Source organism: Glutamicibacter arilaitensis, assembly GCF_044793945.1.
GTDB classification, from domain to species: Bacteria; Actinomycetota; Actinomycetes; order Actinomycetales; family Micrococcaceae; genus Glutamicibacter; species Glutamicibacter arilaitensis_B.
Map to the genome: position 1 here is coordinate 3619742 of NZ_CP084994.1, position 57671 is coordinate 3677412.

At 59.1% G+C, this 57671-nt stretch carries 55 protein-coding genes (2 of these 55 running past the window's edge); 31 read left to right on the plus strand and 24 right to left on the minus strand.

Going from position 1 to position 57671, the window contains the following annotated elements:
* Both LG294_RS16895 and LG294_RS16900 read left to right on the plus strand, forming a co-directional pair.
* A protein-coding gene (locus LG294_RS16895) for a CynX/NimT family MFS transporter (protein WP_404287793.1) crosses the window boundary here: on the plus strand, positions 1-741 show its 3' portion. It extends 492 nt beyond the left edge of the window; 741 of the gene's 1233 nt are visible here — the last part of the coding sequence; the start codon falls outside the window, past its left edge; the stop codon is at positions 739-741.
* Between the two features lie 103 nt (positions 742-844).
* On the plus strand, positions 845-1510 hold the full coding sequence (locus tag LG294_RS16900; protein WP_404287795.1) for a histidine phosphatase family protein: 666 nt from the start codon (positions 845-847) through the stop codon (positions 1508-1510).
* Positions 1511-1524: 14 nt separating this feature from the next.
* Here LG294_RS16900 and LG294_RS16905 read toward each other — a convergent pair whose 3' ends face one another.
* Both LG294_RS16905 and pstS read right to left on the minus strand, forming a co-directional pair.
* Positions 1525-2892, minus strand: a complete 1368-nt coding sequence (locus LG294_RS16905) for an MFS transporter (RefSeq protein ID WP_404287797.1) — start codon at positions 2890-2892, stop codon at positions 1525-1527.
* Between the two features lie 277 nt (positions 2893-3169).
* Positions 3170-4312, minus strand: coding sequence for a phosphate ABC transporter substrate-binding protein PstS (gene pstS / locus LG294_RS16910; protein WP_404287799.1), 1143 nt, complete (start codon positions 4310-4312; stop codon positions 3170-3172).
* 680 nt (positions 4313-4992) lie between these two features.
* Here pstS and LG294_RS16915 point away from each other — a divergent pair.
* Positions 4993-5151, plus strand: coding sequence for a hypothetical protein (locus LG294_RS16915; RefSeq protein ID WP_404287801.1), 159 nt, complete (start codon positions 4993-4995; stop codon positions 5149-5151).
* Positions 5136-5486 (plus strand): hypothetical protein, encoded by a 351-nt coding sequence (locus LG294_RS16920; protein ID WP_404287803.1) that lies wholly within the window; start codon positions 5136-5138, stop codon positions 5484-5486. The genes LG294_RS16915 and LG294_RS16920 overlap by 16 nt, the downstream gene beginning before the upstream one ends.
* A 312-nt stretch (positions 5487-5798) precedes the next feature.
* Here LG294_RS16920 and LG294_RS16925 read toward each other — a convergent pair whose 3' ends face one another.
* A complete protein-coding gene (locus tag LG294_RS16925; RefSeq protein WP_404287805.1) occupies positions 5799-6527 on the minus strand; it encodes a GntR family transcriptional regulator in 729 nt (242 codons plus the stop codon).
* 129 nt (positions 6528-6656) lie between these two features.
* Here LG294_RS16925 and LG294_RS16930 point away from each other — a divergent pair, with 129 nt between their 5' ends.
* From LG294_RS16930 to LG294_RS16945, 4 genes are all read left to right on the plus strand, one after another.
* Positions 6657-7844 carry a mandelate racemase/muconate lactonizing enzyme family protein gene (locus LG294_RS16930; RefSeq protein WP_404287807.1) on the plus strand — a complete coding sequence of 396 codons (1188 nt, stop codon included), beginning with the start codon at positions 6657-6659 and terminating at the stop codon, positions 7842-7844.
* Between the two features lie 357 nt (positions 7845-8201).
* Positions 8202-9782, plus strand: coding sequence for an SLC13 family permease (locus LG294_RS16935; protein WP_404287809.1), 1581 nt, complete (start codon positions 8202-8204; stop codon positions 9780-9782).
* A 138-nt stretch (positions 9783-9920) separates the two neighbouring features.
* The gene (locus LG294_RS16940; protein WP_404287811.1) at positions 9921-10859 is read left to right on the plus strand and encodes a phosphoglycerate dehydrogenase; all 939 of its coding nucleotides are present in this window, start codon (positions 9921-9923) and stop codon (positions 10857-10859) included.
* Between the two features lie 38 nt (positions 10860-10897).
* Entirely contained in the window at positions 10898-11983 is a 1086-nt protein-coding gene (locus LG294_RS16945) for a tartrate dehydrogenase (RefSeq protein ID WP_404287813.1), read from the plus strand.
* 389 nt (positions 11984-12372) lie between these two features.
* On the opposite strand, the gene LG294_RS16950 is transcribed toward LG294_RS16945, so the two are convergent.
* A complete protein-coding gene (locus LG294_RS16950) occupies positions 12373-12582 on the minus strand; it encodes a hypothetical protein (protein ID WP_404287815.1) in 210 nt (69 codons plus the stop codon).
* A gap of 77 nt (positions 12583-12659) precedes the next feature.
* Between LG294_RS16950 and LG294_RS16955 the strand changes: the two genes are divergently transcribed.
* On the plus strand, positions 12660-12836 hold the full coding sequence (locus LG294_RS16955; RefSeq protein ID WP_404287817.1) for a hypothetical protein: 177 nt from the start codon (positions 12660-12662) through the stop codon (positions 12834-12836).
* Between the two features lie 17 nt (positions 12837-12853).
* Here the strand turns inward: LG294_RS16955 and LG294_RS16960 are convergent, their stop codons facing one another.
* A complete protein-coding gene (locus LG294_RS16960; RefSeq protein WP_404287818.1) occupies positions 12854-13270 on the minus strand; it encodes a hypothetical protein in 417 nt (138 codons plus the stop codon).
* Positions 13271-13868: 598 nt separating this feature from the next.
* Between LG294_RS16960 and LG294_RS16965 the strand changes: the two genes are divergently transcribed.
* Positions 13869-15023 carry an IS1249 family transposase gene (locus LG294_RS16965; RefSeq protein WP_404285512.1) on the plus strand — a complete coding sequence of 385 codons (1155 nt, stop codon included), beginning with the start codon at positions 13869-13871 and terminating at the stop codon, positions 15021-15023.
* A 188-nt stretch (positions 15024-15211) separates the two neighbouring features.
* On the opposite strand, the gene LG294_RS16970 is transcribed toward LG294_RS16965, so the two are convergent.
* The 3 genes from LG294_RS16970 to LG294_RS16980 form a co-directional block, all read right to left on the minus strand.
* Complete coding sequence (locus LG294_RS16970; protein WP_404287820.1) at positions 15212-15628, minus strand: hypothetical protein; 417 nt, start codon at positions 15626-15628, stop codon at positions 15212-15214.
* A gap of 34 nt (positions 15629-15662) precedes the next feature.
* On the minus strand, positions 15663-16166 hold the full coding sequence (locus LG294_RS16975; RefSeq protein ID WP_404287822.1) for a hypothetical protein: 504 nt from the start codon (positions 16164-16166) through the stop codon (positions 15663-15665).
* A gap of 479 nt (positions 16167-16645) precedes the next feature.
* Positions 16646-17365, minus strand: coding sequence for an SDR family NAD(P)-dependent oxidoreductase (locus LG294_RS16980; protein ID WP_404287824.1), 720 nt, complete (start codon positions 17363-17365; stop codon positions 16646-16648).
* A gap of 277 nt (positions 17366-17642) precedes the next feature.
* On the opposite strand from LG294_RS16980, the gene LG294_RS16985 reads away from it, so the two are divergent.
* The 6 genes from LG294_RS16985 (at position 17643) to LG294_RS17010 (ending at position 24368) form a co-directional block, all read left to right on the plus strand.
* Positions 17643-18560: an LLM class flavin-dependent oxidoreductase gene (locus tag LG294_RS16985; RefSeq protein ID WP_404287826.1), complete on the plus strand. Its 918-nt coding sequence runs from the start codon at positions 17643-17645 to the stop codon at positions 18558-18560.
* Between the two features lie 456 nt (positions 18561-19016).
* The gene (locus tag LG294_RS16990) at positions 19017-19697 is read left to right on the plus strand and encodes a fasciclin domain-containing protein (RefSeq protein ID WP_404287828.1); all 681 of its coding nucleotides are present in this window, start codon (positions 19017-19019) and stop codon (positions 19695-19697) included.
* A gap of 142 nt (positions 19698-19839) precedes the next feature.
* Positions 19840-20481: a sigma-70 family RNA polymerase sigma factor gene (locus LG294_RS16995; RefSeq protein WP_404287830.1), complete on the plus strand. Its 642-nt coding sequence runs from the start codon at positions 19840-19842 to the stop codon at positions 20479-20481.
* Complete coding sequence (locus LG294_RS17000; RefSeq protein ID WP_404287832.1) at positions 20482-21225, plus strand: anti-sigma factor domain-containing protein; 744 nt, start codon at positions 20482-20484, stop codon at positions 21223-21225. It begins immediately after the preceding gene.
* A 73-nt stretch (positions 21226-21298) separates the two neighbouring features.
* Entirely contained in the window at positions 21299-22687 is a 1389-nt protein-coding gene (locus LG294_RS17005) for a cryptochrome/photolyase family protein (RefSeq protein WP_404287834.1), read from the plus strand.
* 115 nt (positions 22688-22802) lie between these two features.
* Positions 22803-24368 carry a molybdopterin-dependent oxidoreductase gene (locus LG294_RS17010; RefSeq protein ID WP_404287836.1) on the plus strand — a complete coding sequence of 522 codons (1566 nt, stop codon included), beginning with the start codon at positions 22803-22805 and terminating at the stop codon, positions 24366-24368.
* 158 nt (positions 24369-24526) lie between these two features.
* Here LG294_RS17010 and LG294_RS17015 read toward each other — a convergent pair whose 3' ends face one another.
* Entirely contained in the window at positions 24527-24820 is a 294-nt protein-coding gene (locus LG294_RS17015) for an antibiotic biosynthesis monooxygenase family protein (protein ID WP_404287838.1), read from the minus strand.
* Positions 24821-24889: 69 nt separating this feature from the next.
* A complete protein-coding gene (locus LG294_RS17020) occupies positions 24890-25345 on the minus strand; it encodes a DUF6069 family protein (protein ID WP_404287840.1) in 456 nt (151 codons plus the stop codon).
* A 116-nt stretch (positions 25346-25461) separates the two neighbouring features.
* Between LG294_RS17020 and arfB the strand changes: the two genes are divergently transcribed.
* A complete protein-coding gene (arfB, locus tag LG294_RS17025; protein ID WP_404287842.1) occupies positions 25462-25884 on the plus strand; it encodes an alternative ribosome rescue aminoacyl-tRNA hydrolase ArfB in 423 nt (140 codons plus the stop codon).
* Positions 25885-26021: 137 nt separating this feature from the next.
* Here arfB and LG294_RS17030 read toward each other — a convergent pair whose 3' ends face one another.
* Positions 26022-26723 (minus strand): FadR/GntR family transcriptional regulator, encoded by a 702-nt coding sequence (locus LG294_RS17030; RefSeq protein WP_404287844.1) that lies wholly within the window; start codon positions 26721-26723, stop codon positions 26022-26024.
* Positions 26724-26890: 167 nt separating this feature from the next.
* Between LG294_RS17030 and LG294_RS17035 the strand changes: the two genes are divergently transcribed.
* Genes LG294_RS17035 through LG294_RS17050 form a run of 4 tightly spaced genes read left to right on the plus strand, consistent with a single transcriptional unit; the run spans position 26891 to position 31540 of the window.
* Positions 26891-28339 carry a four-carbon acid sugar kinase family protein gene (locus LG294_RS17035; RefSeq protein ID WP_404287846.1) on the plus strand — a complete coding sequence of 483 codons (1449 nt, stop codon included), beginning with the start codon at positions 26891-26893 and terminating at the stop codon, positions 28337-28339.
* Positions 28340-28365: 26 nt separating this feature from the next.
* Positions 28366-29259: an NAD(P)-dependent oxidoreductase gene (locus tag LG294_RS17040; protein WP_404287848.1), complete on the plus strand. Its 894-nt coding sequence runs from the start codon at positions 28366-28368 to the stop codon at positions 29257-29259.
* A 55-nt stretch (positions 29260-29314) separates the two neighbouring features.
* The gene (locus tag LG294_RS17045) at positions 29315-30697 is read left to right on the plus strand and encodes a GntP family transporter (RefSeq protein ID WP_404287850.1); all 1383 of its coding nucleotides are present in this window, start codon (positions 29315-29317) and stop codon (positions 30695-30697) included.
* Positions 30698-30700: 3 nt separating this feature from the next.
* Positions 30701-31540: a class II fructose-bisphosphate aldolase gene (locus LG294_RS17050; RefSeq protein WP_404287852.1), complete on the plus strand. Its 840-nt coding sequence runs from the start codon at positions 30701-30703 to the stop codon at positions 31538-31540.
* A gap of 60 nt (positions 31541-31600) precedes the next feature.
* Here LG294_RS17050 and LG294_RS17055 read toward each other — a convergent pair whose 3' ends face one another.
* Positions 31601-32533: a ketopantoate reductase family protein gene (locus LG294_RS17055; RefSeq protein WP_404287854.1), complete on the minus strand. Its 933-nt coding sequence runs from the start codon at positions 32531-32533 to the stop codon at positions 31601-31603.
* Between the two features lie 64 nt (positions 32534-32597).
* Complete coding sequence (locus tag LG294_RS17060; protein WP_404287856.1) at positions 32598-33236, minus strand: LysE family translocator; 639 nt, start codon at positions 33234-33236, stop codon at positions 32598-32600.
* Positions 33237-33303: 67 nt separating this feature from the next.
* Between LG294_RS17060 and LG294_RS17065 the strand changes: the two genes are divergently transcribed.
* A complete protein-coding gene (locus LG294_RS17065) occupies positions 33304-33795 on the plus strand; it encodes an Lrp/AsnC family transcriptional regulator (protein ID WP_404287858.1) in 492 nt (163 codons plus the stop codon).
* A 72-nt stretch (positions 33796-33867) separates the two neighbouring features.
* Here LG294_RS17065 and LG294_RS17070 read toward each other — a convergent pair whose 3' ends face one another.
* The 3 genes from LG294_RS17070 to LG294_RS17080 all read right to left on the minus strand — a co-directional run bounded on the left by LG294_RS17070 (position 33868) and on the right by LG294_RS17080 (position 37047).
* Positions 33868-34944 (minus strand): M14 family zinc carboxypeptidase, encoded by a 1077-nt coding sequence (locus tag LG294_RS17070; protein WP_404287860.1) that lies wholly within the window; start codon positions 34942-34944, stop codon positions 33868-33870.
* Between the two features lie 68 nt (positions 34945-35012).
* A complete protein-coding gene (locus LG294_RS17075) occupies positions 35013-35507 on the minus strand; it encodes a hypothetical protein (protein WP_404287862.1) in 495 nt (164 codons plus the stop codon).
* A complete protein-coding gene (locus tag LG294_RS17080; protein WP_404287864.1) occupies positions 35500-37047 on the minus strand; it encodes a sodium/proline symporter in 1548 nt (515 codons plus the stop codon). The genes LG294_RS17075 and LG294_RS17080 overlap by 8 nt, the downstream gene beginning before the upstream one ends.
* Before the next feature lie 227 nt (positions 37048-37274).
* Here LG294_RS17080 and LG294_RS17085 point away from each other — a divergent pair, with 227 nt between their 5' ends.
* Positions 37275-38876: a PucR family transcriptional regulator ligand-binding domain-containing protein gene (locus LG294_RS17085; RefSeq protein ID WP_404287866.1), complete on the plus strand. Its 1602-nt coding sequence runs from the start codon at positions 37275-37277 to the stop codon at positions 38874-38876.
* 134 nt (positions 38877-39010) lie between these two features.
* Here the strand turns inward: LG294_RS17085 and purU are convergent, their stop codons facing one another.
* Positions 39011-39883 carry a formyltetrahydrofolate deformylase gene (gene purU / locus LG294_RS17090; protein WP_404287868.1) on the minus strand — a complete coding sequence of 291 codons (873 nt, stop codon included), beginning with the start codon at positions 39881-39883 and terminating at the stop codon, positions 39011-39013.
* A 603-nt stretch (positions 39884-40486) separates the two neighbouring features.
* Here purU and LG294_RS17095 point away from each other — a divergent pair.
* Entirely contained in the window at positions 40487-41122 is a 636-nt protein-coding gene (locus LG294_RS17095) for a GntR family transcriptional regulator (protein ID WP_404287870.1), read from the plus strand.
* Positions 41123-41180: 58 nt separating this feature from the next.
* Here LG294_RS17095 and LG294_RS17100 read toward each other — a convergent pair whose 3' ends face one another.
* The 3 genes from LG294_RS17100 to LG294_RS17110 form a co-directional block, all read right to left on the minus strand.
* Positions 41181-43079: a BCCT family transporter gene (locus LG294_RS17100; RefSeq protein ID WP_404287871.1), complete on the minus strand. Its 1899-nt coding sequence runs from the start codon at positions 43077-43079 to the stop codon at positions 41181-41183.
* A gap of 239 nt (positions 43080-43318) precedes the next feature.
* The gene (gene fdhA / locus LG294_RS17105) at positions 43319-44533 is read right to left on the minus strand and encodes a formaldehyde dehydrogenase, glutathione-independent (RefSeq protein WP_404287873.1); all 1215 of its coding nucleotides are present in this window, start codon (positions 44531-44533) and stop codon (positions 43319-43321) included.
* Between the two features lie 131 nt (positions 44534-44664).
* Positions 44665-45603, minus strand: coding sequence for a LysR family transcriptional regulator (locus LG294_RS17110; RefSeq protein WP_404287875.1), 939 nt, complete (start codon positions 45601-45603; stop codon positions 44665-44667).
* A gap of 154 nt (positions 45604-45757) precedes the next feature.
* On the opposite strand from LG294_RS17110, the gene LG294_RS17115 reads away from it, so the two are divergent.
* The 6 genes from LG294_RS17115 (at position 45758) to LG294_RS17140 (ending at position 53770) form a co-directional block, all read left to right on the plus strand.
* Positions 45758-47062: an SRPBCC family protein gene (locus tag LG294_RS17115; RefSeq protein ID WP_404287877.1), complete on the plus strand. Its 1305-nt coding sequence runs from the start codon at positions 45758-45760 to the stop codon at positions 47060-47062.
* A complete protein-coding gene (locus tag LG294_RS17120; protein ID WP_404287879.1) occupies positions 47059-48450 on the plus strand; it encodes a flavin reductase family protein in 1392 nt (463 codons plus the stop codon). Before LG294_RS17115 ends, LG294_RS17120 begins: the two co-directional genes overlap by 4 nt.
* Positions 48451-48521: 71 nt before the next feature.
* A complete protein-coding gene (locus LG294_RS17125; protein ID WP_404287881.1) occupies positions 48522-51041 on the plus strand; it encodes an FAD-dependent oxidoreductase in 2520 nt (839 codons plus the stop codon).
* Positions 51042-51287: 246 nt separating this feature from the next.
* The gene (locus tag LG294_RS17130; RefSeq protein WP_404287883.1) at positions 51288-52379 is read left to right on the plus strand and encodes a hypothetical protein; all 1092 of its coding nucleotides are present in this window, start codon (positions 51288-51290) and stop codon (positions 52377-52379) included.
* The gene (locus tag LG294_RS17135; protein WP_404287885.1) at positions 52360-53205 is read left to right on the plus strand and encodes a hypothetical protein; all 846 of its coding nucleotides are present in this window, start codon (positions 52360-52362) and stop codon (positions 53203-53205) included. Before LG294_RS17130 ends, LG294_RS17135 begins: the two co-directional genes overlap by 20 nt.
* A gap of 331 nt (positions 53206-53536) precedes the next feature.
* Positions 53537-53770, plus strand: a complete 234-nt coding sequence (locus LG294_RS17140; RefSeq protein ID WP_404287886.1) for a hypothetical protein — start codon at positions 53537-53539, stop codon at positions 53768-53770.
* Positions 53771-54209: 439 nt separating this feature from the next.
* Here LG294_RS17140 and LG294_RS17145 read toward each other — a convergent pair whose 3' ends face one another.
* The 3 genes from LG294_RS17145 to LG294_RS17155 all read right to left on the minus strand — a co-directional run bounded on the left by LG294_RS17145 (position 54210) and on the right by LG294_RS17155 (position 56976).
* A complete protein-coding gene (locus LG294_RS17145) occupies positions 54210-55097 on the minus strand; it encodes a bifunctional 5,10-methylenetetrahydrofolate dehydrogenase/5,10-methenyltetrahydrofolate cyclohydrolase (protein WP_404287888.1) in 888 nt (295 codons plus the stop codon).
* Positions 55094-55717, minus strand: a complete 624-nt coding sequence (locus tag LG294_RS17150) for a cyclodeaminase/cyclohydrolase family protein (protein WP_404287890.1) — start codon at positions 55715-55717, stop codon at positions 55094-55096. Before LG294_RS17150 ends, LG294_RS17145 begins: the two co-directional genes overlap by 4 nt.
* 353 nt (positions 55718-56070) lie before the next feature.
* A complete protein-coding gene (locus LG294_RS17155) occupies positions 56071-56976 on the minus strand; it encodes a LysR family transcriptional regulator (protein ID WP_404287891.1) in 906 nt (301 codons plus the stop codon).
* Between the two features lie 451 nt (positions 56977-57427).
* On the opposite strand from LG294_RS17155, the gene LG294_RS17160 reads away from it, so the two are divergent.
* The gene (locus LG294_RS17160; RefSeq protein WP_404287893.1) at positions 57428-57598 is read left to right on the plus strand and encodes a PrpF domain-containing protein; all 171 of its coding nucleotides are present in this window, start codon (positions 57428-57430) and stop codon (positions 57596-57598) included.
* A gap of 56 nt (positions 57599-57654) precedes the next feature.
* Here LG294_RS17160 and LG294_RS17165 read toward each other — a convergent pair whose 3' ends face one another.
* Positions 57655-57671, minus strand: the 3' end of a protein-coding gene (locus LG294_RS17165) for an SdrD B-like domain-containing protein (protein WP_404287895.1). The gene runs 4828 nt beyond the window's last position; only the last 17 of its 4845 coding nucleotides appear in the window; the start codon falls outside the window, past its right edge; it ends in the stop codon at positions 57655-57657.

A 57671-nucleotide genomic window follows, 5' to 3' on the forward strand; every position in this document is an offset into this window, starting at 1 on the left:
CGCTTCATCACTTGGCAGAGCTGGTGGCTTGTCCTCTCGGTACTGACCGTGATCCCGATCTTCCTGATTCTCAAGTTCGTCTCCGTTTCTGCCCCAGGCGGAGGCACCAGCGCTAAGGAAGCCTTCCGGAGAATCGCCGTGACCGCCGCCTCCGGCCGCATCTGGATCAGCGGCATTATCTTCGGCTGCTATACGGTGCAGTGGATGGCAATCATCGGATTCTTGCCCACCATTTTCCGCGAAGACGGGCTATCTCCAATTCTCGGCGGATTATTCTCGGCGGTAGTCGGCGGGCTGAATGCACTTGGAGCGATTATCACTGGACTTCTGCTGCAACGCGGAATCGCAGGCAAGAAACTGTTGCTGGGCTCCTTTGTGGTCATGTCCGCGATGGCTCTTTTGACCTTCGCGATCAACTACCCGAACTCGCTATTGCTCGTTCAGGTGCTCTGCGTGGGGCTGTTCTCCTTAGGCGGTGCGGCCGTTCCGGCCACGATGACGCGCTTGGCGGTTGATCTGGCACCGGAAGGCGGCTCGGCCCCGGCCGCCATGGGCCTCATGCAGCAGATCTTCAATATCGGGAACTTCACCGGGCCAATGCTTGTCGCCTGGCTAGTAGTCCTCACCGGAGGATGGTCATCCACTTGGTGGGTGAGCGCATCCTTCGGGGCATTGGGCTTGGCGATGGTCCTGGTTCTGCTGCCCAAGAACTCGCCGCTGAACTCGATCCAGCATGCCTAACAGGCTCCAGCCTCCCAGGAAGAATTCCATTAACGTGACGCCCACGTGACTCGAACACGTGGCGTACTTTCCATGGCGTCGAGGCAATGGGCACAATGATGCCATGCGTATTTTCCTCATTCGACACGGACAGACCCCATCGAACGTCGGACACCACTTGGACACCGATGCTCCGGGGGCGCCGCTGACCGACCTCGGGCACCAGCAGGCTGAAGCACTGGTGGCTCTGCTGGGCGAAACGGGCATCGAGGCCATCTATGCCTCGAATCTGGTGCGCACCCAGCAAACCGCGGCTCCGTTGGCGGAAGCCCTCGGGCTGGGCGTCGCGGTGCGCAGCGGAGTGCGTGAGATATCGGCCGGTGCGCTTGAGATGGCCAATGATCAGCAGTCCATTCAGACTTACCTGTCCGTCGCTCTCGGATGGGCCGATGGGCAGCTGAAAACCCCGATGCCCGGTGGCGGCCCGGATGGCGAAGCCGAGTTGGCGCGTTTCGATGAAGTCGTGGAGGAAGTGGCAGCCTCTGGAGTACAGACCGCGGCAATCTTCACCCATGGGGCGATCATCCGCGTATGGGCCGCAGCCCGGTGCGAGAACCTCGACGCCGCGTACTCCGCGGAGAATTCAGTGTCCAACACCGGAGCCGTCATCGTGGAGGGATCCCCGGGAAATTGGCGTGCCACCCAGTGGCAGGAACAAGCCATCGGCGGAGCGGATCTGGAAGATCCGGCCACCGACGGCGCGTCCGCGGACACTCTCGCCCGAGACTAACGGCCCTGATTGACTCATAGGTTTTCCGGCCCGGCCACACCACGCTTTCCAAGGTCGGCGTTCTCGGCTTCCCCTTCGTGCGGATACAAGTCCACACCGGTCCGGTCCTTCAAGGTCAGCGTCGCGACCAACGAAGCACCCACCCAAATGAACAGGTACGTTGACACCGCGATGGTCGTGTCGAATTTACCCACCAAAGCAGCCGCGATTGTCGGCGCGAAGGCGCCGCCGACTACCGAGCCCAAGGCATAGCTGATCGAGGAACCACTGAGTCGAATGCGGGCAGGGAACATCTCCGCATAGAGCGCTGGCAGCGGTCCGTAGGAGAAGCCCATGAAGGCGCCAAAGACCACAAGAGAAACGGTGATCCATGCCAAATTCGCGGTCTCAATGAGCAAGAACAGCGGGAACAGCCAAATCAGCAGCAAAATCCAGCCGATGATGAACATCTTCTTGCGGCCAATTTTGTCCGAGACCACCCCGCCAATCCAAGTGGATATCAACCAAGCCAAGGAACCAACGGTGATGATATTCAGAATATCTCCGGCCTGCAGATCCAACTTGTTCGTTGCATAACCGAGAATGAAACCGCCGGTCAGCATATAGCCGGCAGTGTTGTTGCCCATGAACACCAAGGTCGCTTGGATGACCTTCTTAGGATGCTTCTTGAACAACGTGGACAAAGGCGCGGTCTCGGTCTGCTTGGTCTTGGCCATCTCCTCGAAGACCGGCGACTCTTCCACCCTCTGGCGGATGTAGTAGCCAATCAGGATCAGCACGAAGCTGAACAGGAACGGAATTCGCCATCCCCAGGCCATGAACTGCTCCGGTGAAACGACAGCGGCAATGATCGCGGTGACCGCCGAAGCCAGCAGCATTCCCGCCGGGACGCCGAGCTGCGGGAACGCGCCGAACTTGCCGCGCGCATGATCCGGGGCGTGCTCCACCGCCATCAGCGCGGCACCGCCCCATTCGCCGCCTGCCGAGAAGCCCTGAACGATACGCAGGAAAATCAAGAGAATCGGAGCCCAGATGCCAATGGTTGCGTAGGTTGGCAGCAAGCCAACCAGCGTAGTGCCGATGCCCATCAGCACCAGGGTAATGATGAGCACGGCTCGCCGCCCGTACTTGTCACCCACCCGCCCCATCACGATCGCGCCCAACGGCCGGAAGAGGAAGCTGACGCCCACCGTGGCGAAGGCGATGATCGAACCCAGCGATCCTTCGGCCGGAGTGAAAAACTGCGGCGCCAGTACCAGAGCCGCCGCATTTGCATAAATAAAGTAGTCGTACCACTCGACGGTGGTGCCGACCATTGTCGCACCAGCGACCCTTTTCTGCTCCGGCGTCATGCGCCCCGATGCGGAAGCTGAAGTACTCATTGCCCCTCCTCGAATGTTGCGAGTGTCCGGGAGCACTTTCCTTCACCTAATCGGGCCATCAGCGCCGATCTTGGATTGACTCCCTAGCCCCGATATTAGGCCTGTATTCGCAGTTCTACAAGGGTGGTTGGAGCGCGCGAGTTTCTGGAAAAGCAGCGCAGCTCTCTGTTTATCCCGCCCTTTCTGCGTTCCGGGTTCAAGCAGTATCCGGGAGTAGCGAGACCCGAACTCGAGGCAGTCGACTTATCGCACGGGCGGGCTACCGTAATCGCAGCCGCTAGGATGCGGCGGTTATCGAATCAATTGCCGCGCGGGCCTCCTTGGCCAGCTGGGCTGGCATCGGGGCACTCTTGGCCGAGTCGGCGGCAACCTTCTGGCCCTCGTCGCTGACCACATACTGGCCGAAAGTCCTGGCCAGCTCGACGGTCTGCGCATCCGCATAGCTGCTGCAGAAAAGCAGGTAGGAGACCAGCACCATCGGGTATGCGCCTTCTGCGGTGGTTTTCCGGTCCAGCTCCAAGGCTATGTCATGCTCATCGCGGCCCTTGACGCGTTCGGATTCGGCTACCGCCAGGGCTGCGGCTTCGCCAGTGACCGCCACGAATTCGTCACCGACTTTCAGCTTCACCTTTCCCAGATTCTCATCCACCAGGGAGTCATCGGCATAGGTCACTGCACCGACTGCACGGGTCACGGTGGTCACCACGCCAGCGTTGCCCTGGGCCTTTTCCAGTCCGGTCGCGTCCGGCCAGCCGCCATCGGGCTCATGGGTCCACGCGTCCGGGGCAACGCTATGCAGGTATTCCGTGAAGTTCTCGGTGGTTCCCGAGTCGTCGGCGCGCGCCACTCCGGTGACAGGTACGTCCGGCAGGTCCACCCCTGGATTCAGGGCGGTGATGGCAGGGTCCTGCCAGGAGCGGATTTCTCCGGAGAAGATCCTGGCAATGGTTTCAGCGTCCATGTTCAGCTCGCTGATGCCCGGCAGGTTGAACGCGATAGTAATCGGTGAGATATAGGCGGGGATATTGATTGCGCCCTGCGGACCGCAGGTCTCAATCGACCTCTGGACCTCTTCTTCCTTGAGGTACGCATCGGATCCGGCGAATTCGGTGCCGCCGGCCAGCAGCCCGGCACGCCCTGCGCCTGAGCCCACCGAGGCGTACTGCACCTGGACCATGGGGTGCAGCGTGGCGAATTCGGTGGTCCAGGCATTCATCGCTGAGTTCTGCGCTGTCGAGCCGCCTCCGGTCAGTGTGCCTTCGAGATTCGAGGCATTGCCCTCGGCGGCCTTTCGCTGTTCTTCGCCCAACGGGTAATCCGATCCGCATCCGGCTAGCAAAAGTGCCGTAACCAGGCTTGCAGCGATAATGAGCTTGGGCGAACGGGCAGGTGTCTGCCGGCGTGAGAGGCTGGGGCGCACGGTGCTCCTCAAATCTTGGATTAATTAATGGACGCGATGAAAATACAAGTCAAACATCATAATGGTCAAAGCTCGAAACGCATTACTTCGCACTAGTGCAACCACCTTACGGCGAATCGGGCACGCACGCATTAGGCGAATTCTCAACACTGGGAAGATCCCGACCAGCCTAATCGAAAGCCACCGGCTTAATGAAAAGTCCTGATCGTCCATCCACGTGCAGCCGCGCCATGACTATTCCCCCCACGGCAATTGGTGCGCTGTCTGATCGAACTCCGTTCCTGAAGCGCACGGCGACATCATCTTCAGCTCTCACGTTGCGGCTCTATGCTTCGCGAATGCCCGCTTCGTTGTTAACCGTTCGGCCATGTTGCGTGTGCGAGCCATTAAGTTGCCAGCAGTGGCTGGCAACTGGATGCGTTGGCAACCTCGGTCTCCAACTCCGCCAGGCATAGATTTTTACCGAACCCGGACCGATAAGTCTGGAGATGTGGCTTCCCAGCGCCTTCACCCCACCACGGATGTCACTGGTCAAGCCCATCTCCTGCAGCTGTCAAAGTCCACACAGTACTTTGACTGCAAAATCCAACATTTTCGGTCAAGGGTGTTTGATTTCGCCAAATAATCCCGATATTCGCTGGGCGATTTGCTGTTCATTGAATGGCTAAACGAGCTACCGCATGAGCCAACGCCGCTTATTCCGGCGCATCATCTGTCCTGTTGCCACGATGGTGTTCGGTGTCCTCACCGTCGTCAGCCTCGTTAGTCTCGCCTTTACCAACAGCACCTCTGCCGACGACGACCGGCTTGCCCCGCCGGCGAAGTGCCAACCGAAATAATCATTGTGGAAACGGGCATTGTTGAGAACACCCTGCCGATTTCCGGGAGCATCGAGCTAGATGAGGCACAACCCCGCAACGCGCCCGTGAACGGCGTGGTGAACTGGGAATTCGTGGCACCCGGTGACCGCGCAAGCAAGGGTCATCGAATCCTTCAAAGCCATGTCAAACCTCAGCCTAGGGACGCCAAGCCAAGCGCTTCCGATCAAGAATTTTCCGCAGTCGAGGAGCCGCCGCAGTCCGCCGAACCGTGGGTGAATTTGCACGATTCCTACGCGCCGATAACTGGCAAGTTCGGCAAGTTTTCCATCGGGCTCGACGACGAGATCGTTTAAGGTTCCGATTCAGAAACGGTGCGGCCGCAGAACTCCAAGGCAATCGGGGCGATCAGGCTGCTGGAGCGCTACCGGCTCATGGACGGAATCATCGAGATCCCGGCGCCCCAAAAGTATTTATCCGCCGTCGGAGCCACCCCGCAAGCTTGCCACGGCTGCCCGCGCGTGGAGACTCGCCGGCAGGACCTCGCAACGAGATTGCGACCGGGACTCCTCTGCTCAGCAAAGCTCGTGGATCGACTGCGCGCTCGCGGACATAGGGCTTGCGAAACATCAGAGCAATGTCCGCTCCAGGATTATTGGGAGATGCTGCTAAATCCTGCCAGCATTTGCCGGACCCCATAGGGATTTCAGGAACCCACCAGAAATACGGTGTTCGCGATCTTCCAGCGCTCCCGTCACCTCGGCGGTCAGGCTGTTGACGATGTGGGAGTGCGTCAGCTCTGCGGCTTTCATAGCTTCCCCGGCAATCACCAGCTCAAGAATCTCGTGGTGCTGGTTCAAGTCGAGGGTTCTCGGCTCATCTCCAGCAGGAAGCTCCAACCCAACGCGGCGATATCTGTCTGTCTTGTCCCACAGGTCATCGAGCAGGCGGATCATGACATCGTTATGCGACGCTGCGTATATCGCGCGATGAAACGCCCTGTGCGCGGCGACCGCGTCTTCTCCCCACGCGCGGGTTACCGGAAGCAGGGCGGCGGCAGCCTTCTTCATTTCCTCGATATCCCGGTCTGTACGGCGCATGGCAGCTAGCTGCGTTGCTACCGGTTCCATTGAGAGCCGCACTTCAAGAAGCTGCCGGGCTTCTGCACCGCTCATCGGCGAGACACGAACATCTCGGTGGGTGTCCATTTCCACCCAGCCTTCGCTGGCCAGCTGCCGAATCGCTTCGCGCAGCGGGGTGATGCTCATACCCATTTCCTCCGCGAGGTCATACTGCGAAAGGCGTGAGCCCGGCTTCAATTCGCCTGAGACGATTTGGCGACGCAGTTCGCTGTACGCCATAGCACCCTTGCTTGAGAAGGTACTCGTAGTACTCATTTTCCCCTACTTGTTTATTTATGACCCAAGGGGTTGTGCCCCGCATCACTTCCAGTATAGTCTACCTAAATATCTTATAAGACTCTTATAAGTTGCTTATAAGTAGAACTCCGAAGAGAAGGAAACCCCGTGAAAATTGTCTCGGCCCACACCGGAACCATCCCGATCAGCTCGTCAATGCGCAACGCATACATCGACTTCAGCAAAATGGATTGCACGATTCTGGCCCTCGTCAGCGACGTCATCGTTGATGGAAAACCGCTGGTCGGCTACGGGTTCAACTCCAACGGACGCTATAACGCCACGGCGATCCTCGAAGAACGCATGATTCCACGACTGCTCAATGCCGCACCTGAAGATCTACTGGACGAGGCAAAGGAGCTGTCCCCCGAGAAGGCCTGGGACATCATGATGGGCAATGAGAAGCCCGGCGGCCACGGCGAGCGCTCGGTTGCCGTGGGCGTCGCGGATATGGCCCTGCATGACTTGGCTGCGAAGATCGCAGGAGTGCCGCTGTACCGGTGGATCTCCGATCATTACGGAGATGGCAACCCGGATGAAGATGTCTTCGTCTACGCCGCCGGCGGCTACTATGCTCCGGGTAAGACACTGGAAGACTTGCAAAATGAAATGCGCGGATTCCTGGATGCAGGCTACGACATCGTCAAAATGAAAATCGGTGGTACAGACCTGGCCGATGACATCAAACGCATCGAAGCTGTCTTGGAAGTCCTGGATGGCGACGGAACCCGCCTGATGGTGGATGTCAACGGAAAATTCGACCTTGAAACGGCGCTGGAATACGGCAAGGCCATCGATAAGTACAACCTGTTCTGGTACGAAGAAGTCGGCGATCCGCTGGATTACTCGCTGAATGCCACATTGTCCGAGAACTACAAGAACCCCATCGCCACCGGGGAGAACCTCTTCTCCCTCCAAGACGCCCGCAACTTGATCCGCCACGGTGGAATGCGCCCGGACCGCGACTACATCCAGGTAGATCCAGCGTTGAGCTACGGCTTGACCGAATACCGCCGGGTCCAGGACATGCTTGCCCAGCACGGCTGGTCCTCACGCCGTTGCATCCCCCATGGTGGGCACCAGTTCTCCTTGCACATCGCCGCTGCGATGAAGCTTGGAGGCAACGAATCCTACCCGGGAGAGTTCCAGCCCACCGGAGGTTTCACTGACGATGCAGTCATCGTCAATAGCCGGGTGGCACCCGGTGAGTTGCCGGGCATCGGGCTCGAAGGCAAAGCGGAGTTCTACGAGCTCCTGCGTGCTCTGCACACTAAGCAGCCAGTTCTAACTCACTAATCAACGGCGATTCCCGTTGCCATCCGGGTCTACGGGAATCGCCGCTCCCAATTCTTCTCCAATTAAGTTCTTCCTGCACGCGCTAGTGCCCCTCTGAACGCAGCCTGACCTCTCCCTTTCTCGGTGCGCGGCTCCGTTTCGATATCTGCTGTCCCATCAGCTCTCCCGCATCCCGGGACTCTTTACGCAAAGTTCGGCTTATTCGTCATCCCCTTCTAACAACCAATCTTAGAAAGTGCCGCCATGGAAAATCCTGCTCTGCATTCCCTCTGGGGAAGCCTATGGAAATCGCACCGACAGACCAAAAACCTGCTATCCCTTCCCAGATTCCGGCACCGCGCTGAATCCCAACTTGTAATGAGTAATCAGGCCGCGCAAATTATGCAGGGCGACGACGCCCCAGCGAAAAATACCGACCTGCTTCCGGGTGCCAACGCCAATCCTGACGGCCCCGGCCCAGGCTATACACCCTCACGCGTTGTCGGCCTGATTCTCGGACCTCTGCTGTTCATCGTGGCAATGTTCTTCTTCTCCCCCGAAGGCCTCTCGACGCAAGGCCAAGCGGTACTGGCCGTGACGCTTTGGGTCGCCACTTGGTGGATCACTGAGGCCATACCCATTCCTGTTACCTCCCTCTTGCCAGTTGTGCTCATGCCGCTCACCGGAGCTTTGGACGGGGACCTGGTCGTCTCCGCCTACGGCAATGACATTATCTTCTTGTTCATCGGCGGGTTCTCCTTGGCGATCGCAATGGAAAAGTGGAACTTGCACCAGCGCATTGCCCTCGCAATTGTCTCCACGATCGGCACCAGCCCTAAACGCATTGTTCTCGGTTTCATGGTTGCAACAGCATTCTTGTCGATGTGGGTATCGAACACGGCAGCAACAATGATGATGATTCCCGTTGGCTTGGCGGTCGCCTACCAGGCCGCACGTTCACTGCGTGGCGGAGAGCACGCTGCAGATTTGTCTAAATTCGAGAAATCCATAGTATTCGGTATTGCCTATGCGGCTACCATCGGTGGACTCGGCACCCTCATCGGCACACCACCACTGGCAATTTTCGCCGCAACTTCAGGGGAGCTTTTTGACCAATCGGTATCCTTCGGCGGCTGGATGCTCTTTGGCGTCCCCATTGTTATCCTGCTTCTGTCCTTCGCCTGGTTCTACCTGACCAATGTGGCCTTCAAGGTGAAGTTCAAGCATCTTCCAGGCGGCGCGGAACTCATCAAAAGCGAGCGTAACGCACTGGGCGGCATGTCACGAGAAGAAAAGGCCGTCATGGCCATCTTCCTCGGCGCTGCTTTCTTGTGGGTCACCCGTTCGTTCATCTGGGAAGACTTGTTGCCGGGAATCAGCGACGGCATTATCGCCATCATGGCGACAGTGGCGCTATTCATGCTGCCTACACAGCAGACAGAGCAGCCAAAGATCTTGAACTGGGATGATTCGAGGAAGATCCCGTGGGGAATCCTCCTGCTCTTCGGCGGAGGCCTGGCCATTGCCGCGGGCTTTGTCGAAAGTGGCCTGTCGACTTGGATCGGTGACCAGCTGCGCGTGCTCGACGGTGCCAATATAGTTGTCATCATCATCCTGGCAACCGCCCTTGTCCTCTTCCTGACCGAAATCACCTCGAACGCCGCTACTGCAACGATGATCCTCCCCGTGATGGCAGCCTTCGCGCTGGCGCTCGGAATCCATCCATATGCGTTGATGGTCCCTTGCGCGATGGCGGCCAACTGCGCATTCATGCTCCCCGTTGGGACTCCACCAAATGCGATCTTGTACGCCACCGGAAAAGTGAAGATCACCGAAATGGTCAGAGTTGGACTGTGGCTCAACTTCATCGCGTTGGCCCTGATCGTCCTCGCCGCATTGCACCTGCTACCTGTGCTTTGGGGCATCGATCTGATGTCGGTACCACCAGCATTCCAGTAAACCGAAGCACGCACCGACCGGTCTGCGGCTTGGGGTGGCTACCGGGAAACGAAATTCTCCCGGTAGCCACCCTCTCCGTGCGCCGAGACCTCGCCAAGCGCATCATCACCCAATTCCAAAGATGGAGAGCCGTTACAAATGGGCCGCATTCTAATCACCACGGACTACCTTCACCCAGGCGACGAGATTGATCAGTTGCTCAAGCAGCACGGCCACGAGACCGCATTCGCGCCTTTTGCCGGGAAGCGCGAAGACGCCCAGCAGATGAACTTGTTCAGCGGATTCGATGGCGCCATCATCGCCAGTGAACCGGTCACCGCCGGCATGCTGGCGGCAGCACCGGGATTGAAGGTGCTGGCCCGCAGCGGCGTCGGCTACGACTCCGTTGACCTTGCGGCGGCAAGCAGCCAAGCAGTGCGAGTTTGCAATGCTCCGGGCAGCAACCACCACTCGGTCGCTGAAATGGCCATAGGCCTGCTCATCATGTCAGCGCGCCGTCTAGCAGAGGTCACCAGCGCAGTTCAGCAAGGGCATTGGCCACGCGAAGCAGGCCATGAATTGCGTGGCGCAACACTGGGCATCATCGGCTATGGGCCAAGTGGCCGGGCCACCGCCAAGCTGGGGCTCGCATTGGGCATGAAGGTCCTGGTGAGCACCGGGCACCCGGACGGCGCAGATCGGGAAATCAACTTCACCGACGCTGACACGGTATTCCGTTCCGCCGACTATTTATCCCTGCATTCCCGCGCTGGCGGCGCCCATCCACTCATCGACGGGCCGAAGCTCGAGCTGATGAAGAATACGGCAATCATCATCAATACGGCCCGTGGTTCACTGATCGAGGAAACCGCGCTTGCCGCCGCGCTTCGCGCTGGAAGCATCGCCGGGGCCGCGTTGGACGTCCTTGACCACGAACCTCTGGCGGAAGACAGCCCCCTTCGAGGCCTGAAGAATTTGATTGTCACCTCACACCTTGCCGGCCAGACCGTGGAAGCCCGAATCCGTGCTGGGCTGAGCGCCGCGCAAGCAGTCATCGACGTCCTTGCCAACCGCGAACCGGCGCATCCAGTTAACTAAAAATCCAAAACCGAGCGCCACCAGCAGAACGGAACACCATGTCGAAAATTCACCGTATCGCAGTCATTCCAGGCGACGGAATCGGAACCGAAGTCGTTCCCCAAGGGCTGCGCGTCCTGGATGCAGCAACAGAGATATTTGACCTCAATCTCGAATATGAGCACTTCGATTTCGCCTCGGCTGACTACTACAGCCGCCATGGCAAGATGCTGCCCGAAGGGTGGTTCGAACAGCTCAATAAGTTCGACACCATCTTCTTCGGCGCGGTCGGCTGGCCGGACATCGTCCCAGACCATGTGTCGCTTTGGGGAAGCTTGCTGCAATTCCGGCGGCATTTCGACCAGTACGTGAACCTCCGCCCCGTCAAGCTCCTGCAAGGAGTGCCCAGCCCTCTGGCTGGGCCCAAGCCCGGGGATGTCGACTTCTATGTGGTGCGGGAGAACACCGAGGGCGAATACTCAAGTATCGGTGGAAAGCTCTTCGACGGAACCGAACGCGAAATCGTGATGCAGGAGACCGTCATGAGCCGCACTGGGGTGGACCGAATTCTCAAGTACGCATTCGAGCTAGCCCAAAGCCGGCCGAACCGGCATCTGACCTCAGCGACGAAGAGCAACGGCATTTCCATCACCATGCCGTACTGGGACGAACGTGTTGAGGCGATGTCTTGTGCCTATCCCGAGGTGAATGTAGACAAATACCATATCGATATTCTGGCAGCCCACTTCGTCATGCATCCCGAATGGTTCGACATTGTTGTCGCCAGCAATCTCTTTGGCGACATTCTCTCCGACCTCGGCCCGGCGTGCACCGGCACCATCGGGATCGCGCCCAGTGGGAACATCAATCCCGAGCGGAAATATCCGAGCCTCTTTGAACCCGTCCATGGTTCAGCTCCCGATATTGCGGGCCAGGGCATCGCCAATCCCGTCGGGCAAATCTGGTGCGCTGCCATGATGCTGGAGCACCTAGGCGAAATCAAGGCCGCCAATGCCATCACTGCTGCAATGGAATCAGTTCTTGCACAAGGCAAATCAATGCTCACCCCGGATATGGGAGGCAGCGCGACTACAGAAGAATTAGGTACAGCCATCGTCACTGCGCTATCGGGCGCTGCTCTATGAACGACGCGTCGCGGATCCCGAGCGGAGTAAGCCAGCACAAGGCATCAAAGGGCTAACGCATCTGCGCTTGTCCGCACGTGGCACGATTGTTTCCTACTATTCGGCCAAAATAGGTGCTTGCGATACCCCGCGGAAGGCAGGCGCCTGACGTGCAGGGGCCGGTCGATAGGGCTTATTCCCGCTCGATAGGTACTTTTCACGGATCCCGATCGGCCTGCTGAACTTCCCTGTAACAGCGGGCTGATCGGGTCTCCTCTGGCAAAACCAAAGCTTTTGAGAGACTGCTCCCGGAACCAATTCGTAAGTGGACCGAGTTCAGTGGTGGACGCCTCGGCGCCGAATAAGGTGCCGGACCTGCGCCAGCCCAAGGAGCGGATCTGCGAAATTTATCAATGGCAATCCAAGCTCAGTGCCGGTGACGACGGTACCTTCCCGGCAACGGAAAATCCGATGAGACCAATCGATTCGCGGAGCACGTTGTACTTCTGGATGTCGATGAAACCGAGCAGTGCACGCCCACCGCGCTGGAACTCGTGCGTGATACCCAAAACCGCGCCGGTACCGCCATCTTCCTCATCGGCAGGCCAGGCATCGAGCAAGGTTTCCGGCGCTAACCCAATGCTGCCGTCGCCTCTGATTCGCTCACCTATACCGCGCCCTGGAAACGACGCCAGTCGTGGACGATTCCGCCCCGGCCCCGGAAACTGCAACGATCGGACGCCTCATCAGACGAAATTTCCGCCTCCGGGAACAGCTGATTCCCAAGATCAGCCGGGGTGAGAAACTCAACCAACTCGGATCGATCACCGAAGACTTCATCGAGCAGCGGATTGCGCCAGAGGACCAGCACTAACGCCTATCAAGGCCCTGCTATTTTTTGGCGAATGCCGGCGTGGTTACAGAGCATTGCACAGGCTTGCCAACCTCTCCGGTGACCGCAGCGATTTCTTTGACCCCATCGAGCAGGATCCGGCACGTGGCGGTGGCACCGGCACGTGGTACGGCTGAGACTCCGGCTTCATCTTCGGCCGTTACCATCACGGTTTCCTGCCATGAAGCAATCTGTTTATTTGACGGATCGTTTGTTGTTGCCACTTCGCCAACCGCGGTTTCGCTGGAATCTTCGCCTCGAGTTGGCGCCTCCAGGTACCTCACATCGTCAAGGCCATTGATGGTTCCGCCGGCGACCGACACTTCGTAGGTGACGCTCCAAGCATCCGCGGTCTGCCTGCCGAAAGACTCGACCATGCCGCAGGAAGTAACCGATAGTCCCAATACAACAAACATTGAACATGACCCGAGAATTTTCGAGATTCGTTTCGTCTTCGTGTTCTTGGCAATTTTCATTCTTTCCTTCGCTCATTTTTCTTTGTTGGGATTCGCGGCAAGATCCACAGTACAAGCATGATGGACGGCTTCACCTCGCCCCGTGAAGGGAGGTCTCGGCGCTAGTAGCTCCACCCGAGGGACTAGAAACAACCAGATAAGCAGCCCAGTGCACCGGCTGCCCTTATCAGCAGTCAGTCTTATTTAAGAATCAGAATGATGGCCGGCGGCAACACATGACCCGGACGAAGCGACGAGTCCCTGCTGCACACCTGCAATGACGAGCAGCCATTATGTTCCACATCAACCTGTGGCGTACCGCCACCGGCGATGTCATGGCCAGCCACTCAGCGCGTGCCCAAACGGCCCTCAACCAGGCAAGAGCTGCCGTCGAAAGCCAAACCAAGAAGGACGCCCGCAGCAAAGGCGCTGCAATGTGGCGGGTCAATCTCAAAAGCGCCATTCCTGGGTTAAGTGCCAAAAAGTGTGTACAGAACTCCCCGAAAACATGTAATCACTAGGAATAACACCACGAACACATGCTTTGAAAGCATGTACCGTGGCAACAATTGCAAACCAACCCCGTTGTGATGTATGCGGAAATAAGCTGGTCAAGAACGGGAAAACAGGCGCTGGACGCACCCGCTGGCGGTGCAAGAACTGCGGCGCGTCCAGCACTGTTTCCCGCCCCGATATCATCGCGAAAGGACAGTTCACCGGCTTCTACCGTTGGGCCACCGGGAAACACAGTATTTCCGAGCTACAAACCCCTCGGCGGACTTTCCACCGCACCACCGCCTGGTGCTGGCAAGTCCAGCCACACCTTGAGCAAACCGGCGAACAACATCGATACCTCATGCTCGATGGCACCTACTTCAACGGCTACTGCGCCCTGACCGCTTTCAACGGTACTCATATCATCGACTGGCAGTTCTGCGACCGTGAAAAGACCGCCTCGTGGACCCGCATGCTCCAACGCATGGCACCACCACAGATCGCCGTCATTGACGGGAATGGGGCGCTGGAGTCTGTGATCACCGGACTCTGGCCGGAAGCGAAGATCCAGCGTTGCTTCTTCCATATCCGCCAAACCATGGTTAAGCACCTCACTTTGAACCCGCGCACAGTCCCAGGTCAGCAGCTACTTACCTTGACCCGGGCATTGATGAAAGTTGAGACGAAGGAACAAGCGAATCAGTGGACCGAGCAGTTCTATCAGTGGCAGTCCATGCACACAGTCACGCTCAAAGAACGAACCTATGCCAAAGGGAAGTCTGAGTCTCGGCCTTCGTACGTCAGCCCTAATCAAACGTGGTGGTACACCCATATCAACCTGCGCCGAGGCGAGAAGCTCTTCCACAACCTTTTGAAGAAGGATCAACTTTTTCAGTGGTTGGACCTGGCATTGGAGGGCGAGGTGTTGCCTCGGACCACAAGCCCGCTCGAAGGCGGTATCAACGCGGGTATCAAGGACCAGCTACGACTGCACCGAGGCTTGACTCCGGAGCATTCGATAGCGCTCGTGCGCTGGTATTTGTATCGACACGTCGAAAACCCGAAGGATCCGTGGTCGTTCGTGCAGCAGCGGCATTGGGCCGAGAAACCCTCGCCGAAGATCATCAAGGATGAGCCTATTGGGCCGGTGCTTTACGACAAGCATTTCAGTTGGGATGACGGTAATGGAGTGCAAAAAGGGTGGGGAGGGCGTCGCTGAATCCACTTCAGCGCGTCATCTGTACACACTTTTTGGCACATAACCCCCATTCCTCAGCGACCGCATCCAAACGTTCGGAGTATCAACAACATCGTCTTTAAAAGAGATCCGCCCACCGACTGAAAAATCGGTGGGCGGATCATCGAATTATCAACTGGCCTTTGGACTACCCTGAACTACCGGCGGGATTATCCGTCGCTCCTAGGCGCTTTCTTCTCCAACCGGTTAATGACCGGAGACAGCACCAAATATCCCAGCGTCGCGGTGACCGCTGCGATCAGAGCGGCTTGGTAAGAAGTCATCACGAGGCGATAGCAACCGATCATGACGACAAAGGTCAAAAGCGTTTGCAAAGTTTGTACAGCGATCTTGCTCGCGCTGTTGAAGACCTTTAGCACAATCCGATCACTAATTTCGCCCAAAACGAGAATTATCAATACGAAAACAATGGTCAACAGCGGAGACCAAAGCAGTATTCCCGGTTTAGGGGCACCGAACTGGGAAAACCATAGTGGCGCAAAAAAACCCAGAAGCACCGGCAGTCCGGTAGCGAGCGTCACCATGGCTAGGTAGAGCCCAAGCCCGAATTTTTCAGGGGTGTTCAATTTGTTCATCGGAACCTAACGTAGCTGGGACCTCTTAGATACCACCGAAGACAACAACCCATGTGGCGACCGCCGAAGCGACGTCATAAGGGACGCCCAAGGCCATCAGACCGGTAATGATGGGTCCTTCTTGCCAGTTTTCGAGGTCTTCGAGGAAATTGGCAATCTTGTTTGCGTATGGACGCATTTTCGCGGGTATCTTATTTGAACTGTATCGAAGCGCCGCGATAGCTGCTTTTTTAGCCAGCGTTGTAATGATGTTGGCCGGCTGGGCTACATTCGTAGATCCCGTCTTTTGTGCTGCCATGGTATTGGCGACTCGTGCCGAAGAAACGTCAGAGGCCGCAGAGGCTCTTTTCGCTACTTCTTTCCAGTCGCTAGCTGTCAAAGACCCTGACAATGCCGAAACGCTCTGGCTCGTCAGCGTTGAAGCGGTAGGCGTTGCAATCGTTCCTGCATTTGCGGCTAGTGGTGTCAGCACGAGGGCTGAAGAAATAGATACCGCTACAGAAACGCGAAGAAATCTTGATTTTGGCACGTGAACTGCTCCTTGAGAGGTGTTGAGAATCTTCCAATACCACCCTATGAAGTATCTCAATACGCTGTAAATAGTACTTTTGGAGGAGGGTCAACCAAGGTCCGAGGGACGCTAATAGGGACCAAGAAAGGTGAACTACTCCCCCGAAGCTGGACTGAGAAATCAGAAACCAGCATCTGCGAAGCAGATCAAAATCGACCTTCTACTTGTTGAAGGAATGCATCCGCAATTAGCGCAGAACTAAGAATAGGCGTTGCGATTAGTTAGCCTCACAGGGGGCAAATTGCAGCGGCGCCTCGAACCGTGACAGTGCGCAGCACGCGGGGTCGCCCATCGGCTTCTAAGCACCGCGGCAGATCTTGTCTGTGAGAATGTAGCAGCGGGTCCAACCCCAAGACATTCGCCGCTCCGGAAACGCGCATGAAGAAACCCCCGCCACCTGGCAAGGGTTTCCTCATGCAGCAAATCCAGTGTGAAACCTAGACGGCGGTATAGCCACCATCCACCGGAATGACGGCGCCGGTAATGAATTTCGCCTTGTCGCTGGCCAAGAAGGTGATCAGGTCGGCTACTTCCTGCGCCTCGCCCACACGTCCCGCCGGGTGCAACTTGGCGTACTGCTCCAGTGTTGGCTCATCAATCAACGGGGTGCGGATGACACCAGGGGCCACCGCGTTGACGCGGACGCCTTCCTTGGCGTACATGGTGCCGGCGGCACGGGTCATGTTCACTACGCCGCCCTTGGATGCCGAGTAAGCAATGTTGTTGGAGATTGCGACCATGCCGAACATCGAGGCGAGGTTAATGACAGCGCCACCGTCACCCTGCTTCAACAGCTGGGCAATGACGTACTTATTGGTGTAGAAAACACCGGAGTAGTCGATGCCGTTGGTGCGTTCCCAGTTGTCAATGGTCGAGGTGACCACGTCACCTTCGCCGCCCACGCCGGCCGAGGCAACTGCAATGTCCACACGCCCGAATTCCTCGACGGTCTTGGCCACTGCGGCTTCGACGTTCTCGGCATTGGACACGTCGCCCTGGTAGAACTTGGCGCCGATCTCGTCTGCGACTTCCTGGGATTTTGGATTGAAGTCAAAGATCATCACTTTGGCCCCTTCGGCGATGAAATTCTTGGCTGTTGCCAGACCCAGCCCCGAACCGCCACCGGTGATGAATGCGACCTTGTTGTTGAGTTCCATGATGCGCTCCAATCCTTCAATGAAGTGTGACCACTTCCGTGGTCCTGTACTTCCATACAACACCATTTTAGTTGAAGCGTCAACCAGTTGTGACGTGGGGATCAAATCCAGCAGCTATCCTAATTGATTGCATCCCGCTGCGACCGTCAACTGCAGTCCAGCATCCAGCACCTGACTGCTCAACGGGGTAAGCTCAGCCACGGACCCATCACCGTCGAGAGGACTTCATCATGCCGCTAAGGCTTAGCGCTAAGCACCAGTTAGCACGTCGGCCGGCATGAGACTTTCAATTCTTGACCAGGTTCCACTCACTGAGCATGCGCCCACTCGGGCTGCCGCGTTATCCAGTGGCTTAGATCTGGCACAGGACGCTGACGCGCTTGGTTACCACCGCATCTGGTTTGCCGAGCACCACAATTCGCAGTCCTTCGCCAGCGCCGCCCCAGAAATGATGACCGCCCTGGCGCTGGAGCGCACAGCCAAGATCAGAATCGGTACCGGCGCCATCCTCTTGCCCTACTACTCAGCGCAAAAAGTCACCGAAACGATGGGCCTGCTCGCGGCAGTTCATCCGGACCGCGTGGATACCGGGGTGGGCCGTGCCTCGCTCAGCGACCCGCATTATGCCGCCAAGGTTGCGTCGTTGGTGCACGAGCTCGATGCCAGCCACCCTGCTTCAAACAGCGAGCCTGCCGGGCGCGTATGGGTTTTGGGCGCCGGCGGTTCGTCCGCGCCGTTGCCGGGAATGCTCGGTGCCGGCTACGTTCATGGCCACTTCCTGCGCCCCACCGGTGGCGAGGCGGCGACCAAAGCTTATCGTGAGGCAGCAATAGCTTCCGGGCACACTCCACACACTGTCTTAGCCGTCCGCTTTGTCACCGCCGAAACCGAGGAACAGGCCCGGGCTCTGGCCGAAGCCCTGCTGCTTTGGCGGGTGCGCAAGGATTTTGGGCACGACGGCCCCATCCCCTCAACGTCCACCGCCGCACGCTACCAGTGGAGCATTCAGGAACGTTCGAGGGCCCAGGAACGCAGTCAGGCACTGATCGTTGGAACCCCAACCAAGGTTCGAGCCGAGCTTTTGGATTTGGCCGACTCACACGGGGCTGATGAACTGATGCTCAATACGCTCACCAGTGATCCCGAAGACCGTTTGAATGCCTACCGGCTCCTAGCAGACGCTCTGATTGACTGATCGTGCAGATCTCCCGCCACTTGAGTGCGTAATTCTCGACAAAAAATTCCTTGGTCCGCTCATGTTGAGGGTTGGCGATGATCCAGCCTGATTCCCGGCAACGCCAAGTCTTTGAGCGTCTGGACGCGGGCGGACGGGACGACATTGAGCTGGCCGCCTCCATGCTGGAAATCAGGGAGCCGGCGAGCGCCTAGCCGGAATTGCCGATGGGAATTTCTGGCATTACATCGGCACATAAGGTGACCGATCGGGTGGTACCAGTTGAGGAACTGGTACCACCCGATACTTTTAGTGCCTCGTAATCCGCCAGAAAACGGTAGATTTCAAGCTCCTCAAAAAGTTTTTAGAACTTTTTCAATCCTTTTCCCATCTGGCTCCGAATGCTTCATGACAGCCCGCACCAACAGGGTCGGGGAAATACGACGAGAATTCTCGTCGTAAGGCAAGGAGATAGACATGCAGACACTCAACCGCAAATTTGTTGGAGCACTCTCGCTGGTCGCAGTTGCAGCGATGGGGCTCACCGCTTGCTCAACGGGCTCCGAAACCGCAGAACCATCGGCCTCCAGCTCAATGGCCGCTCCAAGCAGCTCGGCCATGGCCAGCGAATCAGCTGACACAGAGATGGATCCTGCAGCTAACCTCGTTGGCTCGGGCTGCGCGGCCTACGCCGAAGCAGTACCAAGTGGCGACGGCTCGGTAGCCGGCATGGCCAAGGATCCGGTAGCGGTGGCAGCCTCGAACAACCCACTGCTGAAGACCTTGACCGCTGCGGTGTCCGGAGAGCTGAACCCTGAGGTGGATCTGGTGGACACCCTCAACGGTGACGAGTTCACCGTCTTCGCACCCGTTGATGACGCTTTCGCAGCCATCCCTGAAAAGGACCTCAACGCAGTGGTCAAGGATGCAGATATGCTCAGCGGCATCTTGACCTACCACGTGGTTCCCGGCCAGATTGCACCCGCAGACCTTTCCGGTGACTACACCACCGTTGCAGGCCAGGATCTTGAGGTCACTGGCAGCGGAGATGACCTGAAGGTCAACGGCGCCTCGGTAATCTGTGGTGGCGTGCAGACCGCCAACGCCACCGTCTACCTGGTAGACGAAGTGTTGATGCCACCAGCAGAAAAGAAGTAGTCGAAGCGGACTACCAGCAAGACGTCCACCGCCCGAAGGCCGGTGCTTGGTGCTTGATCATCGAGCACCGGCCATCGGGCGGTTAACAGCCTCTTGACCGGCTAGGTCATGGATACCTTCGCCGGACAGCGGAAAAGGAGATATGAACAGAGCTGACACGGAACAATTGAATCCCGGCTCCGGTGATATTCTCGACACCATGGACAGAGCACCGAGCGGGACACAGGCAGAAGTAAGCCCTGGATCCACCGAACATTGGAGCGGTCTATGCCGACGGGTCGCCCAAGGGGACCATCAGGCCTTCGATTCCCTCTACACGGAGTTATCTCCGGTGGTGTACGGAATCTCGGTTCGGCTAATTCGCAATTCCGCGCAAGCTTCCGAGGTCACTCAGGAGGTCATGCTCGAAATCTGGAACAACGCCCACCAGTACTCCCAGAGCACCGGATCCATCTACGCGTGGGCCTCAACGATAGCCCGTCGCCGGGCCATTGACCGGATCCGTTCGGAGGAAGCCAGGACCCAGCGCGAGGACCGCAACTTCACAGTTGACCGGGAAGTCGCACAAATCGATGACGAACTGATGGCCCAAGTCGATTCGGAGCAGGTCCGCAATTGCCTAGACACGTTGACCGATAAGGAAAAGCAGACGGTCATTGACACTTACTACGGTGGCAGTACCTACGCACAAGTGGCCGAACGCCGGCAAATGCCCTTAGCCACGGTGAAGTCAAGAATCCGCAGCGCCTTGCAGCGCCTGAAGACATGTTTGGAGGTGGCATAAATGGATCGCCAGAATCGTGACGGCTCATTGAGCTCCGAAGACCATGAACTGTTGACCGGGTTGGCCTTAGAAGCTTTTGATTCACCCGAGGAACGGGAACGCGCCGAAAAACTGGTCAGCTCCAATGAGCAGGCCGCCCAATGGTTGCGTGGCTATCGTGAAACTATTTCACGGATCGACCGGGCCACGGCGTTGACCCCGCCGGCTGACTTGCGTGAGAAGATTTTCGCCGAGCTGCCAGCGCAAGCGTCCCCAACACCGATTTCGCTAAGCGAACGCCGTGAGCAAAAGCGGCGTCCCATGCCTCGCTACGGTTGGCTCGCGGCCGCTGCGGCGGCAGTGGTCCTGGCCGCTGTGCCGAGCGCCATCGCAGTCAACCAGCACCAGCGTGCGGTTACCGCTGAATCCGAAAACAACGAGCTGCTTTCAGTGCTCGATGGCCAGCAGCTGAAGGTAGTTAATGCGCAAATGCCGGACGGCGATGGCGCAATGACCCTGCTTGCGTCCTCCTCAGGCACGGTGGTGCTCGGCCACGATCTGCCGGCCATGGATCAGGAGCACGATTACCAGCTGTGGACCATTGCCGCAGGCGGAACTCCGGTTCCTTCCGATGTGGTTCCCCACGGCGACTGGAGCGCACAATTACCCGCCTTGCCCGAGGGCACAACTATCGCTTTGACCGTGGAACCGGCAGGTGGATCCCAGGCTCCGACTACCGATCCGGTGATGGCGCTGGTCGGCTGAGTAGGGAATGAAAAAGATGCGATTTAGCTAGCTAGGCTAAATACATTAGTCTTTGGCTATGAGGCAAGACTCCATGACCCAGACGCCGCAGCCCCTCCAACTGGTGTTGTTCCGCGATGATCTGCGCACGATGGACCACCCGGCCCTGTTAGCCGCACGGGAAGCCGGACCCACCGTGGCGGTCTTCATTCTGGATGAGCAGTCCGAGGGCATCAGGCCGCTGGGAGCGGCCGCTCGCTGGTGGCTGCACCACGGACTAGCCAGTCTCCGGGACTCCCTCCGCGAACTGGGCATCCCGCTGATATTGCGCCGCGGGGCCACCGCGGAGATCGTGGCAGAACTCAGCAGGGAATGCTCGCCGCAGGCTATCAGGTGGAATCGCCGATTTGGCCAAGCAGAGCGCGAGGTGGACACGCAGCTCAAAGCCGCGCTACACGGCGCGGGGATCAGCGCCCACAGCTACGCGGGGTTCTTACTTCACGAGCCTTGGGAACTACTCACTCAGAACCAGACCGGATTCAAGGTCTTCACTCCTTTTTACAACGCGTTGCGAAACACTGAAATACGGCCACCCCTGCCCGAGCCGAGCGCCCAGGATCCCATCGACGGCTTGACCTTGCGCAGCGATCAGCTGGAGAGCTGGAACCTGCTGCCGACTTCTCCGGATTGGTCCGCGGGCCTGCGCGAAACCTGGACTCCGGGTGAACCCGCGGCCCAGCAACGGCTAGCCGACGTCCTTGAATCAATTGCCGGGCACTACGTGGACCATCATGACCGGCCGGACCTCGACGGCACATCCGCACTGTCCCCCGCGCTGCGCTGGGGACACCTGAGCGCTCACCAAGTATGGGATGAATTGAGCAGGCATGCGGTAAATTCTCCGGCCTCCGCCGAGGGCGCCACAGCGCTACGCCGCCAGATCGCCTGGCGGGACTTCTGCTGGCACCTTTACTATCACCATCCGCAGCTGCCCACGGAGAACCTGCGTCCAGAATTTGATGACTTTAATTGGTCCTGGCCAACGGATTCACCCAAAGCCGCGGACCTGGTGGACGGCTGGCAGCGTGGCCGCACCGGCTTCGCACTGGTCGATGCGGGAATGGAGCAACTGTGGCAGACCGGCTGGATGCATAATCGGGTGCGCATGGTCACCGCGAGCCTATTAGTGAAGAACCTCGCGATCCACTGGCGGGTGGGCGAGCAATGGTTCTGGGACACGCTGGTTGACGCCGATATTGCCAGCAACACCGCCAACTGGCAATGGGTAGCTGGGTGCGGTGCGGATGCCGCACCTTACTTCCGCATATTCAATCCCGAATTGCAGGCCAAAAAATTCGATCCGCAGGGCTCCTACGTAGCCCGATACGCACCATTGGCCAGTGAGCCACTGGTGGATCTCAAGCAATCGCGGACGCAAGCCCTAGAATCATACAACCACATGAAATCGCAGCAGCATTCGTGAGTTCAAAAAATTTGCGAATCCTCCGATCCAAGAGCGCTACGGCTACGAATAACCGATAGGAGCTCCCAGAGCCCAGTCGCAGACACGTGCATAACAACGTATGAGGTGGTCAAAGATGGATCAGGTAATCAGATCCAAGCGTTTTGAGGTATTCGCCTTCGGGCTCGCAGGATTCATCTCCGCCGCGGTCCTGTTTGCCGTCGCGCAATTGGTTTCGGTATTTTTTGCGACTTCCTCGGCCCCCTTCGTCGCACTGGGATCGACATTCATTGACTTCACCCCGCCGTGGCTGAAGGATTTCGCCATCGCGACCTTCGGGACCAATGACAAACTCGCACTCTTCGTCTCCCTAGGCATCGTTGCCGCCATCCTCGCTGCCCTGGTAGGACTGCTGGCGCGCCGCAACTTCATTGCGGCGGCGGTCGCCATCCTCATTCTGTCCGCGGTGATCGGCACTTCGGTCATCACCCGGTCGGCTACCGATCCCATGGACTTGGTGCCGGTCATCATCGGCACGATACTCGGGGTGGGCACGCTTAAATGGTTGACCGGACTGGCTTCTACCGGCCCTGCTCCGAGGCACGAAGAGGAATCCCCCGGGGGCCCGTCCCGCCGAAAATTTCTGGTGGCTTCCTCGCTGTCTCTGCTCGGAGCAGCCATTGCCGCCGGCGTGGGCACCTCGATTGCAGCGACACGCAATGCGGCTGAATCCGCCCGCCTTGCGCTGGGTTTGCCTGCACCTAGAGCCAAGGCAGCAAAGATACCTGCGGGTGCGCAGGTAGATCTCAAGGGAATGCCAAAGTTCGTCACACCCAACGAAGATTTCTACCGTATCGACACGGCGCTTTCTGTACCACGCATTGACCCGGCCGAATGGTCCCTTCGCGTGCATGGCATGGTCGATAACGAATTCACCATGAGTTTTGACGAACTATTGGGCGAAGAACTCGTCGAAAGCTACCTGACGCTGACCTGCGTTTCCAACCCGGTGGGTGGAGACCTGGTAGGCAACGCCAAATGGCTGGGTTACCCCTTGCGAAAGTTGCTGGAACGAGCGGGTCCGCAAGCGGGTGCCGACATGGTGCTGTCTACCTCCATTGATGGATTCAGCGCCTCCACACCGCTGGAAATACTCACCGATGACCGCATGGCTCTCTTGGCGCTCGGAATGAATGATGAACCGCTGCCGCTGGAACATGGTTTTCCGGTACGCATGGTGGTACCAGGACTCTACGGTTATGTGTCCGCCACCAAGTGGGTCGTTGATCTTGAAGTGACCCGATTTGGCGAAAAGGATGCTTATTGGACCACGCGAGGATGGTCCGAGCGCGGACCTATCAAGATGTCTTCCCGAGTCGATGTGCCTCGCTCCTTCACGAAGCTCCCGCCGGGCGAAGTGGTCATAGGCGGCACCGCGTGGGCACAGACGATCGGCATTTCCAAGGTCGAGGTCAAGGTCGATGATGAGCCGTGGCAGGAGGCCGAGCTGGCCGAAGAAGCCACGCTGGATACCTGGCGCCAGTGGCGCTACGTCTGGAAGGGCGGAAACCCGGGCAACCATTCGGTCACCGTGCGCGCCTACAATGCCGATGGAGAAATGCAAACCAGCGACCGCGCAGATCCGGTGCCCAACGGGGCCAGCGGCTGGCAACGAGTACAGTTCTCCGTTTCGGACTCATAAACGCCACGAGTGTTGAGAACACCGTTGAAGAAGCTACGGTTCGCTGACCGCGACCTTGCTCCATGGCCTTTCGGCGATCCGCGGCCTCTGGATAGCCGCGAATCGCCGCAAGGCCATTCACGTTGTGCAGCTCAGCCGCTTAGACCAAGTGCTGAACGCTAGAGCTCGACAATCTCGAATTCCATCAAATCCGCGCCGGATGCGACAGGCTTCTTCTCCGCGCCAGAGTGAGCAGCATCTGCACGCTGATCACGCCAGTTCTCAAAGTCTTCGCGAGTAGCCCACTGGGTGAAAACGAAGTAGCGGTCTTCGCCGGAGACCGGGCGCAGAAGTTTGAATCCCTCGAAACCCGGCGAGCCATCCACCGAGTGCTTTCGAGCTGCGAAACGCTTCTCCAGCTCCGGGCCGGCTTCGCTTGGTACCTTCAACGCATTGATGACGACAATCGACATGAATTTCCCTTCTTTGCCCAGCTGTCGCTGGGCTACCGATGATTCATATCTCAGCCTACATCCGTCCCGTTACGCCGCAGCAAGCTGCTTCGCCTGCAGCCGCTCAAGCTTGGACTTTCTGGCTATGTGGTTCGAGTTGTCCACCGCCATGTACCACGAAGCGCCAACGATGAGCAGAATGAGCGAGAGCCCAATGCCGCTGGCCAGATCAGCCGCGAACAGGATCGGATTGATGATGGATGCGACCACCACTACGACACCGGCCCATTGGGCGAACTTGCAGAACCCCGGCCGTGCGCGCCCAATCAGGAAGGTCAAGAATCCCAGAATGAGGAACGGCAACGCGATGAAGCGGACGATACTGAAGAAATCAACATTCTGAAAGACGCCTCCAGAGAATCTCATCGTTCCACCAGCAACTTCGCTGACGAAGAACACGAAGACGCTCGTGACCACGGCGCTAAACGTGGCGATGACAACTTGAACGTAATTGAAAGGCATCTTGTACTTCATTTCAGCGCTCATGGCTGAACATCTCCTCGACCAATCGAAACGAACGACCCTTCAATTTAAATGTACGCCCGTTTGGGTGCCTTGAACCCAAGAGATTCCACTTTTGCTTCCCATGGGAAGCTTGATACATGGATTTAGAGATCACGCGCGCATTGAGCATTCCGGAGTCGGAGCTCAGCTGGCGTTTCTCGCGTTCTTCCGGCCCCGGCGGACAGCACGTCAATACGTCCGATAGCCGCGTCGAGTTGTCCTGGTCGGTCCCTGGTTCACGGGTACTCAGCGATGATCAGCGCGAACGTTTGCTTGGCCGCTTGGATTCAAAGCTCATTGCGGGAGTCATTACGGTCACGGCTTCGGAACAGCGTTCCCAGCTGCGCAACCGCGAGATCGCTATGCAGAAACTTGCCGACCTGGTTGGCGCGGCGCTTGCTCCCGACGGCCCTCGACGACGTGCAACGAAGCCGACCAAGGGTTCGCAACGCCGCCGCCTGGCAACGAAGTCGCGCCGCTCGGAAACGAAACAGCAGCGCAAAAGGCCAACCGCCGAGTAGCTTTGATGTGAATCATGGGCTGTTAGATCGGCAAGAGAGGTGCGTTGGCTCTTGGCTGCACCGGAGCATTGAACATCAATGGTCTTGCCAGTATCGGCTGGCGAAGTGCTTAGGGACAAGCACCTAAATTTTCCTGGCTACTGCTGGAGCACGTAGGTGTTGAGGTCTTCGAGGGTCTGGCGCATGTGGTCGTCCATGGCTTCGCGGGCTCGGGCGCTGTCGCGCTGCCCCAGCGCCGTGCGGATTTTTTCATGTTCCGCGATGGCATGGGCCTGGATTTGCGGAAAGGCGCTGGTTTCCCGGCGGCGGGAGGCAAGTACCCGGCCCAGCGGCTCGAAGAGGGCAGCGACGAAGACGTTGCCCGAGGCTTGCAGGATCTGGTCATGGAATTCGAGGTCTGCTTCCACGAATCGATCCAGGTCGGATTCCTGATGCGCGCCTTTCATCTCGGCAACCAGTTCATCGAGCCGGGCCAGCTGCGCGTCGCTGATCCTGCCAGCGGCCAGTTCGCAGGCCCCGGTCTCCAGCATTCTGCGCAGTTCAATGAGCTGGACGGCGGCCGCTGCGGCCCCCACGCCTTCGGTAGTTGCCCGGAGCACCGCTTCCAGCGAACTCCACATGCCGACGGGATTCACATAGGTGCCCCGGCCACGCTCAACCCGGATGATGTTCTGCGCTGCGAGGATTTTAATTGCCTCGCGCACGGTCATGCGACTGACGTCCAGGGCAGCGCAGAGCTCCAGCTCGCCGGGAATGAGCTCGTCAACGGCTAATTCACCACCGATGATCCGGTCAAGCACGTCGTCAGCGACCTGCGTGACCAGTGACTTTCGAGACACGGTTCCTCCATCCTTGAGGCCCGATGCCCCGTTGCAGACCTGTCCAGTCTATGTGCCCGCGGCGTTGCGGTGAGCCGCATTCCATGTAACACTATTCTTCATGACAGATGTCTGACATCTTACCAATGAAGTCAGTCGGTTGCCCAAAGACGAAGGAGTCCTTGTTCATGCTTGAGTCCGAGTTGTTCGCCGGTTACCTCCCGGAACGCGAAATCGAACCCGCTGAGATCGCCGCCGCAGCACGCGCCACCGGCCGCGTCCTGGTGGTACTGGACGATGACCCAACGGGCACCCAATCTGTCAGCAACCTGCCGGTGCTCACCCGCTGGGACGTCGCGGATTTCCGCTGGGCATTCGAGCTTCGGCTGGACGGCGAGCGCGCGCTGGCCGTCTACGTGCTGACCAACACCCGTTCCCTTGACGCGGCGGATGCCGCCGAACGCAATGAGCAGATCGTGGCTGCCGCTTCGCAGGCTGCGGCCGAGGCGGGCATCACCCTGGCCTTCGTCAGCCGCAGCGATTCAACCCTGCGCGGCCACTTCCCGCTGGAAACCGACACCATAACCGCGACCCTGCGGAGCCTCGACGCCGAGAATGCGGTGGACGCGGTGCTGATGGTTCCGGCCTTCGGCGACGCCGGACGGCTCACCGTAGGCGGCGAGCACTACATGCGCACCGGCGATGGAGAACTGGTGAAGGTCAGCGCGACCGAATTCGCCAAGGATGCCACCTTCGGCTTCAGCACCAGCTACCTGCCCGACTACGTGGCCGAAAAGACCGGCGGCCGCGTGGCTGCCGCCGACGTCCTCGTCCTGGACCTGGACACCATCCGCTCCGGCGCCCAAGGTATCGCGGACAAGCTGGCGCAGACGGAAAACGCGCAGGTGGCCGCCGCGGATATCGTCACCGAAAATGACCTGCGCGCGCTGGCCGAAGGACTGGAGCTCGCCGAGGCGGCTGGCACCCGGGTGCTCTACCGCGTTGGCCCGCCCTTCGTCCGCGCCCGCATCGGCCAGGCCGAACGCAGGCCGCTGACCACCGAGGAGATCTTTGCCGGGAACAACGCAAGCGAGCGCACCGCAGGCGGGCTGATCGTCGTCGGCTCCCACGTGGGAGTGACCACCAGGCAGCTGGCGGATCTGACCGCGCAGCATGCGAACGCCACCGTCATCGAGCTGGAAGTTCCCACCATCCTCTCGGAGCAGAGCGAAAGCTACCTCCATGCCAAGGCAGCCGAGATCGGCGCCGCTCTGGCTACCCAAGACGTCATTGTGCACACCTCCCGGACGTTGGTGAAGACCGCCGACGCGGCCGAATCCCTGGAGATCGCGCGCACGGTGAGCGCCGCGGTGGTCAGCGTGGTCAACCGAATCCTGCACAGCACTCCCCCGCGCTTCGTCATCGCCAAGGGCGGGATCACCTCCTCGGACGTCGCCGCCCACGGCCTTGAAATCCGCCACGCGATCGTGCGCGGACCGATGCTTCCTGGCATCGTCTCGCTCTGGGAATCGGTGGACGGCCCGGCAGCGGGCATCCCCTATATTGTCTTCGCCGGAAACGTCGGAGACGACAGCTCGCTGACCAAGGTCACCCGCACCCTGAGCATCACCTTCTAGCACCACCTCAAGATTTGGAGACACCAATGAGCACCACCACTGTTGCAGTCCTCGGCCTAGGCGCCATGGGCCTTCCGATGGCCACCCGCCTGGCTACCGAACTGACCGTGCACGGCTTCGACATCTCGGCCGAGCGCATGGAACTGGCCCGAGCGGCCGGAATCAGCACCTTCCAGAACGCCCGCGAGACGGTCTCCGGCGCCGACGCGCTGCTGCTTGCAGTGCGCAATGGCGAGCAGCTGGACTCCGTGCTGTTCGGCGAAACTGGCGTGGCCCAGTCGCTGAAGCCCGGAGCGGTGGTCATCTTGACCTCCACCGTCGGCCTGGATGCGGTCCCCGCCACCGCGGCCCGCCTAGGCGAGCTGGGTGTCGGCCTGGTGGATGCACCGCTCTCCGGAGGCCCGGTGCGCGCCGGCGAAGGCGACCTGCTGATCGTGGTCGGCGCCGAGCCCGCGGAGCTAGCCAAGGTCCGCCCGGTCCTGGAGCTGCTGGCCTCGACCCTGAGCATCGTGGGCGACAAGCCAGGCGACGGCCAGGCACTGAAAACCGTGAACCAGCTGCTGTGCGGCGTGCACATCGCCGCCGCCGCCGAAGCGCTGGCGCTGGCCGAGAAGCTTGGCCTGGACCAGGAAACCACCCTCCAGGCATTGCAGGCCGGAGCGGCGAATTCCTTCATGCTCGGCAACCGCGGCCCACGCATGCTCCAGGCCTACGCCGAAGAGGGCGCCGAGGTGCTCTCCCGGCTGGATATCTTCGTCAAGGACATGGGCATCGTGACTTCCGCGGCCCGCGCGCTGCACCTGTCCACCCCGGTGGCTTCGGCCGCCGAACAGCTCTACCTGCTGGGCGAAGCCCACGATCTGGCGGCCGCAGATGATTCGGCCGTGATCAAGGTTCTCGCCCCGAAGTCCGCCAAGTAAAGTCAGCTGCACGCAGCTGCCCCTGAGCATTCCCGTCAAAGGAGACGAAATTTTCATGAGCCCACTTATGCTCTTGCTGATCGCGGCAGCCGGCGTTGCGCTGCTGCTGGTCGCTGTCATCAAATTCAAGATGCCGGCGTTTATCGCCCTGCTGCTGGTCAGCATCCTTGTGGCCCTGGCCGCCGGAATTCCCCTGCAGGATGTGGCCGGGCTGATCACCGAGGGCATGGGCGGCACCCTGGGCAGCGTGGCGGTGCTGGTTGGCCTGGGCGCGATGCTCGGCAAGGTCATCGAGATCTCCGGTGGAGCCCAAGTGTTGTCCACCCGGTTCACCAAGCTCTTCGGCCCGCGCCGCGTCATTGCTGCGCTGACCACCGCTGCGTTCCTGCTGGCTATCCCGGTCTTCTTTGACGTCGGATTCATCGTGCTGGTGCCGATTATCTACGGCTTCGCGAAGGCGTTGAACGTTTCCCCGGTGAAGATCGGACTGCCGGTCGGTGCGATCATGCTGGCCATCCACGTGGTGGTCCCACCGCACCCGGGTGTCGTGGGAGGCGCCGAGATCCTGGGCGCCGACGTCGGATGGGCCACCATTCTGGGCCTGGCCTTCTGCGCCCCGCTGGGTGTCTTGAGCTACTTCGTGGCCAAGCGGATCAACCGCCGGGATATCCCGATGCTTGCGGAAACCGCGGAGCAGTTCGAGTCCTTCGGCACGAGCACCGATCCGGGCAGCACCTTGACCAAGACCAAGGCCCCGACCTCGTCCATGGTCATCTCCATGATCCTCCTGCCGATCGTGATGATCATGCTCGGCACCGTTGGCGGCACGCTGGTCACCGCTGAATCCACCGCTGCAAATGTCCTGGGCTTCGTTGGTTCACCGGCCATTGCGTTGCTCACCACCGTGCTGGTTGCCTACTACTTGCTCGGCGTGCGCAGCGGCTGGTCAAGTGAGCAGACCGGCAAGGTGATGGACTCGGCGTTGGCCCCGGCTGCCATCGTCATCCTGGTGACCGGCGCTGGTGGCGTGTTCGGCAAGGTGCTCACCGAGTCGGGCATCGGCACCGTGCTGGCCGAATCGCTGTCCTCCGCTGGCCTGCCGATTATCGTCATGGCCTTCGTGCTGGCTGCAATCCTGCGTGCCTCGCAAGGTTCAGCCACGGTTGCGATCATCACCACCACCGGCCTGCTGGCCACCGCCGTCGAGGCCGGCGGCTTCTCCGCGGTGCAGACCGCGCTGATCCTGGCTGCGGTGGGCTTCGGCGCCTTCGGCCTGAGCCACGTGAACGACTCGGGCTTCTGGATCGTGACTCGCTTCCTGGGACTCTCGGTCGCCGACGGTCTGCGCACTTGGACCGTGCTGACCACCATCTTGGGCGTCGCCGGATTCGCGCTCACTTCCCTTGTCTACGCCATCGTCACCGCCGCAGGAGTCTAATCCATGCTCATCCCCATGAACCAGCTGGTCGCCGAGGCAATTGCCGCAGGCCACGCCGCCCCTGCTTTCACCTGCTACGACTTCACCACCGCACTGGCGGTGGTGGCCGAAGCCGAGGCGCAGGACCGCTCGGTCATCCTGAATGTCGCGCCGAAAACCGCGTCAAGCATCTCCGGGCTGCGCCTGATCTCCGCGCTGCGCACCCTGGGCGAACAGGCCGCGGTGCCGGTGGCGGTGCAGCTGGATCACGCCAGCGACGCGCAGCTGATTGCCCGCGCGGTGCAGGCCGGCGCCACCGCGGTGCTCGCCGACGGTTCGGCTGGCACGCTGGAGGAGAATATCTCCTTCGTACAGCAGGTGCGCTCGCTGATCGGCCCGGACATCGTGCTGGAAGCAGAGCTCGGCGCGCTGCCCGGCAACGAAGACAAGGCCTTCGAGCAGAGCGCCTCGCAGCTGACCGATCCGGAACAGGTGGCCCAGTTCCTGGATGCCAGCGGTGCGGACCTGCTGGCGGTAGCCATCGGCAATGTGCACGGCCGCTACAAGGGCGAGCCGAAGATCCACTGGGATGTGCTGAAAGCCATCCATGCAGTCTCCGGCGTCCCGCTGGTCCTGCACGGTGCGTCGGGTATCGCTGCGGCGGACCTGTCGCGGTCCATCTCCTATGGAGTGGGCAAGGTCAACCTGAATACCGAGCTGCGCACCTCGACGCTCACCATGCTGGCGGATCAGCTGGAACCCCGCCGCGCCGACGGACAGAATATCCTGGGCCTGCTCGGTGACTGGGAGCGCGCCGTGACCGAGGTAGCTTCGGCGACGTTCGCCGCACTGGTGGCCAGATAGCCTGCAGTCTTCAGGGACGCGGTGCAAGAACTTCCCAGTTCCTGCACCGTGGCCCTTGGCTTATCCGGTGGCGGCAGTTCCGTCACGGTCAAGCGCGTGCTGGTGGGTGCGCAGCTGGAGCAGCGCGGCATCCAGGAGTGGTGAGGCAACATCCAGTTGCTGCGCGCGGGCGGCCAGGTCTCCGAGGATGTGCTCGGCTTCAACCGGGACCCCATGTCCCAGATCGCGGTAGAGCGAAGAGGTGAACTCGCTGCCCGGCTCGGTGAGCAGCCCGACGGATTGCCGGTGCCCGGCTTCGCTGACCGGGCAGCCGGCAGCGGCGGCGATCTGCTCGCATTCGCCAATGGCTTCGAGGATCTTCGTTTCTCCCCCAGCGGCCAGGATATCCCCGATATTCCCGCGGAACAGGCAGGTGATCACCCCAGCCGCGGCGATGAATGCCCATTTCTCCCAGAGCCTGGCGGCAGCGTTGTCCACCACTTCCAGCTGTATGCCGTCCACGTCCAAGGCCTTTATGATCCGCTCAGGGACGCCCGTGCCACGCAGTGCTCCGATGGTCAGCTGGCACAGCCCGGTCAGCTGCCTGACGGTGGACTGTTGGTCCAAGGTGGCCACGATTTTCACGATGCCGCCCAGCACCCGCTCGCCGAAGGCTTGCTCCAGTGCGTCGATATGCGCCATGCCGTTGAGCAGCGGCAGGATGCGCGTGAGCTCGCCGAGCGCCCCGGAGAGTTCCGGGATCAGCGCGGTTAAAGCAGGAGCCTTGACCGCCACAATCACCAGATCGAACGGTTCTTCGCCGGCCAGAGTGGTCACCGCACGCACCGGCCAGGCGCCCTGGGTGTCCGGGGCACTGAAGCGCAGTCCGTCTTCGGAAAGTTGGGCCTGGCGGCGCTCACGCACCAGGAAGGTGACATCCCTGCCGGCCGCCAGCAATCGAGCTCCCAGCGCTCCGCCGGTCGCACCGGCGCCGGCAATCAGAATGCGAGTCATCTGTTTTTCCTTTCCAGCGGGCATCGGATTGATGCCCGTGTCGGTTGCGTGGCCCGAGGTGTCATCAGGCGGCCGCATGGACCAGACCCAGTATCGCGGCAGCCAGCAATACGACGGCGATCGCCACCAAGGATACTCCTCCGGCCAACGTCACGATGCGCTCTGCCGCCGGAGATCGATGCACTCCGGAAAACCGGACCACTGCGATAGCCCCTGCCCACCACAGTCCAGCACCGAGGACCACCGTGGCGCAGAGCAGCGCAGTACGGAGCCCTGCGCCCTCGGCCTGGCCGATGAACTGCGGAAGGATGGCCGAGAAGAAGAGCAATGCCTTGGGGTTGGTCGCATTGGTGACCAGCCCGCGCACGTAGCCTCCGCTGGTTCTAGGGGCGTGGTCCTGCTCGGTGGTGGCAGCCTCGGGCAGTCCTGCGCGCAGCATGCTGATCCCCAGCCACAACAGCACCATGGCACCCAGAATCTGGGCAATCGTCATGGCCCCGGGGGCCGAGATCAGCAGCGCGGTCACCCCGGCTAACGCAAGCAGCGCATGCAGCATCAGCCCGGTCACCACTCCTGCTGCTGTGGACACACCTTGTTGTACCGACCGGGTGGCCGACTGCACCACCAGGGCCAGATCGGGGCCGGGCACAGCCAAAGCCACCAATAGCGCCAGGGCGAATGCCGCCCATGATTCAAGTCCCATGCCATCCTTCGAGTCCGAAACGTGGTTCCAGATTCAGGCTAAGCGCGCGATTCGCTAGAATCTGATCATGCGCCACTCAGAGATAAAATCAACCCAATCTCCCGAACTGGATTCGGTGGATTGGGAAATTCTGGAATTACTGCAGGTGAATGCCACCATGCCGAACAAGGAGATCGCGGCCAAGGTGGGGGTCGCGCCCAGCACCTGCCTTGAGCGGATCCGGCGGATGCGGCGCAACGGCACCATTGTGGCAACTCGCGCCCACGTGCTGCCGAGTCTGCTGGGCAAGGGCGAGCAGGCCTTCCTCGGCATCCAGATCCGACCGCACGCCCGGGATACCGCCAACGACTTCGTGCAGAAGGCCCTCGCCCTGCCCGAGACCCTGGCGCTGTACAACGTCAGCGGCAGCGAGGACTACCTGGTCCATGTCGCGGTGGCCAACAGCACCGAGCTGCAGACGCTGATCATCGACAAGCTGCTGGCGCTACCCCAGGTCGCGCACTGCCGCACCCAGTTGATCTTCGGCGAGCCATGGGTGGCGCCGCTGCGCCACCGCTAGGAAGTGCGAAGCGCAACGTCCCAGAACGAAGAAAATGGCGAGCCGTTTCCGGCTCGCCACTCTTGCTTCTAATTATTCGTCGCCTTTTTCACCTGGCAGGTATTCCTGCTCAGCCAGGGAATCCCAGAACGATGTATCCATAGTTTCAACGGATCCATCGGCCACCGCCTTGATGGTGCTCTCCAAGGTCAAGATGGTTTGCTGGCGCAGGTATCCATTGGATTTCTGACCCAACACCGAGCCCGGGTTGAAGTGGTCGCTCATTCCCCGCATTTCGAATAGCAGCGTGGAGATCCCGTATTCTGCCGCAATGCCGTTGCGGGCTATCGTGTTGGCAGTTCCGCCGACATATTTGCCTAGGTGACCCCAGCCGGTGGCGTCAACGTTCTGATAGACCACCGCGCCCAAACGCTTTGAGCCTTCGCGCACTTCTTCGGATACGTCTGCAGTTGTCGGGTACAGAATCGAACCGGAGACGAGCTTGCCGTCTACTGCCGAACGCGTGCCCTGATGGTGCAGATCGATCATGTAGTCGATGTCGAAGGCGGAAAGCACGTTCTGGTGCAGCGCTTGTATTTCAGGCTGGGTCTTGGCTACGTGGTCTCGATTGATATCCACGTTGTTCGCGTTGTAACGCGTCAGGTGCCGGTCCCCCGAAGCAATGTAGTCATCGAGCGGGAAGTCCACATCACCCATGGCTCCGTCTGGATTGAGCATCGGCACGACCAGGATATTGACGTTCTCCAGAACGTTTTTCATCCGTCCGCTGCCCAGATGCTTGATGACTTCTAGGGTTCCCTCTGTGGTCAGCTGTTCGTTGCCGTGCTGCTGGGTGAGGAACGCGATGGTCGGGTTCTCTGGGCTTGACAGGTATTTCGCCAGGTATAGATCCCGTCCCTTGACCGATTGGCCAATAACCTCAAGTTCCAGGGCCGGCTGCTTCGCATCTTGCTTCTTCAACTCGGCAACCATGGACTCATGCGTGTGGAGGATCGAGGTGTTAATCGTTTCGTTGCCGTTGTAGTCCGGACCGTTTCCCGCGGCGAAGCCCGGAGCGGAGCCAAGTCCGAAGACTAGTGCCGAGCCAGCCAATACGCAGGAGACCTTCTTCAGAGCTTTGGGGACAAGACGAGGAGAAGCATTCTTCATTAGAATTCCATATTCTTTCTCATGATTCGTTCAGTTCGGATCGGTGATTGCCGTGCGTTGCCAAATGATCAGTTGTCGATAAAGAAATAGCCTCCGTTCAGCCCATCCACCATGATGCGGTAGGACTTGCCGTCGAGCTTTGCTTCAATCACCCAGTTCGGTTTCCATACTTTATTTACACTGTGGTGTTCACGCACTCCGCCTTTCCAGGCCAAGCGAGCTCGGCGCAGGGCCGCAGTTGCAAGTAATGACTTGGCTTTCTGCCGTGCGGTCTCAAAGTCGATGGTGTTCCACCTCGGGTCTTGCACCGGGTTTAGCTCCATGGTCGAGCTCGGATCTGCGGTCTGCCACGGGTCGCTGATAAAGGCTTTGCCCGTGAAGTAGTCCACTAAGGCGTGTGTCCTTCCGACACGTCCAGCCAAGTGGGAGACGTCAAAGATAAAACCGGCAAACGGATGGTGCCGCAATCGAGCGGATATCACCTCCATACCCGGAGCTTTCGCTTGCAATATCGACCGGGCGTAATCTTCATCGACCAAGGTGCGAAGCACCAGCTCACTCATCTCGGCCGGCCATTTCGGCTTGTCCTGCCAGCAATGCGTCTTGGCCTATGAGCATTTTTGTGGGGATCTGCCCGATCTTCGCCGTCTCGTCCAAGGCCCGGATAATGTGCTCTGGAACAGGGTGATTCGTCTGCGAAACCAAGCTGCCGATGATCATCGCGGCGGTGGATGCCAAGATCCCGGTGACCATCGGATCGATACCGGTTGCGTCCGGAGCGCCCGATACCTGCCAGAGAACCGAGACTGCCGTGCCGGCGATCATAGAGGAGATGGCGCCAACGGTATTGGCCTTCTTCCACCAGACTGCACAGACATAAGCCGGAACGAAGGCACTGCCAAGTACCGTGGTGGAGAAGATGACAATGGCTGCCACCGCAGGAGGTTCGAAGGCTGCAATGGCGAAACCAATGAGCGCGAGAACTAGAACTGTGATGCGCGAAACCCACACCATCTGCCCGTCGCTCATTTTCTTGTTGATGAATCGAGCGTAAATATCCTGGCTGGCAATGGTTCCAGCCTGCAATAGCAACGCATCAGCGGTAGACATGATGGCCGCCATAATTGCAGCCATTACGATACCCACGGCAAATGTCGGCAAGACCGCATCCGCGACCTCGAAGATTGCGGTTTCCGGATTGGCCAAGTTCGGAAGCAGAATCAATGCGAACATACCGACCAAGTACGGGCCTGGAATGAATAGCAGGTTGAAGATCAGCGAGTAGGCACCAGCAGTGCGGGCTACCGACGGCTTCTTCATGGCCATGTGGCTGACCACCACATGCGGCCACCCCATATAGCCAATCGAGAAGACCAGCAGCGCACCGATAATGACGCCCCACTGTCCTTGGAATCCAAGGTCGGCACCCCACATTGTCAACATATTCGGGTTGATGGCGCCTATGGCTTCGTTGCCCTTGGTGAAACCGCCGATCGCGATCAGGGTGGCAATGAGGATCCAGACCATGCCGACCACCATGATGATGGCCTGAACGAAGTCGGTGTAAGCCACTGCGAGGTAGCCGCCAAGGAAGGTATACAGCACGATCACGCCGATGGCGATAGCTAGCGCCACAGGGAAGGACACCCCGGTGACCATCTCTAGCCCGCGTCCGCCGGCAATGAACTGCGCCAGGACATAAAAGAACATGCAGAACAGCGCCACCGGCGCTGCGATCAACCGAATCCATTTCGAAGGATAGCGGTGTTCCAGATATTCAATGGAGGTGATGGATCCCAGAATTTGGGACAGTTTGCGCATGCGTCGTCCGAGAACCGAAAGGTTCAGGATGCCGCCGCCAATATCGCCGAGTGCGTACCACATGCCAAAGTAGCCCTGCGTGTAGCCAAGGGAACCGGCACCCATGAACATATATCCCGACATCGAGGAACTTTGCAGTCGCAGAGCGGTTACCCCTGGGCCTAGGCTGCGTCCGCCGAGCAGAAATCCTTCGGAGTCACCTCGGCCTTTTTTCATCGCCCAGAATCCGATACCTGCCATGGCGATGAAGTAGATGACGAGAAAGACAATTTCTAAGCTCATTGGCTTTCCTCCACGTCTTCACGCTTCCATCCGCGGCTGAGCCACATGAATACCGCCGTATAAATAATCCATAGGGTCGGAACCCCGAGGATGACAACGGTCGTGAACGTTGGTAAACCAAACATCGACGCAATCCCCTTCATAAGCCAAACACTCTGTATCGTGTGAACTGAATCACTAAAGATCCACGTGATTCACAGTTTTACATAACGAGAGGCTTATCAACAGTGTCATTTGTCGGAAAAATGCCGATCAATCGGACAGACTGTCCGGCCAACGCGATCCTCACCGTTGAACAGCTGCTGCAACTGCCTTGCGTGCTGGTCGGCAGTCCGCAGGTTATTGCTGTTCCGGCGTCACTGAAGCGTCACATTGGTTGGGCGCACGTTTTGGAGAACCTCAATCCCGGGGCCTACCTCCGCGGACATGAGCTGGTATTGACCACAGGGATCGGCTGGGGCGCGGATGCAGAGTTTGAACCATTCATCGCCGAATTACTTGAGCTTCGAGTTGCGGCCTTGGTGTTGGAGCTCGGGATTCATTGCCCCGAAGCACCAGCCAACCTCATCCGCGCCTGCAAGGACAGCCAGTTACCGTTGATTCTGCTGCACGAACCGGTGGCATTCGTTGAAATTACCGAGACGTTGCACCAGCTGTTGTTCTCCGCCCAAACTCGGAAAATCGAAGCCGGCGGTGAAGTGACCGAGCATTTCACCGGACTGATGCAATTAGGCGCTCCAGCAGAAACTGTCCTGGACGACTGCGCCAGATTCCTTGGTTGCCCGATTGTCTTTGAAGACTCCGGATTCAACCTGCTGCGCTTTGCCAGCCCAGTGGAACTGCCAACCGACTTCTTTGACCATTGGCAGGATCGGTCGCGAACCATGCACATCACGGGCAATCCGAAACGCCATGCTGTCCCGGTGCAAATCCACGGTAAGAATTTTGGATCCCTGATCGCCCCAGACACCGCTTCGCACCCGGCCGGTTCACTGCATGTACTCACCATGGCCGCCATTGCTTTAGGGACCGAGCTCCTGCGCAAACGAGGTCCGGCACTGTGGAAGTTCGATGCCGCGTGCGAGTTGCTTGATGATCTGCTCAATAGCCGTGAGGCGAATCTGAATCTGTTGACCGGAAAGTTTGAGGCTGCCGGATTCCCGGTCAGGCATCAACTCCTACGCGGCTTCTCCGTGCAGCTAGCTTCAGGGCAGGACCCGAAAACCGCAGTGCACGAGATTGAACGGCACACCGGGATTGGGATGAATCTAATTGTCGGAGCCCTCCATTCGCCAACACCCAAACTATTTGGCATCATCTCGACCGCAACCGCGCAATTGCAAGATGACTTTCACCAAGGGATGCATCAAGCAGCAGAATCCCCCGCCTTCGAAGGCCCGGCTTATCTGGGGGAAATAGTATCGGGTCTAGCGCAGGTACTGACCTCTATCAATCAGGCCACCGAGGGCTGTGAACTTCGTTTGGAAGCAAACAATTCGGTAGTCTTTGCCGCCGACTACCCGATGGCACTGCTCACCCACGAGTTGCGCCACGAACCAGCCGTACAACGTCTGCCCCAGCAAGTATTGGCACCGCTATTGGCATTGGAAATCAACCGACGCGACGAGTGCCTTCGCGTGCTCGAAGCCTACCTGGCCTCACCAACCAACCGCTCACAGGCGGCAACTCGATGCCGCCTGTCACGTTCGGTGTTCTACCAACGCTTGGCGCTTCTTGAATCTCTCCTCGAAGCGGATCTGAATGATGCGCGCACGCTGACGATCTTGACGCTGAGCCTGAGCGTTTACCGGCAGAGCCAACGCCACTGACGGGGCCCGTGAGAAGACAGAATACTCGTGGAGCATTCATAGCGAATGGTCCACGAGCATTCTGCAAACCACGTCAATCTTGGCCCTTCAGACAGGAACCTCGGCGCTAGCTGGCTAGCGTGCGGGCAATCAATTTAGCGCAGCACCACGGTACGTGAACCGTTGAGGAATATCCGGTCTTCACAGTGCCAGCGAACTGCATCCGATAGCGCCTTGCATTCGGTATCCCGGCCCGCCGCAACAAGGTCCTCAGGCCCGTAGCTGTGATCAACATTTTGAACCTGCTGGGCAATGATCGGGCCTTCATCCAATTCGCTGTTGACGTAGTGCGCCGTTGCTCCCACGGTCTTCACTCCTCTTTCAAAGGCCTGGTGATAAGGCTTGGCGCCCTTGAAAGATGGAAGAAATGAGTGATGGATGTTGATTGCCCGCCCGGTGAGCTGCCTGGTGAGCTCATCTGACAGGACTTGCATATACCTGGCAAGAACCACCAGATCCACGTCGAAGCGGTCTACGAGTTCCATAAGCCGGGATTCTGCCTCGGGCTTGGTCTCAGCGGTGACCGGAACATGGAAGAACGGAATTCCGTTCCACTCCACCTGTTGCCGATGATCCGGATGGTTCGAGACAACCGCTGCGATCTCGACCGGAAGCTCCCCCATGCGGGCGCGGAACAGCAGATCATGCAGGCAGTGTCCGAACTTTGACACCATGATGACCACACGCTTTTTCTTACCGGAGGCGCGCAGGCCCCAGCTAGCGTCGTGCTCTGTCGCCAGTTCGGTCAGGCTCGACTCCAATTCGGCGATCTCTGCAGGAATGTTGGATGCCTGGGACACTTCGAATTCGATCCGCATGAACAATGTCCCGGAGCGCTGGTCATCATGCTGCTTTAACTCCCGAATATCCCCGTGGTGCTTCAGTAGCAGTCCGGTCACCGCATGGACAATCCCCGGGCGTTCTGCACAGGTAAGGGTCAAGACATATGCATTGTTCAGTTCGGTCATTATGCCGCTCCTTGGGTTCACCGAGATGACGGTGGCCCGTCATGCCTCGTACATTTCATAGGAAATCAATATGGGCCATGTTTTCGATCGGACGCTGCACAAGCACTGCCCCGAATGCTTGCATCGAGTCGCCAATGCCTGAATTAGGCACGAGCCCAAAAGTTCGTTCCTAAATCAGCCCTTGTCTCCGCCACCTCAGCTTTGGCTGTCGGCAGAACAAATCCAGATTCCCGCATCTGATATATCAATAACTGATCACAAGTCTAAGTGTGCTGCAACACAGCGTCAATAAGATTCTCAGTCAATTTTTTACCAATCATTTGAGCACAACTCCACGTGCTGCAGGCGCGCTTCAGACCCAGTAATTCAACGCATCCATCTAGCCACTCGGCCCTATTCCGGCGGATGGGCTTTCACACTTCCTTGGTGGGCCGGCATCCCACCGGCAGGCGATTGCTTCGCGCTGCGGGCTGCAATCCCCTGCACCGCCAGCCAAGAAGTGACCGATCGGCGCTCGGGCGATACTCTTTGATTATTGGCAACTGATATATGACCAGTGAAGAGAGCGATAAATTGATGCCCACTAAATCCGCAGGCACCGATATGAGCACAGGCTCAATGGCCGATCACGCCTATGGAGTGCTTCGCGATCGACTGGTGCTGCTGGAAATCGCTCCAACACACCCCATTCATGAGCCGCGCTTGGCTGAGGAGCTCGGTGTGGGGCGCACTCCGATTCGCGAAGCCTTAAAACGTTTGGAAACTGACCATCTGGTGGTCTCCTATCCACGACGTGGCACCTTTGCCACGGCCGTTGACTTCCACGAACTAAACCATATTTCCGAGATTCGCCAGACCCTGGAGCCTTTGGCTGCCCGAAATGCGGCCGGCAACAAAGACCCCGAAATCAAAGCCGAGATCACCGCTTATTTGGACACGATTGACGCTCTGGATGAGACTGCCAATCAGCGTTCGCTACTGCTCCTGGATGTGCATATCCACCGGCTCATCTACAAGGCCAGTGCCAATAAGCACCTCGAAGAAACCCTCGTACGCTTGGATAATCTGGTGACGCGAATCTGGTGTTTGGTAATTGACCAAATGCCACCGATTTCCGAGCACATCACTGAACACACGGCTTTGCTCCGCGCGATCCTCGATGGCGACGCCGATCTGGCTGCACAGCTGGTATCGGCGCATGTCAATCATTTTGAACAGGCTTTGCGTCGCGCCCCGTGACCGCACGAGCGCTCCGATAGGGCACTCGTGCGGGACAGTTATTGCAAAGCCGCTTAGCTCATTTTCTTGCCTCTTCAGGTTCCAGGTCCCCGTCTGAGCCAATCTGGTTCAGCTTGTCGTTTGCGTTGCCCAACTCGGCTGCATATTCGTCGTCCAAATCTGCAGCTGCACCGTTCGCTTCAGCATACAAAGGCGAATTCTGGACCGTGATGATTGTCTGCTCGGCGGTCATCAGACAGAATTGCTCGCCATCATGCCGCTCTATTCCATCGTCAACGGCCTGTTCGAGAACTTCGAGCGCAACCTTGCCACGCAGCACCAGCGGATCCCTGCTCAGATCCTTCCAAATCGCTACGCAGAGAAGCAGCATCACGACTACGAACGGTAGCGCTGAAACGATGGTGATGTTCTTCAACCCGTTCAAAGCAGCGGCCGGGTGGTCACCACCGGCAAGCAGCATGACTGCTGCCACCGCGCCAACCGAAATTCCCCAAAAAATCACGGACTTTTTCGATGGCTCTTCGGCACCGCGTTCACTCAGCGCTCCCATGACGATGGAGGCCGAGTCGGCGCCGGTGACGAAGAAGATCGCGATCAACACAACGGTCAGCACCATAAGTGCAGTCGCAAACCACGCGGGGAAGGACAAGCTTCCAAGCAACTCGAAAAGCACCGAGTCGAAATTGATATCAGGCACCCCCTCCACCATTTGCGCCATGGCTTGTCCCGCATCTCCGGAGCGTTCGGCTCGTTCTTGCAGACCGATGGCTCCCCCGCCGAAAATGGCGAACCAAATCAACGTCACGGTAGATGGCACCAGCAACACTCCGGTGACAAACTGGCGGATACTGCGGCCACGTGAGATTCGAGCGATGAAAAGACCTACAAACGGGGTCCATGAAACCCACCATGCCCAGTAGAAAATAGTCCAGGAGGACAACCAGGTGGCCATGGTTCCGTCCCCGGAGGAAGCGGTTCGCGATGCCATCTCAGGCAGATCGCTGATGAATGATCCAACCGCATTGGGGATCACGTTCAAGATGAACAATGTGGGTCCGCCGATGAACACGACCATGGCAAGGATGACCGCCAGAACCATGTTGATATTCGAAAGCCACTGAATTCCGCGCTCAATTCCGGATACCGCCGAAGCAACAAATAAGGCAGTCAGGATCGCGATAATCAAGACCAGTACTCCCGAGCCCACGGTGGGGAGGATTCCGGCAGACTGTACTCCTCCGCCGATTTGCAAAGCGCCGAGTCCAAGCGAGCAAGCCGAACCGAACAGTGTCGCCAGAATCGCCAAGATGTTGATGGTCTTGCCGCCCCAGCCATTGACCACTCGATCACCGAAAATCGAACTGAACATGGAGGAGAAAAGCTGCGGCCGACCTAGACGGTAGCTTCCATACGCCATGCCCAATCCAACAATCGCATACATGGCCCAGGGGAAGAGCGTCCAGTGGAACAACGTGGTGCCCATAGCCGTGCCAACGGCCGCGGAGGTTTGCCCATCAACCGTTTCCGGCGGTGGCGACATGTAGAAGTACAAAGGTTCACCCACACCGTAGAAAACCAATCCGATGCCCATTCCGGTGGCAAACATCATTGATATCCATGAGATGGTGCTGAATTGGGGCTTTTCGCCATCCTTGCCCAGCGGGATTCGTCCGAAACTTTTCGCCGCCACGACAAGCACGAATATTGTGAAGACGGTGGCTGCTATGACGAAGATCCAACCGGTGTTCGTGATGACCCAGTCCAAGGCCGTACCAGAGGCGGATCCCAGCCCGGCCGGTGAAGCAAAACCCCAGGCAATGAACGCCAGAGTCAGAATTCCCGCAATACCGAAAACCCAATAGTCGGTTCCACCACTCGGGTACTTCCTTGGCCTTCGCCGTCGAGCCGAATGAAGCTCGCTGACTAGATCTTGAACGGGGTGATCGCTGCGATTCATAGGATTTCCTTCATGGGTGGAACAGGATGGCCCGCCGCGGTCAAACCGCGGCGTGGCCTACCCTCAACCGGAAAACGGGCGCGACAAAGCCTTTGCGTAGCCAGACTTTGCCGCGTGTCGAGCGTGCTCGCTGAAATGCATGAGCACGGGAGGCCGCCGATTCGGTCGTCGGCGGAAGTGGCTGAGCGGGGCTGGAATCGAAGAATTTGCGACTCTTGCCCCGCACTGATGTCCGCGGTTTAGGTACGGATCAGGCCATGCGGGTCGAGCACGAACTTCTGTGCGGCGCCCTCGTCGAATGCCGCGTATCCTTGCGGTGCGTCAGCCAAAGCAATGGCGGTTGCATTGACATTTTTGGCGATGGAAACCTTATCCGAAAGAATTGCCTGCATTAGCCCCCGGTGATACTTCATCACCGGGCACTGGCCGGTGACAAACGTATGGGACTTGGCGAAACCGAGCCCAAAACGCATGGATAGCGAGCCCTGCTTAGCTGCTTCATCGTTGGCTCCAGGATCCCCTGTGACATATAGGCCAGGGATGCCGAGGCTGCCACCGGCCCGGGTAATCTCCATGAGCGAGTTCAGCACGGTGGCGGGCTGCTCCTTCCCGGCGTCGTGTCCGTGGCCGCGTGCCTCGAAGCCGACGGCGTCGATGCCGCAGTCGACCTCGGGTGTGCCCAGGATCTGTGCGATCTGCTCGCCCGGATCACCGAGCGAGACGTCCACCGTCTCGCACCCGAAACTACGCGCTTGGGCTAGCCGGTCGGCATTGAGATCCGCAACGATGACGGTTGCCGCGCCGAGCAATTGCGCCGCAGTGGCCGCCGCCAAGCCCACAGGACCCGCGCCGGCGACGTAGACCGTTGAGCCTACAGTCACGCCCGCGCCGATAGCGCCGTGGTACCCGGTGGGGAAGATGTCCGAGAGCATTGTCAGGTCGAGGATCTTCTCCATGGCCTGGTCGCGATCGGGGAATTTGAGCGCGTTCCAGTCTGCGTACGGAACCAGCACATACTCGGCTTGCCCGCCGACCCAGCCGCCCATGTCCACGTAGCCGTAGGCGGATCCCGGACGGTCCGGATTGACGTTCAAGCAGATGCCGGTCTGTCCGACCTTGCAGTTGCGGCAGCGGCCGCAGGAGATGTTGAAGGGCACCGAAACGATATCCCCGACCTTGAGGAATTCCACGTCGCGGCCGACTTCGATCACCTCTCCGGTGATCTCGTGTCCCAGTACGAGACCTTCTGGGGCTGTGGTGCGTCCACGGACCATATGCTGGTCGGAGCCGCAGATATTGGTGGCGATGGTGCGCAGGATGACCCCGTGGTGAACTTGGCGGCCAATGTTCGCCGGGTGGACTCCCGGGCCGTCTTTCAGTTCAAATTCCGGGTACGGAGAATCGATCAGTTCGACCTTGCCTGCGCCAGCGTAGCTTACTGCCAAGTTGCCCATGGTAGACCTTTCACACTTGAAATATCAGTTGGATACTAATTGGAATTAGGCCAAGTCTCCTCATGAGTGTGATCTATGTCAATAGCCGTCATCAAAATGGCTAGCGCTCCCGACGGGTACCGCAAGCGCCTCTAGCCGTCCAGTTCTTCGGTCAATCGCTGGGCGATAATACTCTTTGCAGTGCTCTGCAGAACCTTCAAAGATTCCTCGATGAGCGGGGCTCCCCTGCTGCCCTTACGCGTCACCGCGATGATTCGTCGCGAGGGTTTGGCTGCGCCGGAGATTCTGCGGCGGACCACGTTTTCCGCACTGCCCAAAGTTGCCAACCTCGGCAGCAAACCCACACCCAGTCCCGCTCCGATGAAGGCAATCATCGTTTCCCACTCCACCGCCTCGTGCGCGATATGCGGGGTAACGCCCAATGAGGTGAAGGCGGCAACGAACAAGGATCGATAGACCGATTGCTCAGCTTCCGTGACCCACGGATCATCAGCAAGCTCCTCGAGGGACACCGATTTATTCATCGCCAGCCGGTGCTGCGCGGGCATCACCACATCAAGCGGGTCATCAAGCAACACGGTTTGCTCAAATTTTGTACTGCCACCGCTTGATCCAGGCGTTTGCGATGCCACGATGACCGCTAGGTCAATACGCTCGGCAAGCAATAGATCCAAGCAGCGCTGCGGCTGGGCTTCCATGAGCTGCACCTCGACATTCGGTCGCGTTCTGCGCAAGGTCGAAGCGAGCGGAGCCAACAACTGCGCCGCCGCCGTAGAAAAACCGCCCAACCCAAAATTGCCCTGAACCTGCCCTTCGGAGGCAAGCGTTGAAGACTTCAGCAGCTCCCACTGCGTCACAATGTCGTCAAGTCCTGCCACAAAGTGCCGACCGGCGACGGTGAGCCGCACGCCCCGGCCGTCCTTGATCATCAGCTTGATTCCCAGAGAACGCTGCAGCTCACGCAGCTGCGCGGAGACCGCCGACGGCGAGTATCCGGTGAGTTCGGCGGTCCGCGCAATGGTCCCCGCCGAGGAGAAGACCCTGAGGGTAATAAGTCGAGTATCGATCATGCACCCATTGTGCACGATTTCATTCACTTTCTTGCGCTTTTCTTGTTGGCAGATCCTTTCTAGTCTCGACTCATATGGTGATTCGGCTCACAAGAATCTTCCCCAAATTCACATCAGTGGGCGCCCGTCGGCGCCCGGCTTCTAGGAGTAAAACATGACAGCTTCGGTAAGCGCTCCGCACTCGACGCGTGGCAAGCTCGCTTCGACGGTGAGCGATGAACAGCTCGCCGAGATTACCGAACTCTTTCAGAATCGGCGCAAGGGCTACTCGCTCGAAGCTCCCTTGTACACCGACCCCGCGATATTCAAGATCGAGATGCAGGCGATCTTTGGAACCCACTGGCTCTTTGCCGCCAGCGTCGCCGAAATCCCGGAAGCCGGAGATTACGTCACCCTCGACTACGGGCCATATTCGCTCATCGTCTTGCGCAACGATGACGGCGGCGTCAACGTGCTTCACAACGTGTGCCGGCACCGTGGAGCTCGGGTGCTCACCGAAGCCTCCGGCAGCACCGGGAATCTGGTGTGCGGCTACCACTCATGGACCTACTCCCCCGAAGGAAACCTGATCCACGCCTCGGCACCGGGTGAAGGATCCTTTGACAAGAATTGCTTCGCCCTGAAGCGTGCCCACGGCCGGATCCATGCCGGGCTGATCTTCGTGTCCCTGGCCAAGGAGCCACCTGCCGATTTCGACCAGGTCGCCGAAATTTTCGAGCCATACCTGGCGCCGCACGATCTCTCCCGCTCCAAGGTCGCCTACCAGCAGAACATCATCGAAGAGGGCAACTGGAAGCTGGTGATGGAGAATAACCGCGAGTGCTACCACTGCGATGGCCACCCAGAACTTGCCTGCTCGCTGTTCCCCACATGGGGGCTCACCGACGAGACCGTCCCGACGCATCTCGAAGAAGTCTGGGAACGCAATCAGAAAGCCCAAGCAGGGTTGGAAGAACGCTGCCGCCGCTATGGGATTCCCTACGCGGTCGTCGAAGAGCTGGACACCCGCGTCGCGGGAATCCGCATTTCACGCGAATCCCTCGATGGCGACGGAGAGTCCTTCTCCGCCGATGGCCACCGGCTCTCGAAGAAGCTGATGGGCGAACTGCGCGACTTCCGTTTGGGCCGCTGTTCCATGCATCTGCAGCCAAATAGCTGGTTCCATTTCCAGAGCGACCATGTAATCACCTTCGCCGCCTTCCCTATCAACGAGCACCAGACGCTGGTCCGCACCACCTGGCTGGTAGCCGACGATGCAGTGGAGGGGGACGACTACGATCTGGAGAAGCTCACCCACACCTGGAAGCAGACAAATCTGCAGGACAAGGCGTTCGTAGAGCTCTGCCAGTCCGGGGCCAACAGCCCAGCCTACGAACAGGGTCCGTATATGAAGAGTGAATACCAGGTGGAAGCCTTCATCAACTGGTACACGCAGCGCGTCTTGGAGCACCTGGCATGACCGGAACCACCAAGCTCGTTGGCGCCGCCAACGCGCAGCGTATCCGTGGACTCGAAATGCCATGGAACCGCGTACTGAGCGGTCAGGAAGGACCCGCCAAGGCGGCGCGCGCGCTGGGACCCTGGCACCCCCAGGAATTCATGGCCGAATGCGTGCAGACCATCGCCGAGGCCGGCGGACTGATGACCTTCGTCTTCCGCCGCCTCGATGGGGCGCCGCTGGCGTTCCGCGCAGGGCAGTACCTGAACATTGCCTTTCCCGTCCATGGAGAAGACCAGGACCCGGTAGACCGCAGCTATTCCATATCCAGTGCGCCAACCGTACCGTGGACCTTCAACATCAGCATCAAACGCGACCCCAAGGGACTGGTATCCCAATGGGCGCATGAGAACCTGCGTCCGGGAATGGTCCTGGACATGCTCGGACCGGTCGGCGCATTCCACCTTGGCGATTCCGATCGCCGAGCCCGCTTTCTGTTCCTTGCCGCCGGCGCCGGGGTCACCCCGATCATGTCCATGGTGCGCACCATTCATTCGCTGCCCGGCCAGGCAGATGTGGTGGTGCTCTGCCATGGAACGGTGCCCGGAGACTTCGCCTTCTGGCCGGAGCTGGAATACATCAAGCAGGTCGATTCGCGCATCAAGGTCTCCTACTCGCTGGGAAATCGCGAAAAACCCGAAAACTGGGACGGATACACCGGACGCTTGACGGCCGAAATGATCGAGCAGGTGGCTCCGGACGCCAACGGGCGCAAGGTGTTCGCCTGCGGTCCGGAAGGCTATCTGAACTCAGCCACCAAGCTACTGCGCGAGGTTGGCGTGGACGACACCTCGGTGTTCATGGAATTCTTCTCCGGAGATCGCAAGACGTTGCTCGAATACCAAGCAGAAATCGCACTGGCGGAGGGCATCGCGGAGGAAGTCGCCGAATCCGTGGAGGAGTTCTACGAGAGCCAGCCCCCGGAGCTGAGCATGTACGAGCCGGACTATGACGAAACGGGCACCCTCGAGGCCGTCGGCCAAAAGCTGGTAGTCGTCGACTCGAATGTTCCCTTGCCACCGGCCAAACCACTGGTCACCGAAGCCGAACCACCGGAGACCTCCTCCTTCCCCACCGTGGGCGAGGGCGAGCTGACCATGACCTTCCTGCGTACCGCAATCAACGTCAAGATCAACTCGGATGAGCACATCCTGGGGGTCGCGCAACGTGCAGGAGTGCGCATCGGGGCCAACTGCCAGGAAGGGATGTGCGGCTCCTGCAAGGTCATCAAGCTCGAAGGCGAAGTGGAGATGAACCATCAAGGCGGAATCCGCGCCCGGGAAATCCAGGCCGGGAAATTCCTGCCTTGCTGCTCCACCGCACAAACCGATCTGGTCATCGACGCCTAGGCATCGCGGCCATATCCCTCCGCAGCGCCAGCAGCCGCTCCACCACAACATCAGTTCTTAAGGAGTCCACCATGTCTCAAACTTCACCTCGAGTAGTAATCATCGGAGCCGGAATCGTCGGCGCCAACCTGGCGGACGAACTAGTCCAACTTGGCCACACGAATATCCTGGTTATCGAGCAGGGGCCGCTGAATATCCCGGGTGGTTCGACCTCCCATGCCCCGGGCCTGGTGTTCTCATCCAACCCCTCGAAATCCATGACCGAATTCGCGCAGTACACCATCGAGAAGCTCGACTCTCTGGTGGGCGCCGACGGCCGCAGCTCCTACCTCCGCGTCGGCGGCCTGGAGATCGCCACCACCGAGGCACGCCTAAACGATCTGCATCGCCGCGCCGGGTGGAATCGCTCCTACGGAGTGGAGGCCCACGTGGTCGACGCGGATCATTGCCTGAAGAAGTTCCCCATGCTGAATCCCGAGCTGGTCCTCGGCGGCCTCTACACTCCGAACGACGGGCTGGCCCTGGCTGCTAAGGGAACGCAATTGGTGATGGAACGCGCCAAGGCAGCCGGAGTGGAATTCCGTGATCGCACCGTGGTCACCGATATTGAGCAAGCCGGAGGGAAAGTCACCGCGGTCATCTGCGGCGAGGACCGCTTCGAAGCGGATATCGTGGTCTCCTGCGCGGGTTTCTGGGGGCCGAACATCGGCAAAATGGTGGGCACCGAGATTCCGCTGCTGCCGCTGGGCCACCAGTTCGCCTGGACCACCCCGGCGCCATCCCTGGCCGGAATCAACGAGCTGCCGTCCGGCGCCAGCCGGCCGATCCTGCGCTATCAGGACCGCGACCTCTACTACCGCGAGTGGGGAGACCGCATCGGCATCGGTTCCTACGCGCACCGCCCGATGCCGGTGGATCTGGACACCCTGCAGACCTACAAGCCCGAGGAAATCACCGCCGAGCGGATGCCCTCCTCGCTGGACTTCACCCCCGAGGACTTCGCCTCCGAATGGGAAGCGACCAAGGAGCTGCTCCCGGATCTGCGCAACACCCAGATTCAGCGTGGCTTCAACGGAATCTTCTCCTTCACCCCGGACGGCGGTTCGCTGGTGGGCCAGTCCAAAGAGGTGGACGGCTTCTTCGTGGCCGAGGCCGTATGGGTCACCCACGCGCCGGGCATCGCCAAGGCCGTGGCCGAACTGATCACGACCGGCACCTCGAAGACGGATCTGAGCGACTGCGACCTGAACCGTTTTGAAGACGTGCAAACCACCAAGGAATATGTAAGCGAAACCTCGCAGCAGAACTTCGTGGAAATCTACGATATCCGCCATCCTTTGGAGCCGCGGCTGAAGCCGCGCAATGTGCGCACCAGCCCGTTCTTTGCCCGGCAGCAAGAACTCGGTGCCTTCTTCCTGGAGGGCACCGGCTGGGAACGCCCGCACTGGTACGAGGCGAACGCCGCCCTGCTTGATCAGCTGCCCGATCAGTGGGCGGCCCCGGCACGCGATGACTGGTCCAATTTGTTCCATTCGCCCATCGCCGCCGTTGAGGCTTGGAAGACCCGCACCGCTGTGGCGATGTTCGATATGACACCGCTCAAGCGCGTGGAGGTCACCGGCCCCGGTGCCGGGCAGATGCTCCAGGGCCTGACCACAGCCAATATGCTCCGTGCCCCGGGCATGGTCAGCTACACGCTGCTGCTGGATGCCGCCGGCGGCATCACCAGCGATATCACCGTGGCTCGGATCTCCGAGCAGCTCTACCAGGCCGGCATCAACTCGAATGTGGATGTCGCCTACCTGGACCGCGAGGCCCGCAAGTTCAACGAGGCGAACCCGGGCCAGTGGGTGAGCGTCCGCGACATCACCGCCGGCACTTCCTGCATCGGCTTGTGGGGCCCGCTGGCCCCGGTGGTCATTGCCAAGGTGAGCGAAGACGATATGAGCAATGAGGGGTTGAAGTACTTCCGCACCAAGCAGATCTCCATCGCCGGCATCCCGGTCACCGCGATGCGCCTGTCCTACGTGGGCGAATTCGGCTGGGAGCTCTACGCCTCGGCGGATGTCAGCGCACGGCTCTGGGATGTGATCTTCGAAGCCGGGCAGGAACACGGCATCATCGCCGGTGGACGCGAGGCGTTCAACTCCATGCGCTTGGAGAAGGGCTTCCGTTCCTTCGGCACCGATATGACCAGCGAGCATGAGCCGGAACAGGCTGGACTGGGCTTCGCGGTCAAGGCCGCCAAGACCGTTGACTTCGTGGGCAAGGGCGCCCTGGCATCGCGCGCCGCCGCGGCTACCAAGAAGCTGCGCTGCCTGACCGTGGACGATGGCGTCTCGGTGGTCCTGGGCAAGGAACCTGTGTACGTGGACGGTGTTCCTGCGGGCTATGTCACCAGCGCCACTTACGGCTACACGGTGCGCAAGCCCATCGCCTATGCCTGGCTGCCGACCTCGGTGCAGACCGGAGATGCGGTGCAGATCGAGTACTTCGGCCGGCAAATCGCCGCGACCGTAGTTGACGATCCGCTCTACGATCCGCAGATGGACCGGCTGCGCGGGGTTTCGCTGGCTACGACGGCCAGCTAAACACCCGAAGCCGTCGAGGCCGGGTACGTGTTCAATGGGAACAGGTACCCGGCCTCGACTATATCTAGAGGCGTGAGACTCACACCGTTTTCTGGTTTCCGCGTCGTCTAATCACGAGTGGAACTACGTTGGCATTTCAAGGCTGAGATTCGTCGTTGGCATTCTGCGTGTTGGGCTACCAAACCAGTTCGATGTTCAGCAAAAAGATACATTCCGTTGGCTACGGAACAATGCTATTATCTGAACATGTCGATTGTGATAGAACCTCCGGAGCGCATAACAGAGCGTAGGTTGCTTGATTTCGTACCTCGGGCCCTTCAAGACCGTCTTCCTAGCGGGTGGACAGTCGGGGCCCCAGAGCTTGTTGATGGACCCGATACCGGCATCGATGCTTTCCTGAGCTTCTCAGCGCCGACAGGGCAGTCCGCACGAATCGCCATTGAAACAAAACGCGTCGTCGAACCGCGAAACATCATGCGTATGCGAGAACGACTAGATCCTGCACGCAATAGTAGGGCGTGGGACGCCGGACTGGTGGTAGCGCGCTACCTTTCCCCCACAGTACGCGCGCGACTCATAGAAGCGGGACTATCATTCGTAGATGCAACAGGTAACATCTACATCCGTTCCGATACCCCGCCGCTCTTCATCGGAGATCGCGGCTTAGATCACGACCCTTGGCGAGGCCCTGGCCGTCCCCGGGGAACGCTGAAAGGCGCCCCGGCAGCACAGGTTGTCCGCGCATTGCTCGACGCACCCGGCCCCTGGAGGATGCGGGAACTCATAGCTTCAGCCCAAGCTTCAACCGGATCTGTCTACCGAGTCGTTGAGTTTTTGGAATCGGAAGATCTCCTCACACGGAACAATGACTCCACCATCATCGTCCCGGATTGGGTATCCGTACTACGCCGTTGGTCTGCAGACTACGAATTTCTTTCAACCAATACCGTTTCCCGATGGATCGCCCCTCGCGGAGTCGATAGTGTAATCCGCGCCGCGCTCATCACAGACTCCTCAACATACGCGGTTACAGGTTCGATTGCGGCAGCTACATGGGCCTCCTACGCACCAGCACGATCGCTCATGGCCTACACAAGCAACGCAACTGAGATTGCCAAACAATGGGGCCTGCGTGCCACAGACACTGGCGCAAATGTGTTGATCGCAGAACCGGCTTATCCCGCGCTCACACGAGGTGCCTTTCAACGCGCGGACGGACTATCAATTGCAGCTCCAATTCAAGTAGCCACAGACCTCCTGACCGGCCCCGGACGAGCGCCTAGCGAAGCAGAAGAATTGATCGATTGGATGGTGTCCCATGAGTCCGACTGGCGATGACTCGGAAAACCTTTTGGTCCGCGCGCGTGAAGCATTGCTCGATGCGCTTGAAGCCCTAGAAGAGCAGCGAGACGCACTGGTCGTGATCGGCGCGCAGGCCATCTACTTGCGCACCGGCGATTTGGATGTTGCTCTCGCGCCAGCGACAAAGGATAGCGATTTCTCCCTCGATCCTCGCTTCCTCCGTGAGAACCCCCTTCTGGAGGAAGCTATGCGCCGCGCGGGTTTCCTCCCCGGTACACAGCCCGGTGCATGGCTACGCCCGGACGGGATCCCCGTTGATCTGATGGTTCCAGAACAATTCGCGGGTTCAGGACGTCGCAGCGTGCGCATACCCCCACACGATAAGTTCTCGGCCCGAAAAGCCCGAGGAATCGAAGCAACCATCGTCGACTACGACATCCTAGAGATTAGTGCTCTGGACACACGGGACACACGTTGTATTGCCGCAAAAGTTGCGGGTCCCGCTGCGCTTCTGGTAGCCAAGATCCACAAGATCACCGAACGGCTCAACAATCCGACTCGCCTGAACGACAAGGACGCACACGACACGTACCGGATTCTGCGAAGTATCGAAACCAGGGAACTACGGGATCGATTCACCCAACTCCTAGAAGATGGTGTCAGTCGCGAAACCACTATCGAAGCGTTGCAGTCCTTGAAGCTAAACTTCGCCGCAGGTCCGGATGCGCCCGGCTCTTTCATGGCAGGCCGCGCAGAATCCGGAGTCGGCGACCCACAACAAGTTGCCCTTTCGATAGCATTCTTGGCAGAGGACCTGCTACAGGCTCTAGCTGAGATTGGGATCAATGCCGAGTCCCTTTAACCACTTTCACAGCGAGTAATATCTCCCTCGGTCTACCCAACAAACAATTCGTCACGGGCGTCGAACTCAGTGATCTCACGCTTTGACAAGTCGCCATGGCACCCGCGCGTTCGTAGAACTGAATACCCGCACCGGCAAGAAAACACCTAACCCTTTAATGGAGAGGGAATGCTAACCGAACTGCATCAGCATCAGCATCAGCATCAGCATCAGCATCAGCATCAGCATCAGCATCAGCATCATGACAATTATGATCACGATGGTAACAACCGTCAGTAGACCAATGGCGAACTAGCCATATGAAACACCTACGTCACTCGCAAGTCATCAAATGAGCTTTGGCCGTTCTTCCGACGAACGCGAAGACTGGTCGTCTGATGAGCCCGTTAAAGATGCCAGCGGGCTCTCGGCCAGTGGTGCCGGACTATGGCAGACAGCCACGGAGGGAAGGCATATCGTCAATGTGCCTGGGCCCGCTGCTCCACCAGAGACCGGGGACATATCACTAACGCGGGAAGATGCCTCCAGCCAGTACGATGACATCCTTGACCCCACGGTTGCTTAAGCCAGCACCCGTCAGACAAAGCAGTTCGGACATACCGGTTTTATACCCGGCAACAGAACTTCCGGACATACCGCCTAAGTTCGGAAAGCCAGAGCGCGAAAAGGCCACGAACCTCCACCAGACCGATTTATCACCGCTTTGCCTAGTGCACCAATAGATGTGAGTTCTGTTCGGACACCACTCACCGTGTCCAAACAACTATTACCCGGTCGGACCGCGGAATCTGCGGAACACAAGAAAACCGCCGCACCATCGACCTTCCAAGGGATGATGCGACGGCTACTTTTCCAGCGCCGCGTCGGCAGCAGACCCCACTCCGGATCCCGGCCAACGCGCACCGTGAAGATACTATTTTCGCCTTGTACCTGCCGTTTCAACGTCCTGCGCAGCAATGCGGGCTGGATTGCCATGCACCAAAACGCGGAACGCTGACAAGCAACTACCGGCGTGCTGCCATGGGAGCTCCTCTCAATGAGGCGTCTTCAAGAACTGCGACCGCCGCCTGAGTTGCGTGCAGGATCAACAGGGCGGTGGTCACCGTGCCTACTCCCCCAGGTACCGGGCTCATTGCACGAACCAGTGTCTGCACCGATTCTGCATGAACGTCACCAACCAGCTGGCCATCTTCGGTGACATTGGTGCCCACATCGATGACCACCGACGAGTCGCTGACCTCATTGCCGGTGAGCAGATTCGCACGGCCAACCGCCACGACGGTCACCGCGGCGGCCTTGGTGATCTCGGCGAGATTGGTGGTCCGCGAGTGGCAGATGCTCACCGTTGCATCACGCTGCAGCAAGAGCTGGGCGAGCGGTTTGCCCACTACCGCGGAACGGCCCACCACCGCAACATGCTCCCCGGCGAGGGGGATTTGATAGTGTTCGAGGATCTCGATGACAGAACGTGCAGTAGCCGGGGCAAAGGCGGGCTGGCCCACGCTGAGTCTGCCCAGGCTCAGCGGGTTTGCTCCGTCGATATCCTTGGCCGGGTCGATCAGCTGAACCAAGGCCGCCGGGTCTACTGATTCGGGCAGCGGCGTCTGTAAAATGATGCCGTGCACCGTCTCATCTGCGTTCAGGGCCCGAATCGTTTGGGCCAGCTCCGACTGGGTGCCGGAGGCCAAGTCGAGCACCTGGCAGTGAACTCCGAGCTGTTCGGCGGCGCGTTCAATGGAGCGCACATACCAGGCCGTTGCCTCGTTGTCGGTTGCGAGCACCACCGCCACCCGGGCGGTGATCCCTTCGCTCGACAGCCGCGAAACGAGCTGGCCGGTGCGTTCACGGATGGCTACGGCCACCGGCTGTCCGGCGAGGCGTTTTGCGGTCACGCAGCCACCACCGAGCGGACCTGCGCGCTGAGTGCTTCTGCCGCCACGATCGCGTTCGCGGCTTGGCTGGCCACGAGGCTCAAGCGTTCGCGCTGTTCGGCATCGTGTATTGCCGCAATATTCATTTCCAGCGTCACCAGCGCGGTGCCCAGGGCAGCTCGCGCCGCTTCGGCGGCGGCAGCAACATCGCTGATCACCGATCGGTTTCCGATCTCGACCAGACGCTGGGCGAGCTCAATGACCGCGGCGGAGGATTCAACGGTTGAGACCAACGGGGCGGCAGCTGCAATGGTAGCGCTTTGTATGGCCGCGGTACGAGCTGACTGTTGCTCTTCATCTTCCTTGGACATCCTGTACGCATCGCCTAAGGCCCCGAACAATCGCTCGTCTTCCTGCGCCTCGAAAAGCGCCGAACGCATCAGAATGCGTGCGTGCTTGGCGATCGGCTGAGCCTTGTCCTCGACCTCTCTGAATCGCGGTCCGGAGGTAAATTCGGCAACCATGGACACCAGCGCGGCACCCTGGGCGGCGTGCAAGGCCGCGGCAGCACCTCCCCCCGGAGTAGGCGCCTTAGACGCGAGCCGTTCAAGGTAGCTGGTGATTGTTTCATTGGAGATCATTGGGTTTTACCCTCGCTCAGAATGCTTGGCTGTGGAGCCCTAGGCCAACCGGAGTGAAGATTTTGCGTCCGAGCCGGAGCAGCATGCAAGTGCAGCGCCGGCCATTCGTGACGATTATTCGCATGGCCTCAAGACCGTTGGATTTCGCGTGAAGCAAGGGATCTTTTGGGGCTCAACACAAAATCTTCATTTAGTATCCAATTGGTATATCAGGTTACGTTGAAGCCTAAAACACATGGCGAATGCAGGTCAAGAGTTTTTGCTCTACTTAGGAGAAAGAGGCCTCGAATGCGCTACTCCTGCGTGCTCCGAAGAGTGCACACTGCACAACCATCGCACCCTTCGGTCCGGATCTAATCAATCCAGGTTTTGCCCATTTCCACGAGCAGCGACTGGAAGGCGTTTTCGGCTGGAGCCCGAACTCGATCCCGGCGTTGGGCGAGGACCACACTGCGCGGCGCGGCGGCTTGGCCCAGCGACAGGATCTTGACTCCGGGATGGTTGTTCATCACCGCGGATTTCGGAGCCAGGGCGATGCCCAATCCCACCGAGACCATTGCCTGCGCCTCTTGGTAGTCATTCGCCTGGAAAGAAATCTTCGGCGAAAACCCGGCGGCATTACAGGTCCGCTCCAAAAGCTCCGCCACCGGATGTTCATTCGCGCGGACGATCCACTGCTCTTGCGCCGTGTCCGCCATGTCGATCTCATCGAGCTTTGCCAAAGGATGATCCACCCCAACCACAAGTACAGTCGGCTCGGTGAACAGCGTCGTCAGTTCGAAATCCGCACGATTCAGCTTGTGCCACTCGTACTCCCAGAGCAGTCCCAAGGAAATTTCCCCCTTGGAGAGCAGCGACATGAGCTCCTGCAATCGGGTGCTGCGCACATCGAGATTGACCGAGGGGTACAACTTGCGGAAGCGGCTGATCACCAGCGGCATGAACGAGCTTCCGAGGGTGGGAAAAGTCCCCAAGCTCAGGCTTCCGCTTTTCAATCCTGCCAGTTGGTCCAGGTCTGCGACTGCGGCATCCATCTGCTGCAAGATATGCCTCGCATGGGATGCGAGAACATGACCCGCGTCGGTAGGAGTCATGCCTCGCGCGTGGCGCTGCAGCAAAGGCTGCCCGACTTCTTCCTCGAGCTTGCGTAGCTGTTGGGATACTCCCGACGGCGTATAGAAAAGTTCATCCGCGGCCGACGTGACGGATCCGCCCTCAACCACTGCGAGCAATATTTGCAGTCTCTTAACGTCAAGCATGTCGTCTCCTTGTAGCAATAATTCAATGTACTCCAGAATCGCGGCTTCTACTGGATTCTTGTCTAGACTTTCAAGCACTTCTGCGTGATTGACCCATTGACTGCCCAAAGATTGCCCCGAGTAAACCATAGTAAATCTAGGAATTTAGCATTGCTGCAATCTAATGCATCTTCCGTAACTACCAGCACACTCTGCGTCCCCAATTCATCCATACATGACAGACGAGCTACCCGACACAAGCGATGAGCTCGATAGATGAGTTGAGCCCGATTGCATGAATAATTGAGGAAACATGGAGGCGTGGGGTACCAGCAAATGCTGGGTGTGCAAATGAAACGGGCTCAAGATCTCCGGTTTTACGGTCGAGGAGGTCTTGCTATGCCTCTTCGGGTCCCCATATCCGCGCCAGATCGACTGAGTCGGCGTCGGCAGCTCAACAAAGAGCTAGGCCGTGATCCTCAGCTCAAGCTCCGAACCCCGTATCGATGTCGAGTACACCTTCGCGCAGGTTGGGATCGAACAGGCTGTTGTGGATTGGGGCAGCAGCTGCGGCAAGTCGTTTACAGCCATGGCTCCATCCCTGAATGGACAGCTCCAATCTGCAGCTGATATTTGTCTGTAAGCGAGCGATGCCCGGAACTACGTGAGCAGTTCCGGGCATCATTCGGTCGCTAGACTTTAGCCATGTCGTCGGT

Coding starts and splice junctions, on each gene's coding strand:
- LG294_RS16900 (WP_404287795.1), top strand. CDS start 845: ATGCGTATTTTCCTCATTCGACACGGACAGACCCCATCGAACGTCGGA.
- LG294_RS16905 (WP_404287797.1), bottom strand. CDS start 2,892: ATGAGTACTTCAGCTTCCGCATCGGGGCGCATGACGCCGGAGCAGAAA.
- LG294_RS16915 (WP_404287801.1), top strand. CDS start 4,993: ATGAGCCAACGCCGCTTATTCCGGCGCATCATCTGTCCTGTTGCCACG.
- LG294_RS16925 (WP_404287805.1), bottom strand. CDS start 6,527: ATGAGTACTACGAGTACCTTCTCAAGCAAGGGTGCTATGGCGTACAGC.
- LG294_RS16935 (WP_404287809.1), top strand. CDS start 8,202: ATGAGTAATCAGGCCGCGCAAATTATGCAGGGCGACGACGCCCCAGCG.
- LG294_RS16940 (WP_404287811.1), top strand. CDS start 9,921: ATGGGCCGCATTCTAATCACCACGGACTACCTTCACCCAGGCGACGAG.
- LG294_RS16945 (WP_404287813.1), top strand. CDS start 10,898: ATGTCGAAAATTCACCGTATCGCAGTCATTCCAGGCGACGGAATCGGA.
- LG294_RS16960 (WP_404287818.1), bottom strand. CDS start 13,270: ATGTTTGTTGTATTGGGACTATCGGTTACTTCCTGCGGCATGGTCGAG.
- LG294_RS16980 (WP_404287824.1), bottom strand. CDS start 17,365: ATGGAACTCAACAACAAGGTCGCATTCATCACCGGTGGCGGTTCGGGG.
- LG294_RS16985 (WP_404287826.1), top strand. CDS start 17,643: ATGAGACTTTCAATTCTTGACCAGGTTCCACTCACTGAGCATGCGCCC.
- LG294_RS16990 (WP_404287828.1), top strand. CDS start 19,017: ATGCAGACACTCAACCGCAAATTTGTTGGAGCACTCTCGCTGGTCGCA.
- LG294_RS16995 (WP_404287830.1), top strand. CDS start 19,840: ATGAACAGAGCTGACACGGAACAATTGAATCCCGGCTCCGGTGATATT.
- LG294_RS17000 (WP_404287832.1), top strand. CDS start 20,482: ATGGATCGCCAGAATCGTGACGGCTCATTGAGCTCCGAAGACCATGAA.
- LG294_RS17005 (WP_404287834.1), top strand. CDS start 21,299: ATGACCCAGACGCCGCAGCCCCTCCAACTGGTGTTGTTCCGCGATGAT.
- LG294_RS17010 (WP_404287836.1), top strand. CDS start 22,803: ATGGATCAGGTAATCAGATCCAAGCGTTTTGAGGTATTCGCCTTCGGG.
- LG294_RS17015 (WP_404287838.1), bottom strand. CDS start 24,820: ATGTCGATTGTCGTCATCAATGCGTTGAAGGTACCAAGCGAAGCCGGC.
- LG294_RS17020 (WP_404287840.1), bottom strand. CDS start 25,345: ATGAGCGCTGAAATGAAGTACAAGATGCCTTTCAATTACGTTCAAGTT.
- arfB (WP_404287842.1), top strand. CDS start 25,462: ATGGATTTAGAGATCACGCGCGCATTGAGCATTCCGGAGTCGGAGCTC.
- LG294_RS17035 (WP_404287846.1), top strand. CDS start 26,891: ATGCTTGAGTCCGAGTTGTTCGCCGGTTACCTCCCGGAACGCGAAATC.
- LG294_RS17040 (WP_404287848.1), top strand. CDS start 28,366: ATGAGCACCACCACTGTTGCAGTCCTCGGCCTAGGCGCCATGGGCCTT.
- LG294_RS17045 (WP_404287850.1), top strand. CDS start 29,315: ATGAGCCCACTTATGCTCTTGCTGATCGCGGCAGCCGGCGTTGCGCTG.
- LG294_RS17050 (WP_404287852.1), top strand. CDS start 30,701: ATGCTCATCCCCATGAACCAGCTGGTCGCCGAGGCAATTGCCGCAGGC.
- LG294_RS17055 (WP_404287854.1), bottom strand. CDS start 32,533: ATGACTCGCATTCTGATTGCCGGCGCCGGTGCGACCGGCGGAGCGCTG.
- LG294_RS17060 (WP_404287856.1), bottom strand. CDS start 33,236: ATGGGACTTGAATCATGGGCGGCATTCGCCCTGGCGCTATTGGTGGCT.
- LG294_RS17065 (WP_404287858.1), top strand. CDS start 33,304: ATGCGCCACTCAGAGATAAAATCAACCCAATCTCCCGAACTGGATTCG.
- LG294_RS17070 (WP_404287860.1), bottom strand. CDS start 34,944: ATGAAGAATGCTTCTCCTCGTCTTGTCCCCAAAGCTCTGAAGAAGGTC.
- LG294_RS17075 (WP_404287862.1), bottom strand. CDS start 35,507: ATGAGTGAGCTGGTGCTTCGCACCTTGGTCGATGAAGATTACGCCCGG.
- LG294_RS17080 (WP_404287864.1), bottom strand. CDS start 37,047: ATGAGCTTAGAAATTGTCTTTCTCGTCATCTACTTCATCGCCATGGCA.
- purU (WP_404287868.1), bottom strand. CDS start 39,883: ATGACCGAACTGAACAATGCATATGTCTTGACCCTTACCTGTGCAGAA.
- LG294_RS17095 (WP_404287870.1), top strand. CDS start 40,487: ATGAGCACAGGCTCAATGGCCGATCACGCCTATGGAGTGCTTCGCGAT.
- LG294_RS17100 (WP_404287871.1), bottom strand. CDS start 43,079: ATGAATCGCAGCGATCACCCCGTTCAAGATCTAGTCAGCGAGCTTCAT.
- fdhA (WP_404287873.1), bottom strand. CDS start 44,533: ATGGGCAACTTGGCAGTAAGCTACGCTGGCGCAGGCAAGGTCGAACTG.
- LG294_RS17110 (WP_404287875.1), bottom strand. CDS start 45,603: ATGATCGATACTCGACTTATTACCCTCAGGGTCTTCTCCTCGGCGGGG.
- LG294_RS17115 (WP_404287877.1), top strand. CDS start 45,758: ATGACAGCTTCGGTAAGCGCTCCGCACTCGACGCGTGGCAAGCTCGCT.
- LG294_RS17120 (WP_404287879.1), top strand. CDS start 47,059: ATGACCGGAACCACCAAGCTCGTTGGCGCCGCCAACGCGCAGCGTATC.
- LG294_RS17125 (WP_404287881.1), top strand. CDS start 48,522: ATGTCTCAAACTTCACCTCGAGTAGTAATCATCGGAGCCGGAATCGTC.
- LG294_RS17130 (WP_404287883.1), top strand. CDS start 51,288: ATGTCGATTGTGATAGAACCTCCGGAGCGCATAACAGAGCGTAGGTTG.
- LG294_RS17135 (WP_404287885.1), top strand. CDS start 52,360: ATGAGTCCGACTGGCGATGACTCGGAAAACCTTTTGGTCCGCGCGCGT.
- LG294_RS17140 (WP_404287886.1), top strand. CDS start 53,537: ATGAGCTTTGGCCGTTCTTCCGACGAACGCGAAGACTGGTCGTCTGAT.
- LG294_RS17150 (WP_404287890.1), bottom strand. CDS start 55,717: ATGATCTCCAATGAAACAATCACCAGCTACCTTGAACGGCTCGCGTCT.
- LG294_RS17155 (WP_404287891.1), bottom strand. CDS start 56,976: ATGCTTGACGTTAAGAGACTGCAAATATTGCTCGCAGTGGTTGAGGGC.